This window comes from Hydrogenoanaerobacterium sp., assembly GCF_032017025.1.
In the GTDB taxonomy this organism is placed as follows: Bacteria; Bacillota; Clostridia; order Oscillospirales; family Ruminococcaceae; genus Hydrogenoanaerobacterium.
In genome coordinates, this window is the sequence record NZ_DALZQO010000025.1 from 1 (window position 1) to 49,497 (window position 49,497).

Below are 49,497 nucleotides of genomic sequence, written 5' to 3' on the forward strand. Positions count from 1 at the left end.
CCCCCAAAGTTTTTTACAGTATACCATACTGTCTAACTTTAGGGGTGCAGTTCAAAGCAGGTGGCTCCTTTGTATTTTGCTTTGCGATCGTTAATCTGTGAGGTTTCGTCTCATGCGGTTGAATCAGTGCGTTCATTCCATAAATCTTTAAAAGCCTTAGCCCAGTGTTATCCGTTGAATTAGAGAGGTACAGCTTTATGGGTTTTGCTAGCCTTTGTGCGACCGGCCTCATACATTTTCTTGCGGGGTTCCGCCTCCGCTCGACGGGAAACATTCTTTGCCCGTGCAAAGAAGTTTCACAAGAAAACACGCATAAGGGGGAACGTTGAGGCAAAAAGGCAGGGGCTTTCTGACACGTTCCCCCTTATGAATCCCCCGCGTGCCACAACAGAGGTTCACATTCCGCGCGTTTCTTATGCGTATAAAATCTATGGTGCTGTGCCCGCGCGGCCATGTTCATAAGTGTGCTCTGCATAACCAGAATGCACCAAATAGCAGCAGCCCTGAGGTAATACCTCAAGGCTACTGCTGAGTTCGCCAGTATTAAAGAATAGAGGGTTAAAAATTCATTCTCTTCACAAAGCGCATTAAATTATCGATGGTAAGTGCCATATCACTCTTGCTGCGGTTTTTTGCCTCAGAAAAATCCACAGCAACGCGATTGATGCTGAATATCGCAGAGACGCCCTCGTCGTAGGCAGCCTCAATATTATCACCGATGTCGCCGACGATTGCAACCAGCGGTACGCCCGCTTTTTTGGTGCGGCGCGCCACACCAATTACCACCTTGCCGCGCAGGCTTTGGTAATCGATTTTGCCCTCGCCGCTGAACACAAGGTCCGCACCTTGCAGCAGGCTGTCAAAGCCTACCGTATCCAGCACTGTTTCAATACCCATTTGCAGGCGTGAACCAAAAAATGCGACCATTCCGCCGCCCATTCCGCCGGCCGCACCTGCACCTGAAAGCTGTGCTACATCTGCGCCGAGCTCTTGCTGAATTACCTTAGCACCCGCCTTTAGCTGTGCGTCAAGGTATTCCACCATGGCAGGGTCGGCCCCTTTTTGCGGCCCGAACACATGTGCCGCACCGGTTTTACCGTACAGCGGGTTATCAATATCGCACATTGTAATGATTTCGACGCCTTTGAGTTCGGCCAGTAGCCCGCTTGCATCAATATGTGCAATTTCTGCGAGATTTTCACCCACAGGTACAAACTCTTTTCCGTCTTTATCGGTAAACCGAATACCGAGTGCCGCCGCCGCGCCCGCGCCGAGGTCGTTGGTGGCACTTCCGCCAAGCCCTACAATCATTTTTTTGCAGCCATGTATCGCTGCATGCGCCATCAACTGCCCAACGCCATAGGTGGTGGTTTTATGTGCCTGCCGGTTTTTACCGACGAGAGGGAGACCCGCGCACGCCGCCATTTCAATAACTGCGGTGCTGCCGCCATCCACCAAGCCGTAAAAACCCTCCATATCCTCCATATAAGGCCCCTTCACCGTTACGGTAACCCGTTCGCCGCCCATAGCGGATAAAAACGAATCGACGCTGCCCTCACCGCCGTCTGCAACGGGTATGGAAATTACCTCGGCGTTAGGGTAGTATGCGTGAATGCGCTCCTCTAAAATACCGCAAATTTCGGTCGAGCTCATCGTGCCTTTAAAAGAATCTGGTATCAACAATACTTTTTTCATAAACTTCACCTTTACTTATTCGAAAAGCCGGACAGAAAATGTCCGGCTTTTCTGTGTTTTGCAACGTTAGGAGCATGTATAGACAGGGATAGTAATTTATAGCATAAACATCGAGAGCAGCCAGATAAAGATGATTGCTGCAATTCCCATGAGCAGGGTGAGCGTTGTCTGCGTTTTGTAGCCGTCCTGCGGGTTCATCTCGCCAAAGTTGGTGACCACCCAGAAGTGGGAGTCGTTTGCGTCTGAAACGGTCATTGCACCGGCGCCGATTGCCATAACGGTAAGCGCTGCTGCAAGCGGGGTGGTAAGTCCAAGCGCCTGCATCATCGAGCCCGATTCTGCAAACGAACCCATGATGCCCGCTGTTGTGGTGAGCGCGACTGTAGATGAGCCCTGCGCGGTTTTTAGTATTGCCGCAATGATGAACGGGAAGAAGATGCCGATGGTGGAGAGGAACGACGCATTGTCTTTGATATAGTCGACAAAACCAGCAGTGGTGATGACCTTGCCAAGCACGCCGCCCGCCGCTGTTACAAACAGGATGGGGCCAACGGTTTTGAGGGTTTCATCGGTTAGGCTGCGAAACTCACTCATTTTACCGGTGGAGACAAGCAAACCAATGCCAAACAGCAAGCCTACCGTAAGAGCGATGATGGGAGTACCGAGGAAGGTGCACAATGTGTGCAGCATGCCCTGCCAACCGAGGATGGCGGAAATTGAGCCTAATGCCATAAGTACGATGGGGAGAATAATGGGCGCAAACGACATAAAGGTGCTTGGCAGCTTGCCGTATTCTTTTACCAGCTGCTCGTAAGTTTTTATAATCTCTTGGTCACCGATTTCGTCGTTGGATTTTACTTTTTTACCGATGTATTTTGAATAGAAGTAAGCTACGATGAGGCAGGGGATAGAAACCAGCGCACCCATGCCGATTACCAGAAGCATATTTTCACCAATACCCAGCGTTCCTGCCGCCGCAATTGGGCCCGGTGTGGGTGGAATAAATACGTGGGAAATGTACAAACCGCCGGAAAGCGCTACCGTCATTGCAACGCTGGAGGTTAAGGTTCTCTGGCGGATTGCTTTACGAATGGGGTTTAGGATAACGAAGCCGCTGTCACAAAAAACGGGGATGGAAACGATCCAGCCCATCAGCAAAATGGCAAGCTCAGGGCGCTTTTTGCCCACTACTTTAATTACCGCGTCGGCAAGCTTGATGGCGCCGCCTGTTTTTTCAAGGTACAGGCCGATAAGCGCACCCAGAATAATGACAATACCAATGCTGGAGAATGTACCGCTGAAGCCTGCACCGATGGTCGCCGGAATGTCTGCCAGAGGAATTCCCACCACAATTGCCAATAGCAGTGCAATGCCCATGATGGCAAGGAACGGATGCAGCTTAAACTTGGAAATCGCGAGTATCATTACGATAATTGCAATAACAAACGTAATGATGAGTGTAATACCGGTCATGTAAACTACCCCCATAAAGTAATATTTGAAAGCGGCAAATCTGCCGCAGCCGCACATCGACATATTATACAGATTTTTTAATTGTTTTAACTGTCGGCTGTCATTATTGTACAGCATCTGCATCAGCAGTGTCTATGTTACTGTAACCATAAAAGGGGGCAAATTTATGTTACCCAAAACAGGCATATAAAAAACAGGGCAATTGGGTTGTGCATATTCCTTAATGAAGAAGCAATTCGTCGCGGTTTTCATTGTAAAATTGTATCGCCAACTGAAACAGTGCAGCGTTCGACAGGCTCCGCGGGTCGTACCCTGTCAGCTCTTGTAGCTTTTTCAGCTTGTACTGCAGGGTATTTTTATGCATAAACAGGTGCTGCGCCGTCAACCCAATCGAGCCGTTTCGATCAAAAAACGTTTGCAAAAGGGGAATCCAACTGGAAATCTCCTCGGGGGTACAGCCGCGAAACACCCGTCGCACAAACTCCTCTTTGGTCGCTTTGGGAATATCGCCCATAAAAAGCTCGATATTAATGTCGTTGTAAAAGCGCGGCTCCTTATCGCAGGAGGACACACACGCCTGTAGCGCTTTTTCCGCTTTGATGTAGGATTGGTGGATTAGGCTATAACCCACCGATCGGCTATCTATGCCAATTGCAAGCCGCACCCCAAAGCCTTTATGCACCTTCTCGGCAATGCGTTTCGCAAGCTGCCCCATCTGTTTATCGGGGCAATCGGGCACCAGGCAAACAAGCTGAATCGCCGTTTTCATAAAGACGCCGCCGCTGGTTTGTTCCATCATGTGCCGCACTGTTTTGTTTACGTTATCAATGAGGCGCTGCCCCTCGGGGTTGTCGCTGTAGTTCCTCAGCTCTATAATGGATGCAACCAGAACACGGCGCGGCAGGGTAATATCAATGCCCAGCCGCATACCACGCTCAATAAACGGCTGATTGATGCTGCCGGCATCGCCGTACACCCACTCGTCCAAAAAACGGGCGCGAATGCGGTCGTCGATCTTTTTCAGCTCTTTGGCGTTGGTATCCAGCAGCAGAATTTCGGTCATCTTTTTGATGATCTGCCCATATTTTACTACCTGCTCACGTTCACCTGTAATGCCAATTACGCCCACTACCTCGTCGGCAAACACAATGGGCAGGTTGATTCCCTTGCGCGTGCCTTCAAACTCGGTGTCGTTTTGTATGATCAACTCCTCAAGCCTACCCGAAATAACCTGCGCCGCACCCGCATGAAAGGTGCCCACACGCTGGGGGTCGGTGCTTGCAATAATAATTCCCCGCTCATCCATCATATTGACATGCTGGTTGATGATACCGCTGATCTCGGTGACAATCTTCATAGCATTGTCCTTCGATATCTGCATCGCCTATCCCTCCTTTTCCTGCAGCCTGCTCTGCACGAGTGCAACCACCCTGCGCGGGGTGTCTGCATCGGTGCGCTGTATTTGCGTGGGATAAATTGTGATGCCCCACTCATCCTCAATTGCATCGAGCAATTCTATAAACCCAAAGGAGTCAAGCAGACCCGCATCGTACAAATTGATGTCGGGATGGGCCGATACGACATCATCACCACACACCCGTGCCAGCAGTTCCAGTATCTGTTGTTCCATTTTCAGCTCCGTTCCGCCGCTTTGCGTCGGCTATACAATACTTTGCTAAAATTGCAGTGATACCCTTAGTCTATCTGCTCTCTCAGTTTATTTCGGTTAAGCTTGCCGTTTTCGGTGAGGGGCAGTTCTTTCAGTAGCACAATACGCCGCGGCACCAGGTAACCCGGCAGCAAGTGCTTTAAATCGGCACGGATGCGCTGAGCGGTTGCAAACCCGAGATCGGGCTCACCTTGGCGCAGCACTGCAAACGCAGTGAGCGACTGCACCTGCCCACCGCGCATTTTGGGCAGTACCGCAGCTTGGGCAACATATGGCAGCCTAAGCAGGTTTGCTTCAATATCTCCAAGTTCTACACGGTAACCATGGTACTTCAGCTGATCGTCGCTTCTGCCCTCAAGGTAAAGCATGTCCCCCTGCAGCCTGCCCAAGTCACCGGTGCGGTAACGCGGCAACTCTCCAAAACAGTCAAATCGGCTGGAACCGGGCTGCACGTACCCTGCTGCCACACTGCCGCCCAGTATTGCAACCTCACCCTTTTCTCCGTTGGGCACAAGCGTACCATCTTGGTTTAAAATTTGCAGGGCTGTACCCGGCATTGCCCTACCCGCCGGTAAAGAAGTAGCTCCGCACATTTCCCTAGTAATTTCTACCGAGGTGACGGCAACGGTTGCTTCCGTCGGCCCGTAAGTGTTGAGGATGCGGCAGCGGGGAAAGCGCAAAAACAGCTCCTCGACGGTGGCGGGCTGTAGCGGCTCACCGCAAAATAAAAAAGTATGCATCCGCGGCAGCAATGCCTCGGTAAAACTGCCCTCAAACAAGCAAAGCTTTGCAAACGACGGTGTAGAGACCCACACCTCGGCTTTACTGTTGCTTAGATGGGTAAACAACGCTGAAAAATCTGTATCTGCACCGTAATCAACCGATACCGAACACCCGCCCCAATAAAGTGGAGTATACAGGCTCATTACCGAAAGGTCAAACGAAAACGGCGACTGATTCAAATAAATCTGCCCCTTGGTGAGTGATGCCGACCAATCTAAAAAACCGTCCAGATTATCGGCTGTGACACGCACGCCCTTTGGGTCGCCCGTGCTGCCCGAGGTGAAGATAATATAGGCGATATCTCCGCCCGAAACAGGGTTCAAGCTAAGCTGGGGCGCCTCCTGCTCAGCAAGCCGCCACAGCTCTTCGCTGCTCCACACAGGGCAGTATTTGGCAGAAAAATCATCAGTGGCAAGCACCAATCCCGCGCCCGCAAGAGCCAACATACGCTGTATACGCTGCGGCGGGGTGCCGCAGTCAATAGGTAGGTAAGCTCTGCCCGCCTTCATGCAGGCAACAAAGCAAAGGAGCATCAGCAGGCTTTTGCCGCCGAACACCGCAATCGGGCTGCGGTTTTGCGGTTGCTTATGCAATATTTGCCGCGCAATTCTATCCGCGCGCTCGCAAAGCTGTGCATAGGTGAGGGTTTGCCCTTTAAAGCGGTAGGCAGGGGCATTGGGTGTTACCCTGCCGTAATGCTGAATCTGTTCCAGTAGTTTCATACGCGAATCTCTTCTCTGGGAATCAGCGCATCGTCGTACATTACCTTGGAATGGTTCTTAAAAATCAACCACTCTTTTTGCAGCTCCCCGGTTGCGCAATCGATCTGCTTCTTCCAAATTTCGCTGTTGCGGTAGTAACCGTGGGGCTCGCAGCTGTAATGGTGGTCGCGCTCCTCAATGCGGTAGCGGCTGGAAAGCTCGGCGCCGCACCTCAATTCTCCGCACAAATCGGTCTCATCCAGCCAGATGAGCAGCCCATAGGTGTTCTCGGTTTCGTTTTTAAAACGGTAATCCACCGCATTGTAAAATACCGAGGTGCCTGTGCCGAACGGCACGCGGCGCCCGCAATCGGGGAAGAGGGCATCGGTGTGGTGGTGCAGCTCGGTAACGGTAAGAGGGCTGTGTAAAACAAGCCAGTGCACCATGTTGGCAAGCTGGCAAAGCCCGCCGCCTGCTGCGCTTGACGGGGCGCCACCCGCAATGGTAAGCCCCTCAAGGTAGCCTTTTTTTACGGTGGGGTTGCCCACTATACGCCAAAACGAAAAGGTTTCGCCCGGGCAGATGGCAATACGGTTGATATGCGCAGATGCAAGCCGTAGGTTGGTCACCTTGTTTTGCTGCAGTGCCATATCTACACCCTCAAGCCTGCGCAGCAGCAGCGAACGGTGCGTTTTTACCGTATAAGGCAGCGGATTATCGGTTTTGGCTAAGGCAAAATGCTCCCCGCCAAAACAATTTTTTAAATGCCGTAAAAAGATAGTTTTGTAAAGTGCAAGCTGATAAAAAAACGGATTGTACTCGCAAAACAGCTTGCGCCGTGCACGATTTTGTTTCATCTCTCAACACCCCTAAAATCCTTACATTTTAAACACATTTGAGCTGTAAACTTAATTTTAGTATAGCATTGCACCTTGTAAAAATAAAGTAGATAAAACCCGCCTTGCCGCTTGACGAAATGTACACTTTTGTAGTATTCTGATACCATATAACTTTGATATCTTCTTCTATATTCGATAGAAATAGTTTAACACTGCTAAAGGGACGGTAATACCGTCCCTTTAGCAGTTTCATAAGGGTTTCCTAGGTAACCAATACCTGATTTGGAAGTTAAGCATCTTTCCCTCCCTTTTTGCATAGAATAGTCATTGGCACTTTATTAAAAGGGGGGGCAGCTATGGACAAAAACAGCCAAAACAATCAGCCTGAGCCAAACACTTTATCGTACGACGGAACACCGCTTCACTTCGATTGGTTCCATGTATCCGGCGATCTGGACGATTTCATCTTTTATGGAGAGGATGATACTTATGTCAGCGAGCGGTAGTGAGTATGCAAACTGAAAGCCCCGATGAACAAAATTTTCATCGGGGCTTTCTATTATATACGTAGTTTTACAAACATAAGCGGGCATACAAAGAACGCGGTAAACGCAACAACTGCATATTCAATTGCATCAAACAGCAGTGTGGCCGGCAAAATAAATTTGAGCAGCAGCTTTACCGCGCCCAACACCACCAAACCCGCTGCTTCGCGCCTGAATTTTCCACCAAGTGACAGGCGGCTTGTGGAAAACTTTACGAACCGGTGTTCTAGTGGCACCGCCACAGCAAAACCCAGCAACAGCCCGTAGCCCTTGGCAAAATCGGGGTCTGCCCAAAGGATCACCAGAGGCAGAAATGCCGCCGCTGTAAATAGATAGGTACGCTCACGCCCCTGTTCGTTGATGTTTGAAAACAGCAGGTAGCCGCCGAATGAAATTACAACACCCAGCAGCAGCGCCACCAGTACATCTTTTGGCCAGTGTACACCGAGGTACAGCCTTGACACCGCAATTAGTAGCGTAAGCAGCAATGCGCTTACCGTAACCCACGTGCGGCGCATACGCCACGCCAGCGAGCCGTACAGCGTTGCCGCCGTTTGGGTGTGCCCGCTCGGGAACGAATGCCCCGTCGCCGTTTCGGGGCGCAGGGTGCGAACACCCTCCTCGCCAATGGGGCGAGGGAGTTTACATACATTCTTGATCAACCCGTTGATGTTCAGCGAAAACAGCAGTGTAAAACTCAGATACTCGCCGGTTTCCTTATCCCACAGCCAGTAGGCTATGGTGAGCACCGCAACTGCAACCAACGGCTCACCAAGCACCGTAATGCCAATGAACAGATAGTCGAGCACAGGGTTTGCCACCGCCTGGATGGCATGCAGCAGCTGTAGTTCCAAAAAATCAACTCATTTCTTTTCTTACTGCAGCTTGTTCATCACAAGCCCTGTAATCAGCTTGGGGTAAAAGTAGGTGCTCTTTTGGGGCATTTTTTCTTTTGCCGCCGCTACCGCCGCAATTTCGCTTACGCGGGTAGGGTTAATGATAAACGAACAGTTCGCCTCGCCGCTGTCTACCGCTTCAATGGCCTCATCAAAATCGCGGGTGTAGCGCAGGTTTACCTGATTTGCCATGTTTTCTTTGTCAATGCCGAAAATGCGTTCCAGCACCAAGGTGTGCAAAATGGATACATCGAGATTTTTGTACGCCTCGCTCATTTCAGGCAACAGCTCGGTCATGATCTTGTCATCCTTTAGGGTAAGCTGGTGCCACTCTTTTTTGCCGGTGTAAAGTGCAAAGCTTTTTTTGCCAATGTTATATTGTTCCTCCAGCGGTGCCTGCATGTCGCCGGTTTTTGCCTCAATTTTAAAATACTGCTCACATGCACGGAGCACGGCAGCTTCGTCAAAGCTTGCAAGGTTTTTGACAATGCGGTGGGTAGGGAACACCACAAGCCCCTCATGCTCCATATTCACAAGCATCATCATAACATAGTTGCCGAGGTGGCTGTCATCGGTGATAACGCCCTGCTCGCGCAGATGGTTACGGAAGCCCAGCGCGGTTTCGTAGCGGTGGTGTCCGTCGGCAATGTATGCTTTTTTCTCCTCCATCAGCTTTGCAACGGCGGCAATTTCGCTCTCGTCATACACGCACCACAGGCGGTGGATGATGCCGTCTTCCGCGGTAAACTCCACATCGGGGCTGCCGGCGGAAAGGCGGGCGATACTATCCGCTACTTTTCTGTTCTCATCAAAATACAACGAGTAGATTTGGCTGAAATTGCACAGGGTGGTGCTCATTAAGTTAAAGCGGTCGGCTTTTGCCTTGGACAAGGTTTCTTCATGCGGCAGCACAATTTGTTTTTCGAATTCTTCCAGTTTCACCAGCGAGATAAAGCCTTTGATGCGCTTGGTTTCGCCCCCAACGGTGAACTCCTCTTCGTAAAGGTAAATGCCCGCTTTATCATCCTGCTGCAGCACGCCTTGAGCAAGCCAAGCCTTCAAGGTTTCCCCTGCGGTTTCGTATAGGTTTTCGCCGCGCGGCAGCTCTAATCGGATGATATTGTGCTCGTTAGCAGCTATGTACGCACTGCGCTGCTCTTCGCTGATGATGTCGTACGGCGGGCAGCACAGGGTATCAATTCCCCCCGCCTTTTCTGTGTTAAAACGCATTGCGCGAAACGGTTTGATTTGTAACATGTTCTGCACCTCATAATCTAATTTATCAATGCTCTCTCTTATTATTTTAGGGTGTTTTACGTAATAGTCAAGGAAAACCGCACCCCGCACCCATTTTTTTGACAAAAAGCTTGATTTACGGTATGATAAAAGGGTTTATTTACCTTGCGTTTACAACTAAATTGTCACTTTTTGCTATGATAATACCCGTATAAAAACCACACCACAATGGGAGGTATCATCTATGATTGAGGTAAAAAACCTCGTAAAGCATTATGGCAACAAGCATGCCGTTGATGGCATAAGTTTTTCAGTCAGTCGCGGCGAAATACTGGGTTTTCTCGGGCCGAACGGCGCGGGCAAATCCACCACCATGAATATCATTACCGGCTATCTCTCCTGTACATCGGGCAGCGTCATCATCGACGGTATTGACATGATGCTTGATCCCATCAGGGCAAAGTCAAAAATCGGTTACCTGCCCGAGCTGCCGCCCCTTTACCTAGATATGACCGTGGGTGAATACCTCGACTTTATGTATGAGCTGAAAAAGGTTAAGCTGCCGCGCAAACAGCACCTGAAAGAAGTGTGCGACTTGGTAAAAATTACCGACGTGTCTGGGCGGCTCATTAAAAACCTGTCAAAAGGCTACAAGCAGCGTGTGGGGCTGGCGCAGGCACTGCTGGGCAACCCCGACCTACTTATTTTGGACGAGCCCACCGTAGGGCTTGACCCCGCGCAGATCATTGAAATTCGCAGCTTAATCAAAGAGCTGGGCAAAAAACACACCGTTATTCTTTCGTCTCACATTCTGCCAGAGGTTCAGGCGGTGTGCGAGCGCGTCATTGTAATCAGCAAAGGCAAGCTGGTTGCCGACGACAGCCCCGAAAACCTCTCAAAAGCTATGAGCAGCGACCATAGGCTGCTGGTGCGCATTGAAGGTAGCTCCGAAGCGGTGCTTACGGTGCTTGGCAGTATTGCCAATTTGGAGCGCTGCGAGCTGCTTGGCGAGCGCGAGCCGAATACCTGTGATTATCTGGTGGAAGCGGTGCCCGGCACCGATATTCGCCGCGAGATGTTTTTCGCTTTGGCAAAAACAGAGCTGCCCATGCTTTTTTGCCGCAGCCAGGAGCTAACACTGGAGGATGTGTTCTTGCAGCTGATTCAGGACGACGCTGCCAAAAATACCGAAGGGGGTGACGCCAAATGAGCGCTGTTTTAAGACGTGAGTTCGGCGCCTATTTCACTTCACCGATTGGCTATGTGTTTATTTCGGTGTTCTACCTGTTCAGCGGATTCTTCTTTTTTACATACAACCTTTACGGCAACACCACCGATATGCGTGCCCTGTTCAGCGCACTGTTTAATATCGTTATTTTCCTCATCCCCATTCTAACCATGCGTTTGATGAGTGAAGACAAAAAGCTTAAAACCGACCAAGCCTTGCTCACCGCTCCCATCAGTTTGCTGGGGCTGGTGATGGGCAAATACCTTGCCGCGCTGCTGGTCTATTTGGTCGCAATCAGCAGCACCATGCTCATTGCACTTACCATTTCGGTAATGGCAATGCCCGATTGGGCAATGATTGTGGGGCATTTTATTGGTATTTTTCTGCTGGGCGCGGCACTCATTGCCATTGGCATGTTTATTTCGTCGCTCACCGAAAATCAGGTAATTGCGGCGGTAGGCGGCTTCTGCGTAGGCTTTGTGCTTATTCTGATCGATTCTCTTACCCCTATTGTTTCACAAAAGTTTCTCAAATTATTTGTCACAAATATTTCGTTCTACAACCGCTATCAAGATTTTACCCTTGGAATTTTGAACTTTGCAGATGTTGTTTTCTTTCTCAGCATTGCTGTTTTGTTCATCTTCCTGACCATCCGCGTCTTGGATAAAAGACGCTGGAGCTAAGAAAGGGAGGTGCCATCATGAATTCCAAATTTAGCAGCCGTAAACTTAAAATGGGCGGGCTTTCCACCGCGCTTGTGGTGCTGTTTCTTATCGGTATCGTCCTTATCAATGTCATTGCATCGGTGCTTGTGGAAAAAATCCCGCTGAACATCGACCTCACACGCGACCAAATCTTTGCCCTTTCCCAGGAGAGCCGCGATTTTGCCGCCTCGGTAAGCAAGCCGGTGGAGATTAAGGTGCTTGCAACGGAAGAAAATTTTCTAAACAGCAGCACCTACAATGCTCAGGCAAACGAGGTGATCAAGAGCTATGCTCAGTACGGCAAAAACATTGACATTGAGTATATTGATTACGTAAAAAACCCTACCTTTGCTACTCGTTACCCCGACCTTACCCTTGCACACGGTGATATCTTAATCAGGTGCGAAGGTAAAAACAAAGTACTCAAGCCCTACGACCTATTCAACTATACCTCCGATGCTCAGGGCAACCCCAAAATTGCATCCTCCAAGGCGGAGCAGGTGATGACCTCGGCAATCGTCAATGTATCCAGCGATGAAAAGGTGAAGGTGGCGGTGCTTTCGGGGCACGGTGAATACACGATGGATACCTTTACCGCACTGCTTGATACCAACAACTTTGAGCTGATTGCGCAAAACCTTGCCACAGAGGACATCGACCCCGATGCCAAATTTGCCCTGCTGCTTGGCCCTAAAAAAGATTTGGAGCCGGATGTGCTGAAAAAGCTGGATGTGTTCCTTGAAAACGGCGGCAACTACGGCAAAACTTTGCTTTATACTGCCGACGCAGAGCAGCCGGTACTTCCCAACCTCGAGGCATTTCTCGTCGAATGGGGCATACAGGTAGGCACAGGCGCGGTATTTGAAACCAGCGCCAGCCGCGTATATAACTACAACCCGTTTTACCCTGTCACCGATTATGTGGACGAAGAGTATGCCGATATGATTTTAACCCCTACCATGCTCACCCTCGTGCCTTTAAGCAAGCCCATTAACGCGCTGTGGGAATACCGCGATGAATACTCCACCCGCATTTTGCTGCAGTACGGCGAGAGCGCGGGCGTACGCCCCGCAGATGCAGACGACACCTTTACCGCCGATAACGCCGAGCAGAAAGGCCCGTTCCCCGCGCTGATTTTATCCACCAAAACCAAGCCGAACCGCGAGCTTGGCGCAGTGGCGCAGGCGTCGCATGTCCTGGTATCGGGTTCATCCGGCCTGCTCGACGGCTACGCCATCGACAACACCTCGTTTGCAAACTCCGAGTATCTGCTGAATCTGTTTCATTCCCTCAGTGAACGCAAGGATATCATTAAAATCCCCTCCAAAACCATCGCCGGCAACGCGCTGAATATGACGCAAAGCAAGGCAAACGGGCTGGGGCTGGTGTTTGCTCTGTTGCTGCCGCTTGCCATTCTGGGCACCGGCATTGTGATTTGGATGTACAGGAGGCACAAGTAACCTTATGTCAAAACAACTAAAAGGTGTTATTCTCGCCTTTGTAGCGGTTCTGCTTCTGGTGGGGGGGCTTGCCGCGGTACTAATGCTTCAGCCGCAGGAGAAGCCCACTGAAACGGCAAAGGCTATTCTGCTTGAGCAGCGCCCGCTTGGCGATTTGCAGTCGCTCACTGTCACCAACGCGCACGGCACTTACCATATTCGGCAGGAGGACGGCGGCTTTCTCATTGAAGATATTCCCACCGAGCTTGTCAACGGTGACTACCTGCAAATGGCAGTGGAGGAAGCCACCACCATTGCGGCGCTCACCACGGTGGAAAAGGCCTCGTCCGATCTTTCTGCTTATGGGCTGTCACAGCCCGAGGCAACGGTGGAAATCACCTATACCGACGGCGAAACGATAAAACTCGCCATCGGTGCCGAAGAGCAGATTGCCGACGCACGCTATTTTACCATTAAGGGTGACAGTACCGTTTATTTAATGGACCGTGCACGCACCATTCGCTTTACTATGCCCGTCACCAAGTACATTCAGTACGAAATTACCCCGACACGCACCTTGCCGTCTCCGCTGAGCGTTATCAAAAACATTACATTCAGCGGTAGTTCACTGCCCGAGCCAATTGTTATTCGAGAAGTGCGCACCAAAAACGAAGAGGAAATGCGGCAGGCTGCGTCGTTTGGCGTGGCAACGCATGTCATTGTAAGCCCTGTGCTGCACGAGCTTGACCAAACCAGCGGCGGCGAAGTGTTTCAGTCGCTGCTTGGGCTGATGAGCGAGGGCGTGGTGGATTACAACTGCGACGAGGCACAGCTTGCCGCATATGGCTTTGATAAGCCGTGGCTGGAAGTGGAAATGGAGATACAAAACGGTGGGGATGCACCCATTGAGAACATTCTGCTGCGTATTTCGCACGATGCCGAGGGCAACCTCATCTGTACCAAAAATACAGACGGTGTGGTGTATAAAATCCGCGACGTGGCATTCACCAAGGTTGCGTACGAAAAGCTGGTGATGCGCTGGTTTTTAACCCCGTTCATCACCGATCTTACCGAAATGACGGTTGCAAGCCCCGAGGAACGCTACACCTTTACGTTTTTGGGTGACGGTGACAATAAAAAACTGGGTATCACCTGCAACGGAAAACAGCTGGACGTCGATACCTTCCGTAAATACTATCAGCTTGTTATCAGCGCGGCAAACGACGGAACATTCGGTGCGCAGGCACCCGCACCACAGGCGCAGCCGCTGCTGACCGTGACCTACCGCTACCGCGATGCTAAAAAGCCCGATGACGTGATGAAGCTGTACCCCGGGGGTACCCGCCGTGTTTGGGTAGAGGTCAATGGCATTGCAGAGTTTACAATGCGTGACACCTACACAGAAAAGGTACTCACCGCCACACAAAGCCTGCTTGCAGGCGGGGCAATATCCACCGAATGGTAGCCGCTCACTTCAACAAAAACAGCCTATCTGCTGCCGGCGGATGGGCTTGTTTTGAGTCTACCGCAGGATATCGTAATTCGCTGTTGCTATCGTCTTTTTCAACATGCTTTAAGCAACAGAAATTGCTGTGCGTGAGTACAAAGCCCGTATTTTGTGGTATAATATTTTTATAGTATCTATTCTTTGTTATGCGGTTTTATTTTTTGTTCATTGCCAAACCGAAATCGCTAAAGATGGACTGAGAAACCATAATATTTTTGATTTGTGGTATGATTTTTCTCTATTTTGTTTATGATTGGAATGGGACAACATGGATTTGATGAAACAACTCACCACCGAGTTTAACCTGCGCGAGCAACAGGTGGAGAACACCGTCAAGCTGATTGATGACGGCAACACCATCCCGTTTATTGCGCGCTACCGCAAGGAGCTTACCGGCTCGCTGGACGATCAGGTCCTGCGCGAGCTGTTTGAGCGCCTTACTTATCTGCGCGGCCTTGAAAAGCGCAAGGACGAAGTGCGTACATCCATCACCGCACTTGAGCAGATGACCGACGAAATTGAGCAGGCATTGGCCGATGCCAAAACCCTGTCCGAGGTGGAGGATATCTACCGCCCCTACAAACCCAAACGCAAAACCCGTGCAAGCATGGCAAAAGAAAAAGGCTTGGAGCCGCTTGCCATCAAGCTTTTGCTGCAGGAGCCCTCGTTTGACCCGCAAGTTGCAGCCGCCGAATACGTTAGCGAAGAAAAGGGCGTTGCCACCGTGGAAGAAGCCCTTGCCGGCGCACAGGACATTATTGCCGAAATGATTTCGGACAATGCCGATTGCCGCAAGCTGCTGCGCCAGTACCTGTTCAAGTTTGGTATGGTAAAAGCGGCGGGCACCAAAGAGGATATGGGCGTTTACACGATGTACAGCGAGTTTTCCGAGCCAGTAAACCGCATTGCGGGGCACCGTGTGCTTGCGGTAGACCGTGGTGAACGCGAAGATTTCCTTAAAGTATCGATTGTCGCCGACAGCGACGCATGCAAGGCGATTTTGTTCCGTCACTATGTCAAGGGCGAAAACGCATCCTCCGCAATTGTAAAGGCCGCCGCGGAGGACGGCTACGACCGTTTAATCTTCCCCTCGCTCGAGCGCGAAATCCGCAACCAGCTCACCGAAGGCGCGGCGGAACAGGCAATCAAGGTGTTTGGCTTAAACCTGCGCCATCTGCTGATTCAGCCGCCGGTGAAAAACTCGGTGACCCTGGGGCTTGACCCCGGCTACCGCACCGGCTGCAAGCTTGCCGTGGTGGACGCTACAGGAAAGGTGCTGGAAACCGGTGTTATTTACCCCACACTGGGTAGTGCAGGTAAAATGGAAGAGGCAAAGCGCATCACCAAGGCGCTGATTTTAAAATATCAGGTCACTACCATTGCCATTGGCAACGGCACCGCGTCGCATGAGTCGGAGGTGTTCATTGCCGACCTGCTCAAAGAGCTGGACTGCGGCGCAGCCTACATGGTGGTAAGCGAGGCGGGCGCTTCGGTGTATTCCGCAAGTAAGCTTGCCGCTGAAGAGTTCCCCGAGTACGATGTCTCGCTGCGCAGCGCGGTTTCGATTGCGCGCCGCCTGCAGGACCCACTTGCCGAGCTGGTAAAAATTGACCCTAAGGCAATTGGCGTGGGGCAGTACCAGCACGATATGCCCAAAGCCAAGCTGGATGAAAGCCTTGACGGCGTGGTGGAAAGCTGCGTGAACTCGGTGGGGGTAGACCTTAACACCGCATCGTTTGCGCTGCTTGCGCACGTTGCGGGCATCAACAGCGGCGTTGCCAAAAACATTGTCGCCTACCGTGAAGAAAACGGCAGATTTACAGGCCGCAAACAACTTTTAAAGGTGCCAAAGCTCGGCAAAAAGGCCTTTGAGCAGTGTGCAGGCTTTTTGCGCGTAATTGGCGGTGAAAATATTCTCGATAACACCTCGGTGCACCCCGAAAGTTACGACGCAGCCAAAAAGCTGCTGGAGCTTTGCGGCTACACACTGGCAGATGTTAAAAACAACAGCATTGGTGAAATCCGCGAGCGTGCGGCGCAGTTTGGCTTGCAAAAGCTTGCCGAGCAAGCCGGCGTTGGCGTACCAACCCTCAACGACATTATGGGAGAACTGCTTAAGCCCGGGCGCGACCCGCGCGACGAGCTACCCAAACCCCTGCTGCGCACCGACGTTATGTCGCTTGCCGACTTAAAAGAGGGAATGCTGCTGGACGGCACCGTCCGCAACGTGATTGACTTTGGCTGCTTTGTGGATATTGGCGTGCATGAAGACGGTCTGGTGCATATCTCTGAAATTGCCGACCGCTACATTAAGCACCCGTCTGAAGCCGTTAAGGTGGGTGACATCGTCAAGGTCAAGGTGCTTGGCGTCGACTTAAAACGCAAGCGTATTTCCCTCAGCATCAAGCAGGCAGGCAAACAGCCCTAGTTTTTATAAGCTTGAATAGGTTTGTACCGTGAAATAATTTTGGAAAGGGGGTTAGTGCATTATGAATTTTCATAAGATCGACCACAAAGCTCTTCTGGTGTGGCGTATCCGCCTGTGTTTGTGTGCGCTGGTTCCCTCTTTTCTTTCGGCGCTGTTCTTTTCACCCAACAGCTTAATTTGGGTGATAATCACCATGGTATGGATAACCGCGTTTCTCATTTTGTTTCTGTGGTACTATCCGCTGAAATACCGCAAACTGAGTTATGCTGCAAATGGCGATGTTCTGGTGATCAACTGCGGTGTTATTTATACAAGACGTAAATCAATTTTAATAAAAAACATACAGTATATCTCTTTGGTAACATTGCCGCTGCATAAGGTGTTTGGGCTTTGTGCGGTCTTTTTCCATGCGGCAGGCGGTTATATCTACCTGCCCTGCATACGGCAGGGTGACGCATTGCTGCTGCAGGAGATGCTCACCCCCTGCAAAGGCGGTGACGACCGGGTATGACACAGTACCGCGCACACCCTATTATGATTATGGAGCACCTGTGGCGTTTTGGCTACCTGCTTATCATCCCGCTGGCCCGTGGTATTATTGCGGGCTGGCAGAGCGGCCTCACCGGCTGGCTTGAGGGCGCATGGCTCGATCTGCTCGTGCTACTCTCCATCTTTTTGCTCGCTTTATTGCGCTGGTACTTTATCACCTGTGAGCGCCGGCCGGATGGGTTGTACCTAAATATGGGGCTGATCTGGCACTCCAGAAGCTATATCCCGCAAAATCACATTGACACGCTCGCCATCACCTACCCGTTTTATCTCAAGCCGTTTGGTGCGGTGCGGTTGCGTGCCGACACCAAGGCGGGCAACTTTGAAAAGGCCGATGTAAAGCTTACCCTTCGCAAACGTGATGCAGAAATTTTATTTGAAGACCGTACGCACCGCTACGCGGGCGAAAGCTACCTTGCCCGTGAATATAAGCCGCGCGGCATCTATATTGCGGCGCTTTCAGCGATTTTATCCAACTCGCTGGCAGGCGTGCTGTTTTTTTCAACTTTTATTACACAAACAGGTAACCTGCTGGGCGAAGAGTTCGAAAACCGCATTTTTGGTACATTTGAAACCTTCACCAGAATGATGGCATTCGGTATTCCGCCTGCGGCCGCCGCCATCGCCTACCTGATGCTGTTTGGCTGGTTGTATACTTTTATACGCAACCTCATCCGCCACAAAAATTTTTGTGCACGCAGGGGCGAGGGTGCTCTTACGATTACAGGCGGTATTTTTACCAACCGCAGGTACTCGGTGGCGGTGGACGCCATCAACTATGTGGATGTGCGGCAGAGCGTGCTGACGAAAATCCTGGGGCTGTATTCGGTGTTCATCCATGCGGTGGGCTTTGGCAAGGCAAAGGACGATGTCTCCGCGCTGATTCCTGCATCCAATTCACGCGATTTAATGCGCCACCTCAGCCTGCTTTTACCCGAATTCAAGCCCACCAAGCGGCAGGTAAGGCCAAACTTTGGTGCACTGTTCCGTTTTCTCAACGACGCGTTTTGGTGGTGTGTACTGCTGCCCTTGGCGACATATATTATGGTAAAGCTGTTCCCTTCGTGGTCAGAGTTCATTTTGTGGGTGGGCTTTATGTGCTGCCTGCCGGCGTACCTGTTTTTAACGGTGCGTATCATCGACTTTACCACATCGGGCATTGGGCGCCATGGCGGCAGCTATACCCTGCGTTATTCCAGCGGCTTTTATCTGCACACTGTGATGATGCCGCGCGATAAGGTGGCAACCATTACGCTGCGCCAGAGCATTTTTCAAAAAATGGACAATAAATGTGATGTGCTGATCTTCTCAATTTCTGAAAAGCGCAGCCGCCACCACATTCGCAATATTGATAAAACTATGGCGCTACAGGTACTGGATATTCAGCTGAAGGAAAATGGCGACTAAGAAATTTGGATGTAAACGGAATTGCTTTTGTAGCAAAACCATAGTATAAATGAATAAAACCCCATGGGAGGCAGATGCAATGGATTATCAAAACAATTTGGAACATCAACCGGAAGAGGGCGCTCAGTCTGCTGAGCAGCCACCAAAGCGCTGTGTGCGCTGCGGTTCCCCGTTGCATGGCCCCTTTTGCAGCCTTTGCGGGCTGCCGGAGAGCGCTGCCTCCGCGCGGTACATACCCGTTTCTGCTCCAACACACAAAAAACGCAAAACATCCACTGTCCTATTGATTGTACTTGCTGCGGTGGTGGGCCTTGCCCTGCTGGTGGGCGGCTGCACCGCATTGTTTCTGGTTGCCGACCGCGCCGGCACCCTGGAGCCGTACCGCGAAGACTCATTTGACAGCTCGCCTTATGAAAGCTTTGGCTTTGAATTTGGCTACAACAACGAAACACGGGATATCCGTGTGGATGCGCTGGGCACACAGCGCAGCACCGGCAGCACCGAATTCCCCGCGCCCGAGGGCAGGGAGTACCTGATTGTCAACCTGCGCATCACCAATCTTGGCAATGACATCATCACCTATGACACCGCAGATTTTGAGGTGAGCACCGGCAGAGGCAACCTTGTACCCGCACAATACACCGATATCGATGCTTCCACCGCACTGGGCTACGGCAGGCTGCTGCCTACCGGTGAGGTAGAGGGCAGTGTGGTGTTTCTTGTGCCAAAGGGCGAGCTCAACCTTGTGCTGTATATGAGCGACTATGAAACCACCATTAGTTTTCCGCTTTTGTAGCAGTGAAACATGATACAAGCAAAAAAGACCTGCTCTTTCGAGCAGGTCTTTTTTTAGTCAGCCTAGAATGGCAACTTATTTCAGAGCCTCGCTTACCGCAACTGCGCAAGCAACGGTAGCGCCAACCATCGGGTTGTTGCCCATACCAATCAGGCCCATCATCTCAACGTGAGCAGGAACAGAAGAGGATCCTGCAAACTGAGCGTCGCCGTGCATTCTGCCCATCGAGTCGGTAAGACCGTAGGAAGCAGGGCCTGCACCCATGTTATCGGGGTGCAGGGTACGGCCTGTGCCGCCGCCCGATGCAACGGAGAAATATTTTACATTATTTTCGTAAGACCATTTCTTGTAGGTGCCGGCAACCAGATGCTGGAAGCGGGTGGGGTTGGTGGAGTTACCGGTGATGGAAACATCAACACCCTCTGCTTTCATGATTGCAACGCCTTCAAGAACATCGTTTGCGCCGTAAACCTTAACTGCAGCTTTTTCGCCGTCAGAGAACGCAACGGTTCTGACAACTTCCAGCTCGCCGGTTTCGAACACATAGTTTGTCTCAACATAGGTAAAGCCGTTGATTCTGGAAATGATGTAAGCGGCATCTTTGCCAAGGCCGTTCAGAATAACTCTGAGGGGCTCTTTTCTGGCTTTGTTTGCAGTTCTTGCAATACCGATAGCGCCCTCAGCCGCAGCGAAGGACTCGTGCCCTGCGAGGAAGCAGAAGCATTTGGTTTCGTCACGCAGCAGCATTGCGCCCAGGTTGCCGTGGCCAATACCAACGCTTCTCTGCTCTGCAACAGAACCGGGGATGCAGAATGCCTGCAGACCGATACCGATTGTTTCGGAGGCTTCAGCAGCAACTTTTTTGCCGGTTTTCAGTGCGATAGCGGTGCCCAGTATGTATGCCCAAACTGCGTTCTCGAACGCGATAGGCTGCACGCCTTTTACAATTTTATCAACATCAATGCCGTGCTCCAGGCAAAGGTCTCTTGCAGCCTCTAAGGATGCAATTCCATATTCTTTCAGACATGCCTCGATTTTAGGCATTCTTCTTTCTTTGCTTTCGAATTTTACCATGTTATTTCCCTCCTTCTAACTTATTCTTCTCTCGGGTCGATGTACTTCGGCGCATTTGCATAACGTCCGTATGTACCAACGTTTTTCTCAAACGCCTCTGCAGGGGCAACACCATGGCGGATATCCTCCATCATTTTGCCAAGCTTGCAGAACTTGTAGCCGATAGCCTCGCCGTTCTCATCCACAGCAACGGACATGATATAGCCCTCTGCCATTTCGAGGTAGCGAACACCTTTTGCACTGGTAGAGAAGATGGTACCAACCTGAGAACGCAGGCCTTTGCCCAAATCCTCAAGGCCGGCGCCGATGGGAAGACCGCCCTCGGAGAACGCAGTCTGGGTTCTTCCGTAGACGAGCTGTTTGAAAATTTCGCGCATTGCAACGTTAATTGCATCGCAGACGAGGTCGGTATTCAGTGCCTCGAGAATGGTTTTGCCGGGCAAAATTTCGCCTGCCATAGCAGCCGAGTGAGTCATACCCGAGCAGCCCAGTGTTTCAACCAGAGCCTCCTCGATAATACCGTTTTTAACATTCAATGTCAGCTTACATGCGCCCTGCTGAGGTGCGCACCAGCCAACACCGTGAGAAAGACCGGAAATATCGGTAACCTCATAAGCTTTTACCCATTTGCCCTCTTCAGGGATTGGAGCCGGACCGTGTTTCGGACCCTTGGTTAGTGTGCACATTCTCTCAACTTCATGAGAATAGTTCATATTGGTAACTCCTTTCGGTTCAATTTGTACCTCTATAGGTCGGTAAACCATAATACCGCATACCTACCTTTTATTATAATGGTTATAGGACAAGAGCGCAAGATGTCGAACTGTTAAAAATGTGTCAAAGCATGCGGGTTTTTTCGTGCTTTTTGGTATATTAAAAATACAAAAAGTCTATAATTCTATTTGTTTAGGGTTTCTTAACAGTTTCTTATTACAAATATGTTTGACATGCCGCTTGGTGGCTTGTAAAATAAGAGTTATATGCGAATAGCGGCAATTCTATTTTTGTTAAAATACTGCGGACGACGAGAGGAGATTGTTCCATGGGATTATTCGATAAAATTTTTGGCTCCTACTCCCAGCGGGAACTGAAGAACATCACCCCGGTGATGGAAAAAGTACTGGCACTTGAGGAAAAATACCGCGCGTTCAGCGATGATGAGCTGAAAGCGATGACACCAAAATTAAAACAAGAGCTTGCAAACGGTAAAACGCTTGACGATATTTTGCCCGACGCCTTTGCGGTATGCCGTGAGGCGTCTGACCGCGTATTGGGCATGCGCCCGTTCCCAGTACAGGTCATCGGCGGCATCGTACTTCATCAGGGCAGAATCGCTGAGATGAAAACCGGTGAGGGTAAAACCCTCGTTGCAACCCTGCCGTCCTACCTCAACGCACTCACCGGTAAGGGTGTGCACATTGTCACGGTGAACGATTACCTTGCAAAACGTGACTCTGAGTGGATGGGCAAGCTGCACCGCTTCCTCGGGCTTTCGGTTGGGCTTATCGTGCACGATATCGACCCCAACGACCGCAAAGCGGCATACAACTGCGACATTACTTACGGTACCAACAACGAATTTGGCTTCGATTACCTGCGCGACAACATGGTGGTTTACAAAGAGCGCCAGGTACAGCGCGGCCATCACTTTGCCATTGTCGATGAGGTGGACTCCATCTTGATTGATGAGGCGAGAACCCCGCTCATTATTTCGGGCCCCGGCGACAAATCTACCGAACTTTACGGGCTTGCCGATAAATTTGCCAAGACTTTGCATATGGTCAAGGTAAAAGAGCTGGATGCCAAAGAAGACCATGACGACGTTGAGGCAGACTTCATTGTGGATGAAAAGGCAAAAACTGCAACGCTCACCCCGCGCGGCGTCAAAAAAGCGGAAAAAGCCTTTAACATCGAGAACCTCAATGACTCCGACAACAACACCCTGCTGCACCACATCAATCAGGCAATTCGCGCAAACGGCATTATGCACCGCGATATCGATTATGTGGTGAAGGATGACGAGGTTATCATCGTCGATGAATTCACCGGCCGTTTGATGATTGGCAGACGCTACAACGAGGGTCTGCACCAGGCAATTGAGGCAAAAGAGGGCGTAAAGGTTGAAAAAGAGTCGCAGACGCTTGCAACCATTACCTTCCAAAACTACTTCCGTATGTACAGCATACTTTCGGGTATGACCGGTACCGCTATGACCGAGGAGGGCGAGTTCCGCGAGATCTACAACCTTGACGTCATTGAAATTCCAACCAACAAACCGATTGTACGCCACGATTTCCCCGATGTTGTTTATAAAACCGAAAACGGTAAATACAATGCCATTATCGACCAGATTGTGGAGTGCCACGAAAAAGGGCAGCCCGTTCTGGTGGGTACCATCTCGATTGAGCGCTCGGAGCTGCTTTCGTCTATGCTGAAAAAGCGCGGCGTAAAGCACGAGGTGCTCAATGCCAAGTACCACGAAAAAGAGGCAGAGATTGTCTCGCAGGCGGGCAAGCCCGGTGCGGTCACCATCGCCACCAACATGGCGGGACGCGGTACCGATATTATGTTGGGCGGCAACGCCGAGTTTATGGCAAAATCCGAAATGCGCCGTCAAGGCCTCGACGAAGAAATGATTCACGAGGCGACCAGCTACGGCGAAACCGATGACGAGGAAATTCTCGCGGCTCGCAAGCTGTTCCAAGAGCTTAACGCCAAATACAAGGCGGAAGTCGCACCCGAAGCACAAAAATCCAAGGATTCGGGCGGCCTGTTCATCATCGGCACCGAGCGCCATGAGTCACGCCGTATCGATAACCAGCTGCGCGGACGTTCGGGACGTCAGGGCGACCCCGGCGACACCCGCTTCTTCATCTCACTTGAGGACGATTTGATGCGTCTGTTCGGCGGTGAGCGCATCCAGAATATGATGGATACCCTCGGCGTAGACGAGGATATGCCGATTGAAAACCGCATCCTCACCAATTCCATTGAGAACGCACAGGGCAAGGTAGAAGGGCGCAACTTCGGCATCCGTAAAAACGTGCTGCAGTTTGACGATGTTATGAACAAACAGCGTGAGATCATCTACGGTCAGCGCTGCAAGGTACTCAACGGCGAGAACATTCGCGATTACATCCAGAAGATGATTTCTGATTCGATTGACAGTGCCATACAGCAGTATCTGGGCAACAGCGACATCCGCGAGGAATGGAACATTGACGGCCTACGCTACCACTTCATGGGCTGGCTCCTCGACGACGGCGATCTCAAATACGATATGAAAACGCTGGAAAACACCCCTAAAGACGAAATCCGTTCGTTTATCCAGAAAAAAGCGGATGAAAAATACGCGGCGCGTGAGGCACAGTTCGGCGAGCAGCTCACCCGTGAGCTGGAACGCGTGATTCTGCTGAAAAACGTTGACCGCCACTGGATTGACCACATCGATGCGATGGATGACCTGCGTAAAGGCATTTACCTGCGCAGCTACGCACAGAAAGACCCCGTGGTTGAGTACCGCATTGAGGGCTTTGATATGTTCGACCAGATGATTGACTCGATTCGTGAGAACACCGTCAAGATGATGATGACCGTGCAGATTCGCACCGAAGATGAGCCCGAGCGCGAGCAGATTGCGAACCCCACCTACACGGCGGGCGGTGACGGCAGCATGAAAAAACAGCCTATTCACAAATCTGCAGCCGAAAAGGTTGGCAGAAATGACCCGTGCCCCTGCGGAAGCGGCAAAAAATACAAAAAGTGCTGCGGCCAATAACAACACCGGCAGCAATTCAGGCAAAAACAAGCCCGCGGCAGAATTATCTGCGGCGGGCTTGCTGTTATAACTTATTTTATGTATGCGAACAAGTACGTTTGCCCGGTTTCTCTCGCAACGATCGGCTGCCGTTTTTTCTTATTTGCAATATAAAGCGCGATTCACCGAGAATCATTTGTTTTTCTACCTGAAAGCGTGTTATAATAAGATTAATATGTACGGCAAAGCCGTTTATGCCTGCCTTTGGCGGGTAGCGCCGCAAACGCGGCGCGTTGTTCTTGTTGCTATACCAATCGTTAGCTTTTACAATTTGACAGTTACGGAGGCGCGCCATGTCTTTTAAAATCAGCCTGATCGACGGACAGCCCGTGTGGGATTCCCTGCCCGTCGCGAAAATAGTCAATTATCCTCTGGAAAAACGCGACTACAAGCCGTTTGTACAGGCACGTCTGTGCGTCAGCCGCGAAAGCATTTGGGTGCGCATGTGGGCGTTTGAGGCAATTCCGTCCGAAAGCAGCACGCTTATGGTAAACCTCAACCTGTTCCCCGAGCTTTCGGACAAGTATATCTCTATGGCGGCAAGCTACGGCGGTTTGCTTACCAACGAGGTTTGTGGCGAGCAGCGTATCTCCATGGCGGAATATCTGGTGCTGCCGCGGGTGAAATCATTCGCATCTGAGGATTTGCAGGGCATTTACTGGGGTGTGGTGTTTGAGCTGCCGCGTACACTGCTCACCAAAGTTTACGGCAGCAATGAGCTGGCCGCCAACAAGCTGATTAAGGGCAATCTTTACAAAATAGACCAAAGTGATTGCAGTGAGCATTACGGCTGCTTTTATCATGTGAATTTTCTGGATAAAGACGCGTATGGCCCAAAATACTTCGGCGATTTTGAGTTAGTGCCGTATTAGGCTATAAAAATAAAACTCGACGATTGGTTATCGTCGAGTTTTTTGTTGCAAGTTTTATTTAAAAATGCCCAAACAGCTTTGCATCCAGTTTGGTTTTCTTTAAGGTATACACCAGCAGCAGGCCAAGCACGCAGCAGGCAACAACCTGCCCCAAGCCAACGCTGATTGCCGACGTTATAAACCCGACCCAAGAAGCCCCCTCGGGTAAAAAGAAATAGGTGATTTCCCAGCCAATGACAAACGCGTTAACAAGCACCGGCGGAAGTGCTGCCAACACCGGCAGCCCCTTGATGCAGATATTACGCAGCAGGTAGGTGAGCACTGCCGCAAGCAAAGTGGCAAGCGTGCCGAATAAAATATCCAGCGGCAGGGTAGCACCCATTGCCACACCCACAATGTTGGTAATTAGGCAGCCCACCGTTACGCCTACAATGGCATAGGGCGAAAATACGGGCAGCAGGGTAAGTGCCTCTGAAACTCTAAACTGCACCGCGCCGAACGAAATGGGCGCAAAAGCTAAGCTCAGCACCACATAAATAGCGGCAAGCATTGCGCACATCGTCAGCTTTCTGACGTTTGTGTTCCTCATCATTCAATTTTCCTTTCGTAGTGTGGTTTTAAGTCAGGAACTTGCGACTGACTACCCGAATACACTCTATCGGGCAACGCTTATTTTATCGCATTTTTTCTCATTTTGCAATACCCGCCCGTTTTCTGTTGAATTAAAGGAATATTTTATATATAATGTATTTTGTAAAGTAAATTATGGATTATACACCCATTGGGTAGTACATAGAGATCGACAAATATTGGAGGGGTTTCCCATGCAGGATCTTTTTCTCAACATTATTGATGCATTTGCATCCCCCGCACCGCAGAGCAATTTTGTGGTGTTTAAAAACAGCGAACCTGTTCTTTCGATGAAACAGGGTGGCAGCTATTTTAAAAAATGTAAAAAATATGCCAAAGAATACAACACCTATGTGGTAACAGGGCTAATGAATATTGCAGATTTTTTGTGCGTTTGCATGTTTGACCCCAACGGTAAGCTGGCCGGGGCACAGCGCGCGCTGTTTTTTACCCGCGACAACCGTGACCTATATAAAAAGGCAAGCAACCTCGCGCTGTTCGACACCCCCTACGGCAAGGTTTTTCTTTGCGTGGATGCGGACATCTACAACCCCGAGGTGCAACGCCACGCGCGCCTTGGCGGGTGCGAAATACTGGTAAGCTCGCAGTGGATTGCCCCCAATGAATACAACGACCAAAAGCTGTTTACAGGCGGCTGGGGTGCGGCACAAACCAACAATTTTTTGGTTTTGTCGGCAAACAACAATACTGCCTCTGTAAGTGCGCCGTTTCTCGCCACTATGGATAACACCGGCTTTGTGGTGCCGCCCGCCCAGACAGCCTCTGCCACATTTAATGTCAGCCGGCTTTGCAACATCCACAGCAATTACTATAGTTCGCATTTTAACCATGAACTGTACGCCGCGCACCGCAAACTGCTTTAAGAGAGGGGAACCAACATGTTTTCATTTCCAACACCGTTTTCCCTCAAGGGAAGCGAAAAAAAGATTATTAAGGTTATTGATCGGCTGGCAATTGACCGCAGCGATAACCTCGGCTTTATTGACCCTGCCGCAGTTAAGGTGGCAGCAATCCCCATCAAGCTTCGCCCATACAAAAAGCTGGATGATTTTGTTGAGCACCTTTTTAACAAGATGGCAATTGCAGTGGAGGGTGGCGCACAGGTGGTGTGCTTCCCCGAGCTGATTGGACTTGCACCACTCACTATGGTGCCCAAGTATGACCGCATCCTCTCGGATTACAAGGCTTGTGATTCGAGTGAGCGCGGGCAGTTTACCAACGATGTGATTTATGATTACTACGATTTTTTGCAGGAGGTGTACTTTACCACCTTTTCTGAGCTTGCATGCCAACACGGTGTGTATGTATTGGCGGGCAGCACCTACCTGTTTGAGGGCGATAACCTCTACAATCGTTCTTATTTGTTCGACCCCGATGGCGATGTCGTCGGCTATCAGGACAAAACCCACCTTACCGAGGACGAAGTGCAAATTGGTGTGACTGCAGGCAGCACCATTACGCTGCTGCAAACCAGGCTGGGTAATTTTTGTGTGTCCATCGGGCAAGACAGCCACTACTTTGAAGTATCCCGCATTGCAAAGGGGTTGGGTGCACAGGTTATGCTTTGCCCCACCTGCAACATCAGCTACGCCTGCCGCCACCCCAATGTGGCGGACGTCTACCTGCGTGTGCAGGAAACCTCTCTCTATGCGGTAAAAGCCTCAATGACGGGCGATATTCTACAGCGCCGCTTCGGCGGTGTCTGCGGTATCTACTGTCCGTCGTCGGTGTCGGCGGAAAGGCAAGGAATCCTTGCAAGCAGCGACAACGACCTGGAGAAGCCTGTGGTCTCGCGCATCAACCTCACCAAGCTGGACCACGCCTTTAATCCCTACGCCTGCGACATCAACGAGGAGTTTTCTCTTGATTTTGCCGAGCGTCACTTTGGGCGCACAGAGCCGGCTGCCTTAAGCATTGGCGAATAATTTTTACGGTACCCTTTGCCTTAGGCAGAGGGTACTTTTTTGCAGCTTGGTAACCCGCAAGGGCAGGATAGTAGCAATTGCATTGACTGGCAAGCCTTATTTGAACCTAGTATAGACAGTAGCTACAAAACCAATGAGGAGGTGTTCGCTTGAAGCTTGGCACCGAAGTTGCACGAACAGAACAATCATGTTAGAATAAATATTAAAAATGACGGCAATCGTTACAATCAGCTTAGGGGGAGCATCTATGGCAATTGAAAGAGTAAAGAAGTATTTTGAGCAGTTTGGGCTGGAGAATCGGATACAGGAGTTTAATGTGTCGAGCGCAACGGTAGAGCTGGCAGCGCAAGCGCTTGGTTGCGAACCGAAACGCATTGCAAAAACACTGTCCTTCAAGGTAAATGGCGGCTGCATCTTAGTTGTTGCGGCAGGGGATGCCAAAATTGATAATCCCAAATACAAGGCAAAGTTTTGCACCAAGGCAACCATGCTGGCTGCCGATGAAGCGCTCACGCTGGTTGGCCATGCAGTGGGCGGAGTTTGCCCGTTCGGCATTAACGAAGGCGTTTTGGTTTATCTGGATGAGTCTTTGAAACGCTTTGAAACGGTTTTTCCCGCCTGTGGAAGCAGCAACAGTGCCATTGAGCTGACTATTGCGGAGCTCGAATCGCTTTCTCGTTACACCGAGTGGGTGGATGTTTGCAAAGGATGGAACGATGAGGCATAAACAGCGCCCGCTTTTTTGCTGGGGCAAAGATAAAAAAAGGGTATCAACAGCTTGACGCTGTTGATACCCTTTTTACTTTTTTGATTAAGCATTCTGGCTTGCAACTTCATCCGGCACCCCGGACATTTTGTCGTTGATAATATCCGATACGATTTTGCCGTCGGTAATTTTGACGATGCGGTGCGCGCTGTTTGCAATTTCGTTGTCGTGCGTGATAAGGATGACGGTACGGCCCTCGTGCCACAGCTCATTGAGAATGCGCATAACATCCTTACCCGATTTGGTATCGAGGTTTCCGGTGGGCTCATCCGCAAGAATAACAGGGGGCTTTGCCGCAATCGCCCTGGCAATTGCAACACGCTGCTGCTGCCCGCCGGACATCTGCATTGGGCGGTGGCGCAGGCGGTTGCCCAACCCTACGCGCTCCAGTGCCTCGGTAGCAAGCCGACGGCGCTCTTCTCTGGGCAGCCCGCGGTAAATCAGCGGCAGCTCTACATTTTCAATCGCATCTAGGCTGGGAATCAGGTTAAAGCCCTGAAACACAAAGCCGATTTGTTTATTACGAATCTCCGAAAGTTCGTCATCCGATAGGGTGGATACATCCTCACCGTCGAGAAAATAACTGCCCTCGGTAGGGGTATCCAGGCACCCCAGCATGTTCATCAACGTAGATTTGCCCGAACCGGAATGCCCCACGATGGCAATAAACTCACCGTGGTCGATGCCCAGCGTTACGCCGTCGAGCGCACGCACCTCATTTTCGCCGGGATTGTAGATTTTGTACACATCTTTGATGTCAACCAGCTTTTCCATTGAAATTCCTCCAAGTACGTAATACCTCCATTTGAAGGCGGGAGCATTGCCCCCTCGCCTCGGCAAACACAGCTGCATCGCTGCAGAAAGCATGCCACCGGCGGCTAGCCGGTCAATAACCCTGTTTTTAATAGTATTCCCCAGAAAGAAATAAGTCAATTACAAAAGTGTAAACATTATGGGAAACCTTTTCTTTACTTGCAATAACTGCTATATTTATGAATAATTTCTTACAAAAGCAAAGCCAATACCAGCATCTCTTGCAGCTTGTAATACACCGGTAGCAGGTCATCGGCAGGCAGGGGGTTTTTCCCCTTGCCGATCTCTATGGTAAATGCGGGGCGGCGCAGTTTATCAATAAACCAATCCTTAAAGCCGCCATGTGAGGCAAGCCCCTCCTGTGTCATCAGCTTATAACCGCTGCTGGTGGCAAGCAGCTGCGCCATCAGGCGCGAGCGTGATGGGGTATGCTCACCGTATTTGTAGTAGATCTCCTCCCCCTGTGAGTGAAACGAGTAGGCCTGGCGTATCTGGAACCCCCTGCAAAAGCCGCAGATGGCGCGGGTTTCGGGCTCGCTGGTATGGCGGTAGCCACCAAAGCGGGTGGGTGCAGGGCCTGTTATTCCTGCATCCAGCTCCATTTGATGCAGAATCTCCCATCCCGCATCAAAGTTATGGTTGATATCCACACCGCGGGCATTTGCCTGCCAAAGCGCATAATCACCACCGCATATCTCCTCCACCTTGTCTCCCATATTCATGGCTCCCGCGCTTCCGCGCAAGGCGATCTCAATTCCGTCGGGGTTGAGCGCAGGCAAAATAATAACGCCTCGCCGTTCCATCGATTTTTTTACATCAATCTCTGCAAGCGGTTTGTTTTGTGCTATACTATACAGTAAATCATCCAAAAAGCGCAGCATCAGCAATGTAGTAAGCCACTCTAGCCCATGTGTACCGCCTACAAACAGTGTGGCGCCTCTGGTTTCACCCACTGCCACGGCATAAAGCTCGCGCCCCAGTACACTGCGTCCAATCGAAAATACCTTACACAACCCAGGGTACTGCCCTTTTAGTGCAAACAGCCCACCTTTCACCTGAGTGTGTGTGGGCGGCTGTTTATAATATTGTTCCTGCAGCAGCATGTTATCACCTCGCACGGCAAAGTGCCGTTTTTAATTTGTTGCATCTCATCCGTACAAGTACTGGTTCTCTTCGCCCAATTTGGCGGCAAAGTGCCCCCTTTTTTGTGTTTACGCGCTTACCACAACACACAGGCTTGCATTTTCCGGCTTGCTTGCCGAACTGCATCTTCATCACCTCGAAACCATCTTATGAGTGAGACAACTTTAGGTATGCACCCGCAAGCAACAGATTTTAATCGTTTGGAGGAATTTCTATGAAACTTTTTGAAAAGCCATTGAGCACCGACCAGCTGTTTAAAGGCAGGGTGATTACTCTGCGCAGAGATATGGTAGAGCTGGAAAACGGCAGCGTTACCAGCCGTGAGGTAATTGAGCACCCGGGCGGGGTAGCAATTGCTGCGGTGGATGATAATGACAACCTGCTGATGGTGCGCCAGTTTCGTTACCCGTTTGCCGCGGCTCTGCTCGAAATACCTGCCGGTAAGTTGGAGTACGGCGAGGACGCGTTTGCATGTGGCAAGCGCGAGCTGGAGGAGGAAACGGGCCATGTTGCCGGCTTTTACCACCCGCTGGGGCAGCTGCTGCCCACCCCCGCGTATGACAATGAAATTATTCACCTGTATTTTGCAAAAAACCTTACCGAAACCCATCAGCATTTGGATGCCGATGAATTTTTAGCGGTGGAGAAAATTCCGTTTGAAAAAGTAGTTGATATGATTCTTAAAAACGAGATTCGAGACGCAAAAACACAGATTGCAGTGCTTAAAACCAAGCTACTGCGCGACCAAGGCGTCCTGTAATATCATTCAACAGCCGATGTTGGGAGATGTGGAAAAATTCATCTGTTTTATTCTATATCTTGTGCTCGTTATTCCGCAGGCTTCTACATTTTGCTCTTGACATTTTTCTGTATTACATCTTGTAAATTCTATGTAAAAAATTATATCTTTCCACACTTTCCACCGAGTTTTCAACACAAAAAGTTGGAAAACCCGTGAAAATAGTTTAAAATAGCGGTTTTCCTCTGTGGAAAACCTTACCCAACTGCCGCATTTCACCCGATATTGCACCAACCTTTATAAAGTTTTCCCCCGTTTCAACAGGCTTTCAACATTACGCTGAAAAATGGCAAAAAAAGGTCCCGATTCTGTTTCGAATCGGGGCCTCCATTTTTATCTGCGTAATTTTCTAAAAAAGTCGCTGAGTATACCGGCGCATTCCTGCTGTAAAATGCCGCCCTCAGCCTTGGGGAAATGGTTGTAAGGCAGCTCAAAAAGATTAATGACCGAACCGCAGGAACCCGCCTTTTTATCGTATGCACCAAAAAAAACATGGTCAATGCGGCTGTTGATGATTGCCCCCGCGCACATAGGGCAGGGCTCGAGCGTAGCATACAGGTCGCAGCCAAACAGCCGCCAGCCGCCCAGTGTACGGCATGCCTGATCAATCGCAATCAGCTCCGCATGTGTGAGTGCATTCTTACTGCCCTCGCGCCGGTTAAAGCCGCGTCCTACAATGCGCCCGTCCTTTACCACCAACGCGCCCACAGGTACTTCACCAAGCACCGCTGCCTGCGCGGCAAGCTGCAGCGCCTGTTGCATATAGAATTCGTGTTGTTGTTCCATGGTTTACCTCGGTAATCTTTGAATACTTTGCAGTGAGAACGATGCAATTAATACAATCGCAATAATCATTGCCGGGCAGGAAAAAAACATTTTTGTGCGCTGGCGTACCGTAAACGAAGACGGCACTGTCTTTAAGCGAAATAGATCGTCACTGCTGCGCGCAAGTAAAATCGTACTGATGAGCCCAAGAATCAAATACAGCAGTACCATTGTTAGGTTTACAATTTCCGCCTGCCTTTGAGTAAGCATGGGCAATACAATTTGCTGCGCCAATGCCAGCAGGTTGTTCACAAAATGGATGATAATGCCCGTCCACAGCGTACCGGTACGGATGACAAAATAACCGATTACCATACCCATCAGCAATGCAATGGGTGCCTGCATAAAATTGAGGTGCAGCAAGCTGAAAACAATCGCAGATACCGCCAGTGCAAAACCGTCACCAAAGCGGCGCAGGCTCTGCATCAGCACACCGCGGAATACAAATTCCTCCACAATCGCGGGTAAAATGCAAATGTTCACCAGCGCGGCAATCAGCCCCACCGGCGTTACAGAAACCGAGATGTCGGGCATAATGGGAATCAGCCCCGCAAGGCTCATCACACCGCTGAGGGCTGCTGTTGCGGCAGACCCAAGCACCGAAACCGCAAGTGCAATAAACACCGCAGGTACGGTCATTGCTGCCTGTGGGCGCTTCAGCGGAAGCGCTACCCTTACGGGGATACGAATAAACAGCAGATAAAGCCCATACGCAACAAAATTGCATAACAGAAAACTCAGCCCGTCTATAATTTGTGTTATCCATTCGGGGGCCATTAGGTGTGAGTTAAAATAACGGATTTGTGGCATAAACAACATAAAAAAGCGTACAACATAAGCCGGAACAGCAACCCGTAAAAACAGGTAGAGCAATACTGCAAGCCCCGCTGCGTTCGCACAGGTGATCAGCGAGGTGCGCTCCTGATACGCCGGGCCAAACGGAACAAAGCCCAAGCCCTGTACATATGTGTAGCCGGACTCAGACAGTTTGTTTTGGTTAAAATTGTTGTTGTAATCCATCCAATCACCTTAAAAAGCATAATATTATTGCAAATAATAGCATAGCACAAAAGGCATGCATCAATATACCGCCTTTTTGTAAACAATTTATGATACAAAAAGCACGCCCGCTTTTTTATTGCGGGCGTGTCGGCAAAGCACTGAGTTATTCCTGTATTCCGGGTATTTTTGGCAGCTTATCAAAGCCTGCCTGAAGCTCCTCATCGGTTGGAATGTAATCGCTCATTTTCCCCTCAAGATACGAGGTATAGGCTGTCATATCAAAATAGCCTGTTCCGGTCAGACCAAACAGAATTGTTTTTTCTTCTCCGGTTTCTTTCCACTTAAGCGCCTCGTCAATTGCCGCACGAATGGCATGTGCGGATTCGGGTGCGGGTAGAATCGTCTCCTGCTTTGCAAAGAAGGTGGCCGCCTCAAACACTTTTGTCTGTTCTACGGCAATTGCCTCCATATAGCCGTCATGGTACAGCTTCGACAGCACCGGTGACATGCCATGATAGCGTAGACCGCCGGCATGGTTTGGGGCGGGAATAAATTCGCAGCCCAATGTATACATCTTTGCCATAGGCGTAATTTTGCCGGTATCGCAGAAGTCGTAGGCGTACTTGCCACGGGTGAGCGACGGGCAGGAGACAGGCTCGACCGCCACGATTCTGGAGTTTTGCTTGCCGGTCAATTTATCCTGCATAAAGGGTGCAATCAACCCACCAAGGTTGGAGCCCCCGCCCGCACAGCCAATGATGATATCGGGATATTCACCGATCAGCTCCATCGCTATTTTTGACTCTAAGCCGATGATGGACTGGTGCAGCAACACCTGGTTTAAAACCGAGCCCAGCACATAGCGGCAGTTGGGGGTGGTAACTGCTTTCTCCACCGCCTCGGAAATTGCGCAGCCAAGGCTGCCGCCCGTGGTGGGGTTTTCCGCCAGAATTTTTCTGCCCGCCTCGGTGGTATTGCTCGGGCTGGCAATTACCTTACCATCAAAGGTTTGCATGATGGCTTTACGAAACGGTTTTTGCTCGTAAGAAGCCTTGACCATATAAACGGTAAGCGGAATGCCGTAAAAGGAACATGCCTCGGCAAGGGCGGTACCCCACTGGCCGGCGCCGGTTTCGGTGGTAAGGCTTTGCAGACCCTGCTTTTTTGCATAATATGCCTGTGCAACGGCGGAGTTCAGCTTATGGCTGCCCGAGGTATTGTTGCCTTCGAATTTATAATATATTTTTGCGGGGGTGCCCAGCGCCTTTTCAAGGTTGTAGGCGCGGATGAGCGGAGAGGGACGGTACATTTTGTAAAACTCCTGAATCTCGGGCGGAATATCGACATAGCGGGTTTTGTCATCCATCTCCTGATGTGCAAGCTCTTTGCAAAACACAGGGTATAAATCCTCTTCGGTTGCAGGCCGCAGGGTGCCGGGGTTGAGCATAGGTGCGGGCAGCTCTTTCATGTCCGCCCTTAGGTTATACCATTGCTTCGGCATCTGTTCTTCGGTCAAATAAATTCTGTGCGGAATGTTTTTCATTGCGGTTACCCTCTTTCTTTTTTATATAAACTGTTTATGGAAACAAAACAAAAAAGACCTTTGTCCTCAGCATTCTGCTGGGACAAAAGTCTCGTAAACTTCTGCGGTACCACCCAAATTGATATGTAAAACATACCCACTTATTTCATATACAAACATATATGCTTCCATGGTAACGGTGGAGAACCCGTCGGGCACTACTAAACAAGGCTGTTTTTCGTCCCGCCCTCATAAGTCCATTCGGCATAACCTCACTTGCCACACTCACACCAAGCGGTGGCTCTCTGAAAAGCAAAAATTATGCGTACTCTTCTTATTCATCGGTTTAAGTAATTAAATTTTCCTAATTATATAAGACTATTTTACTATTGTCAAGGGGATTTTCTTGTTCCGCTCGCAAAAAATCAAATTATGGTACAATATAAGCCGCACATAACAAAATGGTGCAAAACTATTAGTCGGATACCACTTTTGCCAACTGTAGCGGGACTGTAAACAGTTTGCCAGGGGCAGAGATTTGATTGTTGTCTCCTACAAAATACAAATCCTTTTCCGGATAATAGTAGGCATAAGCTCCGCTGGCTCCCATATGTCCGATCAGTTCGCCCTTGCACCGGAACAAACTGGCAATTCCGGAGATATTTAACCGTACAAACCCGCCCCCATATTGCCCGAGCGGTGGTGCGTATTGTATCATCGCAAAACTGCGCAATTGCTCAAATATGCACCTATCAAATAGCTTTCCTCCAAAAAAGGCCTTAATAAATTGCATCATTTCCTTTGATGTGCTGATGCATCCTCCGCTAGCCGGAATACTGCGAATCAGCATGGGACGATATAAGGCATTTTCTCTGTGATATATGTTGGGGATGAAATCACAATCATTTTCCGGCATATATGTATTTTGAAGATTGAGAGGATCAAAAATATATTTTTTATACACATTGTGCAGGCTGCTTTGCTCAAGCCGCTCGATTATTTTGCCCAGCATTTCAAAATTCAGATCAGAGTAATGAGCCTTCCCCGCAGCACCGGGAGCAAATTTCTTCCTACTCTCTTTTGCGATTTTTACATAATCCTCAAATGATACAGAAACATCTGATCTTATCATTTTCTTGTTGATACAGTTTGTCCCTACTGCAAAGACGTCCGGGAACCCCGTATTCTGGAAAAGCAAATTACCTACCGTTAGCCGACCGGAGCAATCGATGCCTTTATAAACATGTATGCTTTGCAGTATTTCCGAATCAAAAAATTCGGATAAATTATCTTGCAGTGATAATTTTCCCTGCTGTATTAAATTTAAAATACAGGTAGTCGTAAACAACTTAGAGACACTGGTCAGCACCATTGGAGAATCGAGGCTTCTTCCGCCATACCCTTTGCTCCATGAAAAATTGCCCTCCGTATTCTCTATGTGTAAGGAACATTCATAGATTATGGAAGACCGCGTCAGTTTATGAAAGACCTTTTCGAAGCCTTTTTCATATTTCCTTTTTTCAAGATTATTCAAAGGTTCCCCCCCTCTCCATCGTATCCTTTAATTTCTCAAACCATTCAATTTCAAAAGCAATCTTGTCAATTGAGAGCTCAAGTGTTGCGCACTGAAAAAAAGCGATTCCCTTGACGTATTCAATTGGGTTTGCAAATTCTTCAAAACGGATAGAGCTTGTTCTTTTCAATTCTTCCAAATATTCTTCATTAATGGCAGGGTTGTTGTCTATGATTGTACGTATACTATGCAGCGCCTTTTGTTCTTCTTTTAGTTCGTTAATGTAGGCATCTATTAATTGCCTCCAACTTTCCTTATTTGTAAAGCCCATAAAGAACAGCTTGCTCAGTTCCATGTTTTTTTCTTTATACCGCATAGGCGATGAGACGCTCGCGTAAAAGCAGCCCTTACCAGCATCTGTAATTTCGTATACTTTCTTGTTAACGCCACTCTCTACGTATTCATTAAATCTAACCATATTGTTGGCCAACAATTTCTTTATAGCTGCCTGTATACTGCCCATACTGTTGCTGCTGATGGAAGAAAAGCACATGTCAATACTCTTGCGCATTTCATACACCGTACATTTTCGTATCATTAGTAAGCCCAAAATTATAATATCCATACATCGCCCTCCTGTTACCAATAGTAACATACCTAATGGTTTTTGTAAAGGAATTTATTGTATAAAATGGAATTTAAATATCACACAAAGCAAAATCACTTGAATCTGTGCCGCTGGGGCGCTCTTGCTTTTTATTGTTTGTATCATTGTGTCAAAATAGGTGCAAAACTTAGGGTGCGGGCACAAAAGAAAACGCGCCCCACAAAGTGAGGCGCGTTTTCTGTTCGGCTTTAAACTGGTGGAATAATAGTGAAAAAAATTGTTAATATCGTAACTTTTCTCTCAATTTTGCGATTTTCTATAACAATGCAAAATGGGCACTTTCGATAATTGATTTCATTTGACATAAGCAAAAAGGGTGCCCGGCGGGGTCAATCATAACCCTCCAATTGCTGGAAAATTGCTTGGCTGCGACAACTGCTCCACAATGGATTGCATACTCAGCTGCTTTTTCTAAATCATTAACGGCGAAGTCTATATGTGCCATTTGCTGTTGAGCTTCAGGTTCTGACGGCCACACAGGCGGTTTATACTCAGGATTGTGTTGAAACATTATACCAGGATATGATCCCTGATTGGTTCCTGGAGCGTATACACATGCCCAATCTTCATCGATAAACATTATTTCCCACTTGAGCAACGCTGCATAAAATTTTGCCAATTTATGCGGGTCTTTGCAATCCACCGTAAATGAGTACATTTTAATTTTTAATTCATCATCCATAACGCTAATCCCTCCTAATCGAACCAATCCACACTGCAACTTCCTGTTTACCTGCGTGGTGCAATCGCTTTAAACCCATCATATCACATTTTTGCGTATAAAAAAAGATTTTACGTGTTCTTAGACAATGAGTAATGTTGGACGTGGCCTACCCGGGTAGCACGCTCCAGCGGTCGGGCGAACACCGTCGACCGCTTTCTCCTATGGGGTGACAGGAGTGTTTTCAGAGCACCAGCGGCGAAAACCGACGTCATTAGGGGGCAACGCCGCCTATAAAAATGCAAGATTCCGGCGCGTGTGCAAAGAAAAACGCACTCCACAAAAGTGAAGTGCGCGAATTGTATCCGGCTTCAAGCCGGTGGCACCCCCAGCAGGAATCGAACCTGCAACTGACCCTTAGGAGGGGTCTGTTATATCCATTTAACTATGGGGGCATATTAAGTTTTTAGCCTATTTGAGCTGCAAAATTTCGTTGCAATAGAGGCAGCAGGTCTATCCGGCTGAATAATAGATTTACAGAGGGATAAACCCGTACCCTCTATATTATACTAATTAAAAAAAGTTGTCAATTACAAGCAGCGCGAAAGATGCATTTTTTATGCATTAGGGCTTTTCTAAAAGCCAAAAAAGTGTTATATTAGGTAGATAGAGTGTCGTGCACGCAGTGTGTTGCACAATGGATGTTGATTGTGTTACGAGTTTAAGTGGAGGATTACCAAAATGAAACGTGAAAAGTCATGCGGTGCCCTTGTGTACCGTAAAAAGGACGATAAACAGCCTGAACTACTTTTAATCAGGCATCGCTTCGGCGGCCATTGGTCTTTTCCGAAAGGGCATGTGGAGGCCGGAGAAAACGAGGTGCAAACCGCACTGCGAGAGGTGAATGAAGAAACAGGGCTTACCATTGATTTGTTGGATGGTTTTCGCGAGTGTGTGGAATACTATCCAAAACCAAATGTGAAAAAACAGGTGGTATACTTTTTAGGTTATGCCGAAAACGATCAGGTGCGCAAGCAGGACGAAGAGGTCAGCGAGGTAAAATGGCTGGGAATTGATGAGGCACTAAGCGCAGTCACTTTTAAAAACGACAAAAATTTGATTTGCCGTGCAAAGAACTTTTTGCTTGAGCTTTAATCGGAAAAGGCGAGGGGCACCTCGCTTTTATTTTGTGCAATAAGGACCTTATAAATATAAAGGAGTGCTGTTCGCTGTGTTCCCAAGTTCGCCCGAGAAAAAACGTTCTTCGCTTTCTACCTCACCCGCACGTGCTATTTGCCTTAGCTTTCTTGCTGTAATTGCCGTTGGTACGCTGTTGCTCTGCTTGCCTTTTTCATCAAGAGACGGGCAGTTTACCAATGTGCTGGACGCATTGTTCACGGCTACCAGTGCCACCTGTGTTACAGGCCTAATTGTGTTTGACACCGGCACCAAGTGGTCGGTTTTCGGCCAAGCAACCATACTTGCGCTCATTCAAGTGGGTGGGCTGGGGCTTGTAACGATTACCACATTTTTCAACATTGTTATCGGCAAGCGCCTGGGCTTTCGCTCTATGCAGCGTGCACAGGAGGCGATTAACGTTGACGGCGTTATGGATATCGACAAAATGATCCGCATTGTTGTAAAGGCATCGCTGGCGGTGGAGGGCATTGGCGCGGCAATTTTAATGCTGGTTTTTGTTCCGAAATACGGTCTCTATGGTATTTTTATCTCAATTTTTCTTGCGATATCGGCCTTTTGTAACGCAGGCTTTGATATTTTGGGGTTTGAACAGCCATTCATTTCACTGAGCAACTATAATGGTAATTTTATTGTTATTTTCACCATTACAATGCTGATTATTATCGGTGGCTTGGGCTTTGTGGTATGGGCAGACCTGATGGAATACCGCAAAACCAAAAAGCTGATGCTGCACAGCCGCGTGGTGCTTTTGATTACCGCAATTTTGATTGCATCGGGCACGGCGATGTTTTTGATTTGCGAATGGAATAACCCCGCTACCATGGCAGACATGTCGCTGCGCGAAAAGCTTTTCGCCGCGTACTTTCAATCGGTTACCACCCGTACTGCAGGCTTTAATACCATTGATATTACCCAAATGCACCTCATTACCAAAACCCTTTCGATGATTCTGATGTTCATCGGTGCGGCACCCGGCTCTACGGGCGGTGGTATTAAGGTCACCACTATTTCGGTTGTAATTATGACGGTGCTTTCGGTCATCAAGGGCAGTGAGGATACGGTGATTATGAAGCGCAAGGTAGCGAAAAACACGGTATACAAGTCACTGACAATTATCGTGCTGGCGGCTTTTCTGGTGATTATTGCGGGCGGTGTAATGTACTTCACCATTCCCGAAAGTACACTGGAAACAGGCATCGATGCCATGTTTGAGGCAGTTTCGGCATTTGCAACGGTTGGGCTTTCATCTGGTGTAACAGCGGTTGCCAACATCCCTTCCAAGATGGTGCTGATTCTTACCATGTTTACCGGGCGTGTAGGCCCCATTTCGTTTGTACTTTCTCTCGCCGTTCGAGGCGGCATCAACAAAAACCAGATCATGCCGGACGGCAAGATTATGGTGGGCTAGCCGGCGGGAGGAAACGCTTTATGAATCCCCGCGTACCGTAGCTCAGGCACGCATTCCGCACTGTTCAAAATTTCACAAAAAAAGAGACGCTTCTGCGTCTCTTTTTTTTATTGCTGTCATTCTAAAGTCAGCTGCCCCTCACTGATATGAGGAGAGCAGATGATTTGAAACACAAAGCCCTCCTCCTGCTTGATAACGGAAGACTGTGCCACACTTTGAAACAGCCCCACCTCCTGCAGCCTCTGGTAAAATACTGCAGGCGACTGCTCGCTTTGTGAATAGCAGGTGAGTATAATATCGTAGTGATCAAATGCAACGCTTACAGGCTCCACATCATCGGGCATTGAGGTTGCAAGCTTTAAAAAAATCTTACTGTTCAGCTTTGGCACTGTATCAAAATTAATGGCGGCATCGGCAAATGCAAATGCATACTGCTCGAGCAGCCCCACAGTTTTACGGCGCAGTAATTTGTTTTCGGTGCCGCGCAGCTGGGCCTGTTCCTGCTGAAACACTTGCTTCACCACTAACTCCTCGCCCTTATTTTTGAGTGCGTTTGCAAGAGAGGTGCCGGTAACAAGAATCGCCCCGGCCAGCAATATGCCTACCGCTGCGCTCAGCGCAGAGGTACCGGTGCTCTGACTATTCTGTTGTGGCGCGCCGAATGTCAAGGCCTTCACTCCTAATGTTGATTCAAGTACTCCTCCAAACAGATTTTCTGATCCATAATCTTACGAGCATTCTCTTTGCCCACATAGCGGTAATGCCACGGCTCATAGGTAATGCCTGTGATTTCCTGCTTATCCTTGGGGTAACGCAGGATAAAGCCATAGTCGGCGCAGTTTTCATACAGCCATTTGAACTCATCGAATTTTTCGAAGTCGTGCTCCAGGTCTGCGTATTTGGTGAAATAGCCTACCGATACGATGTCAGCAGCAAGCCCTGTGTTGTGCTCACTGGTTCCCGGTGGTGCTACCCATCTGGCAGCCTCCACAGCCGCTTCTTCATCGGAATACCCGCTGTTCTTCAATTGATTCACCTTGTTCTTGTAAAGCACCGCGCTGCGCTCGGTAGAACGGTACGCCGAACAAATCTGCAGTGAATATCCATCTGCTTTTGCCGCGGCAATCATTGCCTGCATGTCTTCCACAATGCGCGCATCTAGCTGGTAGCTTGCATTCACATTGGCAAGTGTTACGTCATAGTCGCCGCTAAGCTTGTTTTTGGGGTTTACCAGCACCAACCGCCAGTCGTCAGGCTTTTCAGGGTTCGGCCCTGCGCTAGACGAGCCGGAACTGCTTTCGCTGCTCACGGTAACATCGCTCTCCTCACCGCCTACGGGTACAGCGCTCTCGCTGCTCGAAGCCTCGTCTTCGCTGCTGCTTTCCAGTGGCGCGTCACTTTCAGATATGAGACTTTCGGGCGGCTGCGAGTTTTCCTGCCCGCTTTTTTTGTGGTTGCAGGCCGCCACACCAATGATAATTGCAAGCAAAACTGCTGCAAGCAATAAAATCATTGGCACAGGGGATTTACGGCGGCCTCTGCGGCGTTTGCCGCGGTAGTTTTGGGGTGCATTTGCCATTGTATCATTTCCTTTATGGTTAATTTGTCAAATTTTGAAGCCCGATTCTTCTATTGCTTACAAAACAGCACTAGAATTTTCAGCGGCTTTATTATAACACAAAAATGTGAATAAAAAAACCGAACGCAATGTTCGGTTTTTTTTACTAATTTAGATTTCCGGTTTCAAACATAATGGCGGAAAGCGCACACAGCGGCGCGGTTTCGCAGCGTAGGATACGCTTGCCCAGTGTGGCGGTACGAATACCCTGCTCTACTGCGCAGGCAACTTCTTCTTCGTCAAAGCCGCCCTCTGCGCCAACTGCGATCGAAACCTGACTCGGGCAGCTTTGCAGTAGCTCTTTGAGCTTATTACCGCCCAGCTCGTAAAACAGAATCGAAAGCGGCACTTTGCCCATTTGTTGCACCGCGTCTTTATACTCCACCACGGGGTGAACAACCGGAATTCTGCCGCGGCCGCTCTGCTTGGCGGCCTCATACGCAATCTTCTGCCAGCGCTCCCTCTTTTTGGCAAGGCTTTTGGCATCGGGGCGCGATACACAGCGGCGGGTAAGCATCGGGGTTATTTCACACACACCCAGCTCCACCGCTTTTTGAATGATCAGTTCCATTTTATCCGATTTGGGCAACGCTTGATACAGGTGCACCTTTACGTCAGGCTCGGCAGCGCTGTGCTGCGAGCGGTCAACCGAAAGCGTCACCGCACTTGCGCTGATATCGGCAATTTTGCAAAAATATTCGATGTCAGTGCTGTTTTCGCATACGATGAGGTCATCGCCCACACCCATACGCAGCACGCGGCTGATGTGTGCCGCGTCATCACCCGTGATGGTAATCTTGTCGCCGTTCGCATGCTCTACAAAAAATCGCGGCATAGTTTAAGCCTCCGTTGATTCAGTAAAAGCAGAAAAGCCCATGCTCTCTGCTAAAATTTACACGCCAAAGCCACCCAGCCGCTGCTTTCTTCACGCTTCACAATGTGCAGCCCAATTTCTTCAAGCGCTGCAACCACTTCATGGGCGCGTTCTGAAATAATGCCGGATGCGATGAATACCCCGTCTTGCTTTAAGAACTGCGGAATAACAGGGGAGAGGCGGATGATGACATCTGCGACAATGTTGGCGCAGATAAGATCAAAGGTGCCGCTAACCTTGTCGGTGAGGTCGCCGCAAAGAAAGGTGGTACGATCGGTCACCTTGTTCAGCGCGGCATTTTCATTGGCAACGCGCACCGCGGTGTCGTCAATATCCACACCGATGGCGGATTTACCACCCAGCAGCATAGCCGCAATCGAAAGAATACCGCTTCCGCAGCCCATATCAAGCACTGTGGTGTCGGCGGCAACATATTCCTCCAGCAACTGCATGCACAGCCTGGTGGTGTCGTGTGTGCCGGTTCCAAACGCCATGCCCGGGTCGAGTGAGACCACAACCTCGTCGCCGACAAGGTCGTAATGCTCCCACGAGGGGCACACCACAAGGCGTTTTCCCACCTGAATGGGGTGGTAGTATTTCTTCCATTCGGTTTCCCAGTCTTCCTCCTGCACCTTTACTGTGGTGATTTGGAAAGGGATCTGCTCGGAGGTAAAGCGTTCGGTGAGGAACGACACCGCCTCATTGGGGTTTTCGGTGGGTTTGATGTACAGATGAATCAGCGCATGAGTGCGGTCTTTCGCAAGCAGCTCTTCATCGATAAAATCGACCTGTGCAATTTTGGGCGCTTCGGTGATGAGATCAGAATAATCCTCAATGTAAATGCCATAGGGCACCGCCATCTGAGTAATCGCCGCTGCATCGTCCACCTGTTGTGCTGGCACCTTAACGGTTACTTCGCTCCACTCCACCGATTAGTCCTCTCCCTTCATCGCATCCTTAATCTTTTCAAAAAAGCCCTTGCGTTTTTCATAGTTTTTATCGTTTGCAAGCTCCTCAAAATCCTTCAGCGCCTGCTTTTGCTTGTTGTTGAGGTTTTTGGGTACTTCAACGGTTACCTTGACGTACTGGTCGCCTCTGCCGCGCCCGTTCACAAAAGAAATACCTTTGTTGCGCAGGCGGAAAGTGGTGCCGGGCTGTGTACCCTCGGGTACTTCGTAGGTCACCTTGCCATCAATGGTGGGAACCGTAATTTCATCGCCGAGCGTTGCCTGCGTAAAGGTGATGGGTACCTCACACCAGACGTTGAAGCCGTCGCGCTCAAAAATCGGGTCGGGGCGGATGCCCACTGTCACGTTCAGGTCACCGGCAGGCCCTGCATTCATTCCGTGGTCACCCTGCCCACTCATCACAAAGGTCTGACCATTGTCGATGCCTGCGGGTACGTTGACCATAATTTTTCTGGTGTGGCGTATACGCCCCATGCCGCGGCAGTCGCCGCACGGGCTCTTGATAACCTTACCTTTACCGGCACACTTGGGACAGGTTTTGCTGGTTTGGATAACACCAAACGGTGTGCGCTGCTGTACGCGCACCTGACCGGTGCCGCTGCAATCGGAGCAGCTTTCGGGCGAGGTGCCTTTTGCGGCGCCTGTGCCCTCACATGTATCGCAGCGTTCAAGGCGCTGTATGGTAATTTCTTTTTGACAGCCCAGTGCAGCCTCAATGAACGACAGGTTCAGCTGCGCATTTACCGCATTGCCGCGAATGGGCCCGTTGGGGTTGCGGGTTCTGCTACTGCCGCCAAAGCCGCCACCAAAAAAGCTGCCGAAGATGTCGCCTAAGTCAAAATCCATATCGCCAAAGCCGCCAAAACCGCCGCCCGCACCCGCGCCATAGCTGGGGTCAACCCCTGCAAAGCCGAACTGGTCGTACTTCTGGCGCTTTTGCGCGTCAGAGAGGATTTCATACGCTTCGTTAACTTCTTTAAATTTTGCCTCGGCCTCTTTATCGCCAGGATTTAAATCCGGGTGATATTTTTTCGCAAGACCTCGGTATGCTTTTTTCAGCTCGTCGTCGGAACAGCCCTTTTGTACGCCGAGCACTTCATAATAATCTCTTTTGTCAGGCAAATGTACCACCCTTTATCAAATTCAAATATGTTTATTCACAATAGCTTAGTGTACCACAATGCGCTTTAATTGTAAAACGCATCTGTAGGGGCACGGCTTGCCGTGCCCCTACATTGGCATCAAATAAACTTATTTTGCGTCATCCGCATCCTTGTAGTCCGCATCAACATAGTCGCCTTCATTGGGAGCCGCACCTGCATTTGCGTCTGCATCTGCGCCCGGTGCTGGCTGGCCGGCTGCCTGGGCCTGCTCGTAAACCTTGGAGGAAACCTCGTAGAATTTCTTCTGCAGTTCCTCTTGTTTTGCTTTAATTGCCTCAACATCGGTGCCCTTCAGCGCCTCTTTGAGTGCTGCAATCTTCGCCTCAAGGTCAGCTTTTTCATCCGCCGCAATCTTATCACCGAGGTCGGTAATGGTCTTTTCAGACTGGTAAACCATCTGATCTGCACCGTTTCTTGTATCAATCTCCTCACGGCGTTTTTTATCCTCAGCGGCAAATGCCTCTGCGTTCTTCACTGCCTGCTCCACATCGTCTTTGGACATGTTGGTGGAGGAGGTGATGGTGATGTTCTGTTCTTTGCCCGTGCCGAGGTCTTTCGCCGAAACGTGCACAATGCCGTTGGCGTCGATATCAAAGGTTACCTCGATCTGGGGCACGCCACGGGGTGCTGCCGGAATGCCGTCAAGGCGGAAGTTACCCAGAGTTTTGTTATCGCTTGCCATCTCACGCTCACCCTGCAGAACATGAACCTCAACCGAGGTTTGGCCGTCTGCCGCGGTGGAGAATACTTGCGATTTTTTGGTGGGGATGGTGGTATTTCTCTCAATAATTTTGGTAAATACACCACCCAGTGTTTCAAGGCCAAGGGACAGGGGAGTGACGTCGAGCAGCAGCAGGCCTTTTACGTCGCCGCCGAGCACGCCGCCCTGAATGGCTGCACCAATTGCCACACATTCATCGGGGTTGATTCCCTTAAACGGATCTTTGCCTGTAATGCCCTTTACGGCATCCTGTACAGCGGGGATTCTGGAGGAACCGCCCACCAGCAGGATTTTATCGAGCTGAGAAGGCTGCAAGCCGGAATCGGAGAGCGCCTGACGAACAGGGCCCATGGTTTTTTCAACAAGGTCTGCGGTGAGCTCGTTGAATTTTGCTCTGGTCAAAGTGATGTCGAGGTGCTTCGGCCCGGTTGCATCTGCGGTGATAAACGGCAGGTTGATGCTTGCTGTGGTCATGCCGGAAAGCTCAATCTTCGCTTTCTCAGCAGCCTCTTTGAGTCTCTGCATTGCCATTTTATCGCCCGAAAGGTCAATGCCGGAATCCTTTTTGAACTCAGCAGCAAGGTAGTTGATGACGCGCTCGTCAAAGTCGTCGCCGCCCAGCTTGTTGTTGCCTGCGGTTGCAAGAACCTCCTGCACGCCGTCGCCCATCTCAATGATGGAAACGTCGAAGGTACCGCCGCCAAGGTCGTATACCATAACCTTCTGGTCGTTTTCTTTGTCCACGCCATAAGCAAGTGCAGCAGCGGTGGGCTCGTTGATGATACGTTTTACATCAAGACCTGCAATTTTGCCTGCGTCTTTGGTCGCCTGTCTCTGAGCATCGGTGAAGTACGCAGGAACGGTAATAACCGCCTCGGTAACTTTTTCGCCCAGATATGCTTCTGCATCCGCTTTCAGCTTTTGCAGAATCATCGCGGAGATCTCCTGCGGGGTGTAACTTTTATCTTCAATGTGTACTTTGTAGTCGGTACCCATATGTCGCTTGATGGAGCTTACGGTGCGCTCGTGGTTGGTAACAGCCTGACGTTTTGCAACCTGACCTACCATTCTTTCGCCTGTTTTAGAAAATGCAACCACAGATGGAGTGGTGCGTGCGCCCTCGGCGTTTGCAATTACGACTGCCTCGCCGCCCTCCATAACCGATACGCAGGAGTTTGTTGTACCTAAGTCAATACCAATGATTTTTCCCATAAAAAATTCCCTCCAATAAATTGGCGCTGTGCGCCTATGTTTTTTACGCGGGATTCCCCGCCGGTGTTTTTATTTTAATTGTATAGGCCTGTGTTAGTTGGCTACCTGCACCATGGCATGGCGCAGCACCTTGTCACCCATTTTATAGCCCTTTTGGAATACTGCCGCAATGGTATTTTCACCAAGGTTTTCATCCTCAAGGTGCATCACCGCATTGTGCAGGTTGGGGTCAAATTCTTTTCCCTCGGCTTCAATCTCCTCCACGTTCAGCGCTTTCAGGCACTCTTTAAACGAGGTAAAAATCATATCCACGCCTTTTTTAAACTCCGAATCCTCACATTCGCTTTCCATTGCCCGATCAAAATTATCGAGCACCGGTAAAAATTTCGATACGGTTTGGGCAACTGCCTCGGGGTAAATCTCAAGGCGCTCTTTCTGCGAACGTTTGCGGTAATTATCGTACTCGGCAAGGGTTCGCATCAATTTGTCGTTGAGCTCTTCCATCTGTTTTTTCAGCAGATCCGCCTCGCTGATTTCCTGTTCTACAGCAGGTTGTGCAGCGGTTTCTTCGGTGGCTACATCCTCCACCTTAGCCTCTTCTGCCTGCGGTGCAGACTCTTTTGCTTTTTTTGCAGACACTCTCTCTGTCTCCTCTCAGCAGCGGTTTGCTGCTTTTGATATTAAGCGGGAATCCCCGCAGGTTTTATATGTCCTGTTACTCCTCGTTTTCAAGGGTATCTGATAACAGTTTTCCTAACGTCTTCGCAAAGTATTCCAGATGTGGGATTAGCCTTTGATAGTCCAGCCGAACCGGACCAACCACGCCGATAGCACCGCAGCTGTCTTTGCCAATTTTGTAGGTCGCAACAATCACCGAAGAATCGGTGAGCTCAGACAGCGGGTTTTCTTTACCGATTGAAATCTGCACGCCCTCTTTTTGGAAGGGGAGGATATCGGTAATCTTCTCGCGGTCGGAGATGGTGGTGAGCAAGTCGTGCGCCACCGCATCGAATTCCTTGTAGCCAAGCAGATTGGTTTCACCGCTTGCAAAGTACTGTCCGTCGTTGATCGCCTTGCAAAGCTCGTAAAGGCCGGCAAGCAGCGGGGTAAACACGCGGGAGTATTCACCGAGTGCAACTGCAACCGAGCTGACGTACATGGTCGAAATTTCGTCCATCGAGCGTCCCCCGAAGCGGTCGTTTGCAAACTTATTAAAGAACTCGATGATTTCTCGGTTTAAGTTATAGTCTACGCGTGCCACCTTGTTTTTAATCACACCGTTTGATGCAACCACCAGCATTACCACCGTTCGGCGGTCGATAGGCACCACCTCAATGCGGCGTACAGTGACATGCTTGGGCGTAATGGTGGTAGAAATTGTCGCACAGTTGGTATAATGCGCCAGCACGTTTGCAGCATCCTCCAACAGACGGTCGGGGTCGGGGTCCCTCACGTTGAACAGCGCGTCAATTTCGTCGCGTTCGTCCTCCGTCAACGGCTTGCAGTGCATCAGCTGGTTGATGTACATCCTGTAGCCAAGATGCGACGGAATTCTGCCTGCCGATGTGTGCGGCTGTTCGAGCAGCCCCAAATCGAACAACGCAGACATCTCGTTGCGGATGGTGGCGGGGGACACCTGAAACTCCAGCATCTGTGCCAATGTCTTGCTGCCGATGGGTTCGCCGGTGCGAATGTAGTTTTCGACGATAGCTGCAAGTATCTTCAATTTTCTTTTGTCAATCTCCACAGCTTATCACCTCTTTTTTGGATTTAGCACTCTTGTCTTTCGAGTGCTAACAAGTATTATTCTACACGGATTTTTGTTTTTGTCAAGCGACTTCATAAATTATTTACAAAAAAATAGCAGTCATTCGTTTGACTGCTAACTAATTTTTATTTTAACGGATAATTTCTTTTTTCATTGCTGATTCCACAGAGATAATTTAAATCTACGTTATAGAACTCAGCTAATTTTAGAACAGAGTTTATTAACTTTTATTCTACTAATTTATTCATAAAAGTTTCGCCGCTACGGCGACGAGTACACTTCTTTTGTCAAACAACAAAAGAAGTGTACCAAGAAAAATGTTTTAGGTTACGAAATAAGCAGTCTCGCACTTTCGTGCGAGGTGTTAAATGAAACCCTTTTTGAGGAAAAGTGTTTCAAACTTCCCCAAACCTTTTTATATTGTCCCATTGTCTCCATACAGGGTGCAATGTTCTCCATTGGTGGTACCTACTATAACGGGCTTACTTGTGAATTAGACCGCGCGGGCATAGAGCCATAAGACTTTTTACACATAAAAAACTCGCGGAACGTGCACCTCTGTTGCGGCACGCGGGGGATTCATAAGGGGGAACGTGTCAGAAGCCCCTGCCTTTTTGCCT

General features: G+C 49.7%; 44 protein-coding genes, 1 tRNA gene and 1 other annotated feature. Of the genes, 17 read left to right on the top strand and 28 right to left on the bottom strand.

Features of this window, described 5'->3' with window-relative positions; translation table 11 throughout:
• Nucleotides 1-558: 558 nt before the first annotated feature.
• The 6 genes from RTV33_RS13035 to RTV33_RS13060 all read right to left on the bottom strand — a co-directional run bounded on the left by RTV33_RS13035 (nucleotide 559) and on the right by RTV33_RS13060 (nucleotide 7,178).
• Nucleotides 559-1,695, bottom strand: coding sequence for a glycerate kinase (locus RTV33_RS13035; RefSeq protein WP_312644932.1), 1,137 nt, complete (start codon nucleotides 1,693-1,695; stop codon nucleotides 559-561).
• 96 nt (nucleotides 1,696-1,791) lie between these two features.
• The gene (locus RTV33_RS13040) at nucleotides 1,792-3,168 is read right to left on the bottom strand and encodes a GntP family permease (RefSeq protein ID WP_312644935.1); all 1,377 of its coding nucleotides are present in this window, start codon (nucleotides 3,166-3,168) and stop codon (nucleotides 1,792-1,794) included.
• A gap of 220 nt (nucleotides 3,169-3,388) precedes the next feature.
• A complete protein-coding gene (locus tag RTV33_RS13045) occupies nucleotides 3,389-4,549 on the bottom strand; it encodes a sugar diacid recognition domain-containing protein (protein WP_312644937.1) in 1,161 nt (386 codons plus the stop codon).
• A gap of 3 nt (nucleotides 4,550-4,552) precedes the next feature.
• Nucleotides 4,553-4,798, bottom strand: coding sequence for a D-alanine--poly(phosphoribitol) ligase subunit 2 (dltC, locus tag RTV33_RS13050; RefSeq protein ID WP_312644938.1), 246 nt, complete (start codon nucleotides 4,796-4,798; stop codon nucleotides 4,553-4,555).
• Nucleotides 4,799-4,863: 65 nt separating this feature from the next.
• Nucleotides 4,864-6,342 carry a D-alanine--poly(phosphoribitol) ligase subunit DltA gene (gene dltA / locus RTV33_RS13055; protein ID WP_312644940.1) on the bottom strand — a complete coding sequence of 493 codons (1,479 nt, stop codon included), beginning with the start codon at nucleotides 6,340-6,342 and terminating at the stop codon, nucleotides 4,864-4,866.
• Complete coding sequence (locus RTV33_RS13060; RefSeq protein ID WP_312644942.1) at nucleotides 6,339-7,178, bottom strand: VanW family protein; 840 nt, start codon at nucleotides 7,176-7,178, stop codon at nucleotides 6,339-6,341. Before RTV33_RS13060 ends, dltA begins: the two co-directional genes overlap by 4 nt.
• 338 nt (nucleotides 7,179-7,516) lie before the next feature.
• On the opposite strand from RTV33_RS13060, the gene RTV33_RS13065 reads away from it, so the two are divergent.
• Complete coding sequence (locus RTV33_RS13065) at nucleotides 7,517-7,666, top strand: hypothetical protein (protein ID WP_312644944.1); 150 nt, start codon at nucleotides 7,517-7,519, stop codon at nucleotides 7,664-7,666.
• A 53-nt stretch (nucleotides 7,667-7,719) separates the two neighbouring features.
• On the opposite strand, the gene RTV33_RS13070 is transcribed toward RTV33_RS13065, so the two are convergent.
• Complete coding sequence (locus RTV33_RS13070) at nucleotides 7,720-8,559, bottom strand: phosphatase PAP2 family protein (RefSeq protein ID WP_312644946.1); 840 nt, start codon at nucleotides 8,557-8,559, stop codon at nucleotides 7,720-7,722.
• Nucleotides 8,560-8,580: 21 nt separating this feature from the next.
• Entirely contained in the window at nucleotides 8,581-9,858 is a 1,278-nt protein-coding gene (locus RTV33_RS13075) for a DUF1015 domain-containing protein (RefSeq protein WP_312644949.1), read from the bottom strand.
• 223 nt (nucleotides 9,859-10,081) lie between these two features.
• Here RTV33_RS13075 and RTV33_RS13080 point away from each other — a divergent pair, with 223 nt between their 5' ends.
• From RTV33_RS13080 to RTV33_RS13115, 8 genes are all read left to right on the top strand, one after another.
• Nucleotides 10,082-11,047: an ATP-binding cassette domain-containing protein gene (locus tag RTV33_RS13080; protein WP_312644951.1), complete on the top strand. Its 966-nt coding sequence runs from the start codon at nucleotides 10,082-10,084 to the stop codon at nucleotides 11,045-11,047.
• Entirely contained in the window at nucleotides 11,044-11,748 is a 705-nt protein-coding gene (locus tag RTV33_RS13085; protein WP_312644953.1) for an ABC transporter, read from the top strand. The genes RTV33_RS13080 and RTV33_RS13085 overlap by 4 nt, the downstream gene beginning before the upstream one ends.
• 17 nt (nucleotides 11,749-11,765) lie before the next feature.
• Entirely contained in the window at nucleotides 11,766-13,229 is a 1,464-nt protein-coding gene (locus tag RTV33_RS13090; RefSeq protein ID WP_312644955.1) for a GldG family protein, read from the top strand.
• 4 nt (nucleotides 13,230-13,233) lie between these two features.
• On the top strand, nucleotides 13,234-14,673 hold the full coding sequence (locus tag RTV33_RS13095) for a DUF4340 domain-containing protein (protein ID WP_312644957.1): 1,440 nt from the start codon (nucleotides 13,234-13,236) through the stop codon (nucleotides 14,671-14,673).
• 310 nt (nucleotides 14,674-14,983) lie between these two features.
• The gene (locus tag RTV33_RS13100) at nucleotides 14,984-17,143 is read left to right on the top strand and encodes a Tex family protein (RefSeq protein ID WP_312644959.1); all 2,160 of its coding nucleotides are present in this window, start codon (nucleotides 14,984-14,986) and stop codon (nucleotides 17,141-17,143) included.
• Nucleotides 17,144-17,204: 61 nt separating this feature from the next.
• Complete coding sequence (locus RTV33_RS13105; RefSeq protein WP_312644961.1) at nucleotides 17,205-17,654, top strand: PH domain-containing protein; 450 nt, start codon at nucleotides 17,205-17,207, stop codon at nucleotides 17,652-17,654.
• On the top strand, nucleotides 17,651-19,099 hold the full coding sequence (locus tag RTV33_RS13110; protein ID WP_312644962.1) for a PH domain-containing protein: 1,449 nt from the start codon (nucleotides 17,651-17,653) through the stop codon (nucleotides 19,097-19,099). The genes RTV33_RS13105 and RTV33_RS13110 overlap by 4 nt, the downstream gene beginning before the upstream one ends.
• Nucleotides 19,100-19,178: 79 nt before the next feature.
• On the top strand, nucleotides 19,179-19,895 hold the full coding sequence (locus tag RTV33_RS13115; RefSeq protein ID WP_312644964.1) for a DUF4352 domain-containing protein: 717 nt from the start codon (nucleotides 19,179-19,181) through the stop codon (nucleotides 19,893-19,895).
• A gap of 75 nt (nucleotides 19,896-19,970) precedes the next feature.
• Here the strand turns inward: RTV33_RS13115 and RTV33_RS13120 are convergent, their stop codons facing one another.
• Together RTV33_RS13120 and RTV33_RS13125 are read right to left on the bottom strand one after the other, a co-directional pair.
• Nucleotides 19,971-20,969, bottom strand: a complete 999-nt coding sequence (locus tag RTV33_RS13120) for a GGGtGRT protein (protein ID WP_312644966.1) — start codon at nucleotides 20,967-20,969, stop codon at nucleotides 19,971-19,973.
• 20 nt (nucleotides 20,970-20,989) lie between these two features.
• Nucleotides 20,990-21,682, bottom strand: coding sequence for a hypothetical protein (locus tag RTV33_RS13125; RefSeq protein ID WP_312644968.1), 693 nt, complete (start codon nucleotides 21,680-21,682; stop codon nucleotides 20,990-20,992).
• Nucleotides 21,683-22,011: 329 nt separating this feature from the next.
• On the opposite strand from RTV33_RS13125, the gene secA reads away from it, so the two are divergent.
• Nucleotides 22,012-24,747: a preprotein translocase subunit SecA gene (gene secA, locus RTV33_RS13130; RefSeq protein ID WP_312644970.1), complete on the top strand. Its 2,736-nt coding sequence runs from the start codon at nucleotides 22,012-22,014 to the stop codon at nucleotides 24,745-24,747.
• A gap of 332 nt (nucleotides 24,748-25,079) precedes the next feature.
• A complete protein-coding gene (locus RTV33_RS13135; protein WP_312644972.1) occupies nucleotides 25,080-25,658 on the top strand; it encodes a hypothetical protein in 579 nt (192 codons plus the stop codon).
• A gap of 58 nt (nucleotides 25,659-25,716) precedes the next feature.
• On the opposite strand, the gene RTV33_RS13140 is transcribed toward RTV33_RS13135, so the two are convergent.
• On the bottom strand, nucleotides 25,717-26,250 hold the full coding sequence (locus RTV33_RS13140; protein ID WP_312644974.1) for a QueT transporter family protein: 534 nt from the start codon (nucleotides 26,248-26,250) through the stop codon (nucleotides 25,717-25,719).
• Between the two features lie 232 nt (nucleotides 26,251-26,482).
• Here RTV33_RS13140 and RTV33_RS13145 point away from each other — a divergent pair, with 232 nt between their 5' ends.
• The 3 genes from RTV33_RS13145 (at nucleotide 26,483) to RTV33_RS13155 (ending at nucleotide 28,961) form a co-directional block, all read left to right on the top strand.
• Complete coding sequence (locus tag RTV33_RS13145) at nucleotides 26,483-27,172, top strand: nitrilase-related carbon-nitrogen hydrolase (protein ID WP_312644976.1); 690 nt, start codon at nucleotides 26,483-26,485, stop codon at nucleotides 27,170-27,172.
• Nucleotides 27,173-27,187: 15 nt separating this feature from the next.
• Nucleotides 27,188-28,234, top strand: coding sequence for a nitrilase-related carbon-nitrogen hydrolase (locus tag RTV33_RS13150; RefSeq protein ID WP_312644978.1), 1,047 nt, complete (start codon nucleotides 27,188-27,190; stop codon nucleotides 28,232-28,234).
• 247 nt (nucleotides 28,235-28,481) lie between these two features.
• The gene (locus RTV33_RS13155) at nucleotides 28,482-28,961 is read left to right on the top strand and encodes a YbaK/EbsC family protein (RefSeq protein ID WP_312644980.1); all 480 of its coding nucleotides are present in this window, start codon (nucleotides 28,482-28,484) and stop codon (nucleotides 28,959-28,961) included.
• Between the two features lie 84 nt (nucleotides 28,962-29,045).
• On the opposite strand, the gene RTV33_RS13160 is transcribed toward RTV33_RS13155, so the two are convergent.
• Both RTV33_RS13160 and RTV33_RS13165 read right to left on the bottom strand, forming a co-directional pair.
• Nucleotides 29,046-29,774: an ABC transporter ATP-binding protein gene (locus RTV33_RS13160; protein WP_312644982.1), complete on the bottom strand. Its 729-nt coding sequence runs from the start codon at nucleotides 29,772-29,774 to the stop codon at nucleotides 29,046-29,048.
• A gap of 230 nt (nucleotides 29,775-30,004) precedes the next feature.
• Nucleotides 30,005-30,916, bottom strand: a complete 912-nt coding sequence (locus RTV33_RS13165) for a M14 family zinc carboxypeptidase (protein ID WP_312644984.1) — start codon at nucleotides 30,914-30,916, stop codon at nucleotides 30,005-30,007.
• A 254-nt stretch (nucleotides 30,917-31,170) separates the two neighbouring features.
• Here RTV33_RS13165 and RTV33_RS13170 point away from each other — a divergent pair, with 254 nt between their 5' ends.
• On the top strand, nucleotides 31,171-31,716 hold the full coding sequence (locus RTV33_RS13170) for an NUDIX hydrolase (RefSeq protein ID WP_312644986.1): 546 nt from the start codon (nucleotides 31,171-31,173) through the stop codon (nucleotides 31,714-31,716).
• A 372-nt stretch (nucleotides 31,717-32,088) separates the two neighbouring features.
• Here RTV33_RS13170 and tadA read toward each other — a convergent pair whose 3' ends face one another.
• The 7 genes from tadA to RTV33_RS13205 form a co-directional block, all read right to left on the bottom strand.
• A complete protein-coding gene (gene tadA, locus RTV33_RS13175; RefSeq protein WP_312644988.1) occupies nucleotides 32,089-32,541 on the bottom strand; it encodes a tRNA adenosine(34) deaminase TadA in 453 nt (150 codons plus the stop codon).
• A 3-nt stretch (nucleotides 32,542-32,544) separates the two neighbouring features.
• Nucleotides 32,545-33,600, bottom strand: coding sequence for a CPBP family intramembrane glutamic endopeptidase (locus RTV33_RS13180; RefSeq protein WP_312644990.1), 1,056 nt, complete (start codon nucleotides 33,598-33,600; stop codon nucleotides 32,545-32,547).
• Nucleotides 33,601-33,745: 145 nt separating this feature from the next.
• Complete coding sequence (locus tag RTV33_RS13185) at nucleotides 33,746-35,125, bottom strand: TrpB-like pyridoxal phosphate-dependent enzyme (protein WP_312644992.1); 1,380 nt, start codon at nucleotides 35,123-35,125, stop codon at nucleotides 33,746-33,748.
• Nucleotides 35,126-35,200: 75 nt separating this feature from the next.
• Nucleotides 35,201-35,455 (bottom strand) — a binding site (T-box leader).
• A 124-nt stretch (nucleotides 35,456-35,579) separates the two neighbouring features.
• Entirely contained in the window at nucleotides 35,580-36,638 is a 1,059-nt protein-coding gene (locus RTV33_RS13190; protein WP_312644994.1) for a serine hydrolase, read from the bottom strand.
• On the bottom strand, nucleotides 36,631-37,242 hold the full coding sequence (locus RTV33_RS13195; RefSeq protein WP_312644995.1) for a helix-turn-helix transcriptional regulator: 612 nt from the start codon (nucleotides 37,240-37,242) through the stop codon (nucleotides 36,631-36,633). The genes RTV33_RS13190 and RTV33_RS13195 overlap by 8 nt, the downstream gene beginning before the upstream one ends.
• A 298-nt stretch (nucleotides 37,243-37,540) precedes the next feature.
• A complete protein-coding gene (locus tag RTV33_RS13200; protein WP_312644997.1) occupies nucleotides 37,541-37,966 on the bottom strand; it encodes a VOC family protein in 426 nt (141 codons plus the stop codon).
• A 359-nt stretch (nucleotides 37,967-38,325) separates the two neighbouring features.
• Nucleotides 38,326-38,400 (bottom strand) — tRNA-Arg (locus tag RTV33_RS13205).
• Nucleotides 38,401-38,686: 286 nt separating this feature from the next.
• Between RTV33_RS13205 and RTV33_RS13210 the strand changes: the two genes are divergently transcribed.
• Together RTV33_RS13210 and RTV33_RS13215 are read left to right on the top strand one after the other, a co-directional pair.
• Nucleotides 38,687-39,100: an NUDIX domain-containing protein gene (locus tag RTV33_RS13210; protein ID WP_312644998.1), complete on the top strand. Its 414-nt coding sequence runs from the start codon at nucleotides 38,687-38,689 to the stop codon at nucleotides 39,098-39,100.
• A 76-nt stretch (nucleotides 39,101-39,176) separates the two neighbouring features.
• A complete protein-coding gene (locus RTV33_RS13215) occupies nucleotides 39,177-40,553 on the top strand; it encodes a TrkH family potassium uptake protein (RefSeq protein WP_312645000.1) in 1,377 nt (458 codons plus the stop codon).
• A gap of 116 nt (nucleotides 40,554-40,669) precedes the next feature.
• On the opposite strand, the gene RTV33_RS13220 is transcribed toward RTV33_RS13215, so the two are convergent.
• From RTV33_RS13220 to hrcA, 8 genes are all read right to left on the bottom strand, one after another.
• Nucleotides 40,670-41,221 carry a hypothetical protein gene (locus RTV33_RS13220; RefSeq protein ID WP_312645003.1) on the bottom strand — a complete coding sequence of 184 codons (552 nt, stop codon included), beginning with the start codon at nucleotides 41,219-41,221 and terminating at the stop codon, nucleotides 40,670-40,672.
• A gap of 11 nt (nucleotides 41,222-41,232) precedes the next feature.
• On the bottom strand, nucleotides 41,233-42,132 hold the full coding sequence (locus RTV33_RS13225) for a M15 family metallopeptidase (RefSeq protein ID WP_312645005.1): 900 nt from the start codon (nucleotides 42,130-42,132) through the stop codon (nucleotides 41,233-41,235).
• Between the two features lie 145 nt (nucleotides 42,133-42,277).
• Complete coding sequence (locus tag RTV33_RS13230) at nucleotides 42,278-43,006, bottom strand: 16S rRNA (uracil(1498)-N(3))-methyltransferase (RefSeq protein WP_312645008.1); 729 nt, start codon at nucleotides 43,004-43,006, stop codon at nucleotides 42,278-42,280.
• A gap of 50 nt (nucleotides 43,007-43,056) precedes the next feature.
• Nucleotides 43,057-43,974: a 50S ribosomal protein L11 methyltransferase gene (prmA, locus tag RTV33_RS13235; RefSeq protein ID WP_312645010.1), complete on the bottom strand. Its 918-nt coding sequence runs from the start codon at nucleotides 43,972-43,974 to the stop codon at nucleotides 43,057-43,059.
• A 3-nt stretch (nucleotides 43,975-43,977) separates the two neighbouring features.
• Entirely contained in the window at nucleotides 43,978-45,135 is a 1,158-nt protein-coding gene (gene dnaJ / locus RTV33_RS13240) for a molecular chaperone DnaJ (protein WP_312645011.1), read from the bottom strand.
• 129 nt (nucleotides 45,136-45,264) lie between these two features.
• Nucleotides 45,265-47,109 (bottom strand): molecular chaperone DnaK, encoded by a 1,845-nt coding sequence (gene dnaK, locus RTV33_RS13245; RefSeq protein WP_312645013.1) that lies wholly within the window; start codon nucleotides 47,107-47,109, stop codon nucleotides 45,265-45,267.
• 93 nt (nucleotides 47,110-47,202) lie between these two features.
• A complete protein-coding gene (gene grpE, locus RTV33_RS13250) occupies nucleotides 47,203-47,748 on the bottom strand; it encodes a nucleotide exchange factor GrpE (RefSeq protein WP_312645015.1) in 546 nt (181 codons plus the stop codon).
• Nucleotides 47,749-47,824: 76 nt separating this feature from the next.
• A complete protein-coding gene (gene hrcA, locus RTV33_RS13255; protein ID WP_312645017.1) occupies nucleotides 47,825-48,856 on the bottom strand; it encodes a heat-inducible transcriptional repressor HrcA in 1,032 nt (343 codons plus the stop codon).
• Between the last annotated feature and the right edge of the window lie 641 nt (nucleotides 48,857-49,497).

Bases quoted from the DNA above. Each gene is read 5' to 3' on its own strand.
- RTV33_RS13100 (WP_312644959.1), top strand. From the start codon at position 14,984: ATGGATTTGATGAAACAACTCACCACCGAGTTTAACCTGCGCGAGCAA.
- RTV33_RS13105 (WP_312644961.1), top strand. From the start codon at position 17,205: ATGAATTTTCATAAGATCGACCACAAAGCTCTTCTGGTGTGGCGTATC.
- RTV33_RS13195 (WP_312644995.1), bottom strand. From the start codon at position 37,242: ATGGATATTATAATTTTGGGCTTACTAATGATACGAAAATGTACGGTG.
- dltC (WP_312644938.1), bottom strand. From the start codon at position 4,798: ATGGAACAACAGATACTGGAACTGCTGGCACGGGTGTGTGGTGATGAT.
- RTV33_RS13040 (WP_312644935.1), bottom strand. From the start codon at position 3,168: ATGACCGGTATTACACTCATCATTACGTTTGTTATTGCAATTATCGTA.
- RTV33_RS13180 (WP_312644990.1), bottom strand. From the start codon at position 33,600: ATGGATTACAACAACAATTTTAACCAAAACAAACTGTCTGAGTCCGGC.
- RTV33_RS13170 (WP_312644986.1), top strand. From the start codon at position 31,171: ATGAAACTTTTTGAAAAGCCATTGAGCACCGACCAGCTGTTTAAAGGC.
- RTV33_RS13225 (WP_312645005.1), bottom strand. From the start codon at position 42,132: ATGGCAAATGCACCCCAAAACTACCGCGGCAAACGCCGCAGAGGCCGC.
- RTV33_RS13125 (WP_312644968.1), bottom strand. From the start codon at position 21,682: ATGAACTATTCTCATGAAGTTGAGAGAATGTGCACACTAACCAAGGGT.
- RTV33_RS13145 (WP_312644976.1), top strand. From the start codon at position 26,483: ATGCAGGATCTTTTTCTCAACATTATTGATGCATTTGCATCCCCCGCA.
- RTV33_RS13160 (WP_312644982.1), bottom strand. From the start codon at position 29,774: ATGGAAAAGCTGGTTGACATCAAAGATGTGTACAAAATCTACAATCCC.
- RTV33_RS13200 (WP_312644997.1), bottom strand. From the start codon at position 37,966: ATGGATGATGAATTAAAAATTAAAATGTACTCATTTACGGTGGATTGC.
- RTV33_RS13230 (WP_312645008.1), bottom strand. From the start codon at position 43,006: ATGCCGCGATTTTTTGTAGAGCATGCGAACGGCGACAAGATTACCATC.
- RTV33_RS13035 (WP_312644932.1), bottom strand. From the start codon at position 1,695: ATGAAAAAAGTATTGTTGATACCAGATTCTTTTAAAGGCACGATGAGC.
- RTV33_RS13120 (WP_312644966.1), bottom strand. From the start codon at position 20,969: ATGGTAAAATTCGAAAGCAAAGAAAGAAGAATGCCTAAAATCGAGGCA.
- secA (WP_312644970.1), top strand. From the start codon at position 22,012: ATGGGATTATTCGATAAAATTTTTGGCTCCTACTCCCAGCGGGAACTG.
- RTV33_RS13045 (WP_312644937.1), bottom strand. From the start codon at position 4,549: ATGCAGATATCGAAGGACAATGCTATGAAGATTGTCACCGAGATCAGC.
- RTV33_RS13065 (WP_312644944.1), top strand. From the start codon at position 7,517: ATGGACAAAAACAGCCAAAACAATCAGCCTGAGCCAAACACTTTATCG.
- RTV33_RS13185 (WP_312644992.1), bottom strand. From the start codon at position 35,125: ATGAAAAACATTCCGCACAGAATTTATTTGACCGAAGAACAGATGCCG.
- RTV33_RS13080 (WP_312644951.1), top strand. From the start codon at position 10,082: ATGATTGAGGTAAAAAACCTCGTAAAGCATTATGGCAACAAGCATGCC.
- RTV33_RS13090 (WP_312644955.1), top strand. From the start codon at position 11,766: ATGAATTCCAAATTTAGCAGCCGTAAACTTAAAATGGGCGGGCTTTCC.
- RTV33_RS13060 (WP_312644942.1), bottom strand. From the start codon at position 7,178: ATGAAACAAAATCGTGCACGGCGCAAGCTGTTTTGCGAGTACAATCCG.
- RTV33_RS13075 (WP_312644949.1), bottom strand. From the start codon at position 9,858: ATGTTACAAATCAAACCGTTTCGCGCAATGCGTTTTAACACAGAAAAG.
- RTV33_RS13085 (WP_312644953.1), top strand. From the start codon at position 11,044: ATGAGCGCTGTTTTAAGACGTGAGTTCGGCGCCTATTTCACTTCACCG.
- tadA (WP_312644988.1), bottom strand. From the start codon at position 32,541: ATGGAACAACAACACGAATTCTATATGCAACAGGCGCTGCAGCTTGCC.
- dltA (WP_312644940.1), bottom strand. From the start codon at position 6,342: ATGAAACTACTGGAACAGATTCAGCATTACGGCAGGGTAACACCCAAT.
- RTV33_RS13150 (WP_312644978.1), top strand. From the start codon at position 27,188: ATGTTTTCATTTCCAACACCGTTTTCCCTCAAGGGAAGCGAAAAAAAG.
- RTV33_RS13155 (WP_312644980.1), top strand. From the start codon at position 28,482: ATGGCAATTGAAAGAGTAAAGAAGTATTTTGAGCAGTTTGGGCTGGAG.
- RTV33_RS13110 (WP_312644962.1), top strand. From the start codon at position 17,651: ATGACACAGTACCGCGCACACCCTATTATGATTATGGAGCACCTGTGG.
- RTV33_RS13135 (WP_312644972.1), top strand. From the start codon at position 25,080: ATGTCTTTTAAAATCAGCCTGATCGACGGACAGCCCGTGTGGGATTCC.
- RTV33_RS13210 (WP_312644998.1), top strand. From the start codon at position 38,687: ATGAAACGTGAAAAGTCATGCGGTGCCCTTGTGTACCGTAAAAAGGAC.
- RTV33_RS13165 (WP_312644984.1), bottom strand. From the start codon at position 30,916: ATGCTGCTGCAGGAACAATATTATAAACAGCCGCCCACACACACTCAG.
- RTV33_RS13140 (WP_312644974.1), bottom strand. From the start codon at position 26,250: ATGATGAGGAACACAAACGTCAGAAAGCTGACGATGTGCGCAATGCTT.
- RTV33_RS13115 (WP_312644964.1), top strand. From the start codon at position 19,179: ATGGATTATCAAAACAATTTGGAACATCAACCGGAAGAGGGCGCTCAG.
- dnaK (WP_312645013.1), bottom strand. From the start codon at position 47,109: ATGGGAAAAATCATTGGTATTGACTTAGGTACAACAAACTCCTGCGTA.
- RTV33_RS13095 (WP_312644957.1), top strand. From the start codon at position 13,234: ATGTCAAAACAACTAAAAGGTGTTATTCTCGCCTTTGTAGCGGTTCTG.